Consider the following 43525-nt stretch of genomic DNA (forward strand, 5'->3'; position numbering starts at 1 on the left):
ATTAGTTATTATTTATTATTTTTTAGTGAGTAGTGAGTAGTGAGTAGTGAGTAGTGAGTAGTGAGTAGTGAGTAGTGAGTAAAAAATCAAAATAAATTAAATGCCAAAAATATTCTTAAAAATAGCTCTTATAAGTTCCGCAATTCTTTTACAAAGTTGTGGGCCGTATTCGTTTACTGGAGCAGATATTAATTACAATACTACAAGAACGGTACAGGTAAATTATTTTCAAAATAACGCCCCAATTGTTGAGCCTGGAATTGCAAGAGATTTTACGCAAAAATTACAGGATTTATTATTAAACCAAACAAGTTTAGATTTGGTAAACAGTAGTGGCGATTTAGTTTACGAAGGAGAAATTACACAATTTTACATCGCGCCAATTACTGCAACCTCAAACAGTACGGCAGCCCAAAATAGACTTACCATTGCAATTAATATACGTTTTTACAACACAAAAGATCCTTTGAAAGATTTTGAGCAACCTTTCAGTTTTTATTATGATTATCCGGGAACAACACAGTTAACGGGTTCAAAGCTGGATGCGGCGGTTGATATTATTTTTGAACGATTAACACAGGACATCTTTAACAAATCACTTGCAAACTGGTAGCATTTTGAACACATCAAATTTTACATATTTACTTGCCAATCCGCAGAAAATAACTTCTGAGGATTTAGCTGCTTTGGATGTGCTCGTTAAAAAATACCCTTATTTTCAAAGTGCGCGGGCATTACAGTTAAAAGGTTTAAAAAATCAGGAAAGTTTTCTTTATAATGATGCATTGAAGCTTACTGCAGCACATACCACAGATCGCGATATTTTATTTGAATATATCACTTCAGAAAAATTTATTCAGAATGAAATTTCGCAAAATATTTTACAGCACGATGCTTCGGTGGATGAAATTAAAGTTATTTCAGAAAATATCTCGGAACAAATTAGCCTTGAGATAGACAAGCAAATGAAGGCCGAAATGCAAAAGGCCGAAAATATTTTGAATCCAGAACTTTTCCAAAGAAAGATAGCATCGGTTACCAATTTAGCTGAAAAGAGAAAAGTTGAATCTGGCAAAATACTGCAACCAGACAAGCCCTTGGAATTTACAAAAAGTGACACACATTCCTTTTCAGAATGGCTAAAACTGACAAAAGCAAAACCAATTGTGCGTACGGAAGAATCTTCAAAATTAGAAAGTGAAAATTTTGTCAAAGACAATTTACCTTTTAAAAATTCTGCACCAGAAGAAGTTTCTGCACAGGAGGAAAAAGAGCGAAAATTCGAGTTAATAGACAAGTTTATTCAGGAACGTCCGAAAATAATTCCTTCGGAAATAGAAAAAAAAGCGCCAAAAGAAGAAAATAACAACTCAACAAAACCTTATACACAACCTTCCGATTCGCTAATGACGGAGACTTTGGCGAAAGTTTACTTACAACAAAAGAACTATAAAAAAGCAATTCAAGCATATAAAATTTTAATTTTGAAAAATCCCGAAAAAAGTGGTTTCTTTGCAGACCAAATTCGGGCGATAGATAAATTGATTAATTCAGAACAATCATGAGTACTTTTACAATATTTTTAATTTTGATAATGATAGTGGCCTTTTTGTTGGTCGTAGTTATAATGGTTCAAAACCCAAAAGGTGGCGGTCTTTCATCATCGTTCGGCGGTGGTGGTGGCGCACAGATTGGTGGTGTGCAGAAAACAAGCGACTTTTTAGATAAAAGTACTTGGACACTTGCAACCATTATGCTCCTATTGATTTTAGGTTCCAATATTTTTATAATGGGAAGCAATACTATTCAGTCAAAAACTTTTGACGAAAACGCAATTCCTTCAGTACCAACAACACAAATGCCTGCACCAACTGCAACAGACACTACAAACTAATAATTAGTTACAACATATTTTAAAGATGCCAGCTTATGACAAGCTGGCATTTTTGTTTTATAAACTGTCAGTTTATGGGCAGTGGCACAATTTCTGCCCATTAGCTCTCCAAACATTAAACTCAAGTTTAACAACTAAAAAATAAAATTGAAATGGCATTAAAAATTCAACCCCTTGCAGATAGAGTTCTGGTTCAGCCGCAAGAAGCTGAGACTAAAACCGCATCTGGTATATACATTCCAGATTCTGCAAAAGAAAAACCACAAAAAGGTAAAGTAGTTGCCGTTGGTAAAGGCAAAGAAGATTACAAAATGACCGTGAAGGTTGGTGATACCGTTCTTTATGGAAAGTACTCTGGCAGCGAACTAAAGTTTGATGGTAAAGATTACCTGATTATGCGCGAAGATGATATTTTAGCCATCATCTAACATTTCATAAATAAATTTAAGAATTAGTTTAACCAAAGCTTAAGGCATATAGCCAAAAGCATAAAGCATTTTAAAAAATGGCAAAAGATATAAAATTTGATGTAGAAGCCCGCGACGCAATAAAACGCGGCGTTGATGCATTGGCAAACGCAGTAAAAGTAACATTGGGTCCAAAAGGCCGTAATGTAATTATCAGTAAATCTTTCGGCGCACCACAGGTGACTAAAGATGGTGTTACTGTTGCAAAAGAAATTGAACTTGAAGATGCGCTGGAAAATATGGGTGCACAGATGGTGAAAGAAGTAGCTTCAAAAACCAACGATCTTGCTGGTGATGGAACGACAACCGCTACCGTTCTTGCACAAGCAATTGTAAAAGAAGGTCTAAGAAATGTTGCTGCTGGCGCAAATCCAATGGATTTGAAACGCGGTATTGACAAAGCTGTTGAAGCCATCGTTAAAAATTTAGAAAGCCAATCTACTAAAGTTGGTAATTCTTCCGAAATGATAAAGCAAGTTGCTTCCATTTCTGCAAATAACGACGAACTAATTGGAGAACTGATAGCTAAGGCTTTCGGAAAAGTTGGTAAAGAAGGTGTTATAACCGTTGAAGAATCTAAAGGAACTGAAACTTATGTTGATGTTGTTGAAGGGATGCAGTTTGACCGAGGATACCTTTCTCCATATTTCGTAACCGATACCGAAAAAATGCAAACTGAATTGGACAACCCAATGATTTTGCTTTATGATAAGAAAATTTCTTCAATGAAAGATTTACTTCCTATTCTTGAGCCAGTGGCACAACAAGGAAAATCTTTATTGATTATTGCTGAAGATGTTGACGGCGAAGCATTGGCTACTTTAGTAGTAAACAAACTTCGCGGGTCTTTGAAAATTGCAGCTGTAAAAGCTCCAGGTTTCGGTGACAGAAGAAAAGCTATGCTTGAAGACATAGCAGTACTGACTGGAGGAACCGTTATAGCTGAAGAGCGCGGCTTCACTTTGGAAAATGCAACAATTGATATGTTGGGCTCTGCGGAAACCGTTACTATCGATAAAGACAATACAACCATTGTAAATGGTGCAGGAGACAAAAAGGATATTAAAGGCCGTGTAAGCCAAATAAAATCTCAAATAGAGTCTACTACTAGTGATTACGACAAAGAAAAATTGCAAGAACGTTTGGCTAAATTAGCTGGCGGTGTTGCCGTTCTTTACGTAGGTGCTGCTTCAGAGGTTGAAATGAAAGAGAAAAAAGACCGTGTGGATGATGCACTTAACGCAACCCGTGCGGCTGTAGAAGAAGGCATTGTTGCCGGTGGTGGTGTAGCTTTGGTTCGTGCTATTGAGGTTTTGAAAAAACTTACAACACAAACTTTAGATGAAACTACAGGCGTGCAAATTGTAGCCCGTGCAATTGAAGCACCGCTTCGCACCATTGTTGAAAATGGTGGCGGTGAAGGTTCTGTAGTAATCAATAAAGTTTTGGAAGGAAAGAAAAACTTTGGTTACGACGCTAAGACCGAAACCTATGTTGATATGCTAAAAGCAGGTATTATCGATCCTAAAAAAGTAACACGTATTGCGCTTGAAAACGCTGCTTCGGTTGCTGGAATGATTCTTACAACTGAATGTGCTTTAGTTGATATTAAAGAAGATAATGCCGGCGGCGGAATGCCAGGCGGTATGGGCGGTGGTATGCCCGGAATGATGTAATTCCAAAAAAAATTAATAGTATTAAACCTCACAGGTCTTCAAGATTTGTGAGGTTTTTTTATGTTGAAGTACTCTTAAAAAGTAACCTCAACCTCCTTCAATTCACCGTTTCTATTAATAGTAACTGTTGCGGTTTCTCCTTTTTCAAATTTTGAAAGACTTTTCATATAACTCATCATATCTGTCACTTCAAATTCTCCCATTTTTACTACTATATCGCCTTTTTGAAGTCCTGCTTTTTGAGCTGGTTTTTCTTCGCTAACACCATCAATCCGCATTCCTTTTCCGCTGAAAAGATAATCGGGTACAACGCCCAATGTTACTTTAAAATCTGGAACAGCCTCACTTTCATTTTTGGTTTTTCTGAAAGGAAGTTTTGGTTGGCTGTCTAAATCTTTTATGATACTGAAAATATAATTTGAAATGATATCCATTCCATCAAAATTCACCTTTTCTGTATCGTCACTAGGTTTGTGATAATCTTCGTGTTGTCCAGTGAAAAAGTGAAGCACCGGAATATCTGCCAAATAAAAAGAAGTGTGATCGCTCGGACCAACGCCACTTTCATTTTCTATAATTTTCAAACTACCTGCGTTTGCGTTTACGGTTTGTTTTAAAATAGGCGATGTTCCCAAGCCGTAAACAGCCAAAGCGTTTTCAGAATTAAGCCTTCCCACCATATCCATGTTCAGCATATAGGTTACTTTTTTTGTATCAATAGTTGGGTTTTTTACGAAATAATTTGAACCCAATAATCCTTCTTCTTCACCCGAAAAGGCAATGAAGAGATAGTTGTTGTTCTTTGGAGAATCTTTCTTTTGAAGCGAATCTGCTAAATGCAACATTATCGCCACTCCGCTCGCATTATCATCCGCACCATTATGTATTGCTGGGCCTTCACGATAAAGCGAACCTTCGCCGCCCATTCCTAAATGGTCATAATGCGCACCGATTACAACAGTGTTTTCAGACTTGTTGTCCAAATATGCAATTACGTTTTCACCAGTTTCGGTGCTATCATTATTTTCCGAAGTAAATTCTGCTTCTTGGTGTGGGTTTTTACTGGCCTTAAAAGTGAATTTTTGAAGATACCCATCAGTTCCTTTTGGTTGCAATCCTAAATCAGTGAACCTTGTTGCTATATATTCTGCAGCTTTCTTTTCGTCTTCTGAACCCGTCTTTCTTCCATTCAAACTATCATTAGCCAAAACGGAGACATCTTCCTTCATACTAACGGACTTCACTTTTGTTTCCTTGCAGGAAAAAACAAGCATTACGAGAAATAACAGTATAATTGTGCGCATATCATTACTTTTGCTCAAAAGTACATTAAAAATGAAAATATTATATACCCTACTATTTGTTTCCGTTTTTATGAGTTGTAAAAATCAAGGGAAAGATACTGAGAAAGAATTATCCAACTCAACTGAAAAAAAATCAACAGCAACTCTTGATCCCCAAACAAAAGATACTTTAATCTATTCCGAAGAAAAACACTTCAAAAACATTCGGCAAGTAACATTTGGAGGTGATAACGCAGAGGCATATTGGAGTTTCGACGATAGCAAGCTCATCTTCCAAAGCAACTACAAAAATTGGGGTGTAAACTGCGACCAAATGTTTTTGATGAATGCCGATGAAACTTTTAATGATAAACAGCCGCCAATGGTAAGCACGGGAAAAGGCAGAACTACCTGTAGTTATTTTCTGCCAGACGGAAAACATATTGTTTATGGGAGCACCCACTTAAAAGACGTAAACTGCCCAAAGGTTCCACTGAAAAAAGAAGGAAAATATGTCTGGCCAGTTTATGACAGCTTCGATATCTTCGTTGCAGATTTGGATGGAAATATTACAGCACAATTAACAAACGAACCTGGGTACGATGCCGAAGCGACCGTTTCACCAAAGGGCGATAAAATTGTTTTCACCTCAATGCGCAGTGGCGATTTAGAGCTTTACACAATGGATATTGACGGTAAAAATATAAAACAAATTACTGATGAATTAGGTTATGATGGAGGCGCATTCTTTTCGCCCGACGGTTCAAAATTAATTTTCCGCGCTTCCCGCCCAAAAACCGAAACAGCAATAAAGGAGTACAAAGATTTGTTAGCCCAAGGTTTAGTGCAGCCGACCGAAATGGAACTTTTTATCTGCAACGCAGACGGAAGTGATTTAAGGCAACTTACACATTTAGGTAATGCTAATTGGGCGCCGTTCTTCCATCCTTCGGGGAAAAAGATTTTATTTTCAAGCAATTTTGAGGCAGAAAGAGGATTTCCTTTTAATCTATATTTGATAGATATTGACGGGAAAAATTTAGAACGCGTTACACATGGTAGAACATTTGATGCCTTTCCAGTATTTTCAAATGATGGCAAAAAACTGGTTTTTTCTTCCAATAGAAATAATGGCGGCGGGCACGACACCAACCTTTTTATTGCTGAATGGCAAGACTGAGTTGATTAACGATTGTGGATTGCTGATTTAGATTTTTTGAATTCTAGCTAACGATTAAAAATAACGGTTTTTTGAATTTCATTAAATTATATAAAATCCCACTTTTATTTGCGGCACTTTCCATCGCATTTTACATCAGTTTTGGATATGATTTGGAACGAAGTGATTTTGTAAAACTCATCTCGCTTTATTCTGCCCTATTTGTTATCGCCTTTTTATTTGTCGAAAAATTTACACCAAAGCGTAGGGAAAGCTTTTTGGTTTTAGTCAGTTTTGGAATTATTTTCCGAATTGTTTTTATTGCTGCTGTTCCCAATCTCTCTCAGGATTTTTATCGGTTTTTGTGGGATGGACGGTTGCTGTTGCAAGGTGTAAGTCCCTATTTGTTTACTCCTGACCTTTCGACTGCGCTCGAGGTAACAGTTGAACAATCGCAACAATTGATTGACGGAATGGGCGCATTAAATGCAAGCCATTTCAGTAATTATCCACCCATTAATCAATTGTTTTTTACTATTGCTGCGCTCTTTGCGGGAAAAAGTATTTTGGGTTCAGCAATAGTTCTTCGGATAGTAATTATTTTAGCAGATATTGGAATTCTATATTTTGGGAAAAAAATATTGGAGAAGATGAATCTTCCAATCAAAAATATTTTTTGGTATTTTCTGAATCCTTTTATAATTATTGAACTTACCGGAAACCTTCATTTTGAAGGGGTGATGCTTTTCTTCTTTGTTTGGGGATTATATTTACTTTTTAATGGAAAATGGTTTTGGGCGGCCCTTTTAATTGGGTGTTCTATTTCGGTGAAATTGATTCCGCTATTGTATTTGCCCTTGTTTTTGGGGTATTTTATAAATAAAATAGATACTACAGACATTCAAAAACGCTTCGATAAGCTCAGCTTGACATCTTTATTTAAATTTTATATAGTAGTGTTAGTTACTACTGCAATTACATTTCTTCCTTTTTTGTCTTCGGCATTTATCCAGAATTTTTCATCAACCATAGCGCTTTGGTTTCAGAATTTTGAGTTTAATGCGAGTATTTATTATGTAATTCGGTGGATTGGTTTCGAAATAGTTGGGTGGAATTTGATTGAAACAGTTGGGAAAATTCTGCCTGTTTTGGTATTGATTTTCGTTTCGGGAATTGCTTTTTTCAGAAAAAATAAAACACCTCAGCAATTATTAACCGCTATGCTTTTTGCTATTTTGTTTTACTTTCTGCTGTCAACCACCGTGCATCCTTGGTACATTGCCACTCCTCTTTTGCTGTCGGTTTTTACGAAATACAAATTTCCAATTGTTTGGAGTTTTGCAGTGATGCTTAGTTATTCAGCTTACGGAGTAAATGGTTTTGATGAAAAGCTTTGGTTGGTGGCTTTGGAATATATTATTGTTATTGGATTCGCTTTTCAGGAAATTTTTCAATCAAAATTTAAACCTACAAGATTTTGAAAACCTTGCAGGCTTATAATTATTTCTTTACCCGTTCTAATCTGTAGAAATCTTTTCTTCTGTCCTTTAAATTTCGAACTGCCCCAAAAGTATGAAGTTCGCGGAGTAAATCAACATCAACATCAGCCACCAAAATCATTTCGGTATTTGGAGTTGCTTCGGCTTTTATTCCGTTGTTTGGGAAAGAGAAATCGCAGGGGGTGAACACAGCGCTCTGTGCGTACTGAATATCCATATTGTGCACTTTCGGTAGATTACCAACACTTCCGGCAATAGCTACATAACATTCGTTCTCTACGGCTCTGGCTTGAGCACATAATCTTACACGGGAATAACCGTTTTGTGTATCTGTAAGGAAGGGGACAAAAAGAATGTCCATTCCTTCATCTGAAAGCAATCGTGATAATTCAGGAAATTCGGAATCGTAGCAGATTAATACTCCAATCTTTCCACAATCTGTATCAAAAGTTTGAAGTGAATTTCCGTTTACCATTCCCCAAACTTTAGCTTCATCGGGCGTTACGTGTATCTTTTCATAACGTTCCACACTTCCATCGCGACGACATAGGTAGCCAACGTTGTACAGTTTCCCGCGGACCATTTCTGGCATGCTACCCGTAATGATATTGATATTGTACGAAATGGAAAGCTGCGCCATTTTATCGGTAATTTCCTTTGTATGTTTTGCCAATTCACGAATTGCATCCGGTTCGCTCATGTGGTTGTATTCTGCCATAAGCGGGGCGTTGAAAAATTCTGGGAACATAGCAAAATCGCAACGGTAGCCTGCCACGCTATCAATAAAATATTCTACTTGCTGCATTAAATCTTCCATTCCAGCATAGCTACGCATCTGCCATTGAATAAGACCCAAACGCACTACACTTTTGATAGCGCTCGGCTTTGGTTTTTTGTCTGGTTTAGTGAAATAAATATTATCCCATTCCATTAAAACCGCAAATTCTCCTGAAGCTTTATCGCCTTCCAAATACCCTTTTAAAACTCGCACTGGGTGAAAATCATTTGAAATTTGAAAATTCAGCACAGGGTCGTCAATTTGTTTGCGCTTTACCTTTTCGATATATTGTTTTGGTGAAATTTTATCGGCGTGTAAATGATAGTTCGGCATTCTTCCTCCGAAAATGATGCTTTTCAAATTTAAATTTTCGCAGAGTTCTTTTCTATAATCATACAGTCTTCTTCCCAAACGCAACCCACGAAAGTCGGGACGGATAAAGACATCAATTCCGTACAGTACATCGCCTTCGGGGTCGTGGATGCTAAAGGTTGGGTCATCTGTTATATCCTTATATGTATGTTGATCTTCTATTTCATCAAAATCTACAATAATTGAAAGCGCACAACCAGCAATCTCGCCATCGGCCATTATTACTACTTGTCCTTCGGGAAAAATGTCTATCAAATTTCCTATTTCATCAATTTTCCAATAACTGTTTGGCAGTCCGCCATAAGATTGAATGGTGGCTTCTTTCAGCGCTTCGTAATCTTTAAGCGTTAAAAATTTTAATTCTATATTTTCAATCTTCTGTGGTTCCATTCTGTTGTTTTATTAACTAATCTAAAATCCCTTCCCTCAACGCTTTTTGTTGAGGGAAACGATTTCTATTTATCTGTTATCCGTATTTGTATATAATTATTATTTACCTCTTTTTACATACCTAAAAGGTACGCAAAAATCAAAGGCGCTACGATGGTTGCATCACTTTCTATAATAAATTTTGGAGTATGTATATCGAGTTTCCCCCAAGTAATTTTTTCATTTGGCACCGCTCCAGAATAGCTTCCAAAACTTGTAGTAGAATCACTAATTTGGCAGAAATAGCTCCAAAAAGGAGTGTCTGTTCGCTCCATATCTTGGTACAACATTGGTACAACACAAATTGGGAAATCTCCAGCAATTCCTCCTCCTATCTGGAAGAAACCAATTCCTTTTTCTGAATTGTCAGTGTACCAATCTGCAAGAAAAGTCATATACTCTATACCGCTTTTCATTGTAGAGGCTTTTAATTCACCTTTCAAAACATAGCTGGCGAAGATATTTCCCATGGTACTGTCTTCCCAACCTGGGCAAACTATGGGTAAGTTTTTTTCTGCGGCGGCATACATCCAAGAGTCTTTTAAATCAATTTCGTAATGTTCTTCCATCACACCGCTTAAAAGTAATTTGTACATATATTCGTGCGGAAGGTAACGCTCGCCTTTAGCTTCGGCTTCTTTCCAAAGTTTTACGATGTGTTCTTGAATTCTTCTAAAGGCCTCCTCTTCAGGAATGCAGGTATCCGTTACACGATTAAGTCCTTTTTCAAGCAAATCCCACTCATCTTGTGGAGTCAAATCTCTGTAATTGGGAACACGTTTATAGTGACTATGGGCAACAAGATTCATAATATCTTCCTCTAGGTTTGCACCCGTACAGGAAATGATATGCACTTTATCTTGACGAATCATTTCGGCAAAAATCTTTCCCAATTCTGCAGTACTCATTGCGCCTGCAAGAGACACAAGCATTTTTGAACCTTGGTTTAATTGTGCTTCATAACCTTTTGCTGCATCTACAAGGGCTGCGGAGTTGAAGTGTAAATAATATTTTTCAATAAACTGGGAAATTGATCCTTTGCTAGTACTCATCTTCTTCTGTATTAAATTTTGAAACACTTTTTTTGGTTTCTGTAAAATGGTTATCGTATTCGTCTCCTTCTTCGGTTCCTGCAAATTTATATGTCAACATTTTGTAGTACAATTTTGCAGCTACGAAATCTGAAGCTCTTTCATCTTCATTAGGGCACAATTCTACAATGTCAAAACCTACTACGTTTCTTTCTTCGAAAACTTGTTTCAGGAAGTCAAGAGTTTCATACCAAAACAATCCGCCCGGCTCAGGTGTTCCGGTGGAAGGAAGAATTGAAGGATCAAATGCGTCAAGGTCGAAGGTAATAAAAACGTTATCGCCCAAAGCTTCAATAACTTTATCCATCCAATATTCATCCTTTGCCATATCGTGCGCAAAAAATACTTTTTCTTCATCCATCACTCGAGTTTCCGCAATGTCCATACTACGAATTCCTACTTGCACCAAGTTTGTGGTCTGGCTGGCTTCATAAACGGCACAGGCGTGGTTACAAGTGCTTCCGTGAAAGTCTTTGCGCAAATCTGCGTGTGCATCTATGTGGAGCACGGTAAGATCATCAAAACACTCGTTGAATGCACGGATGGTTCCGATGGAAATGCTGTGTTCACCACCAAAAATTGTTACAAATTTGTTTCGCTTTATGTAGTCTTTTGTGACTTTATGCACTTCAGAAACCACTGCGTCCGGAGAAGAGTTTTCTGTAATAGCATCTGCAAGGAAAACTCCCTGTTTGTAAACCTCTGTTTGGGTTTCAATGTCATAAAGTTCCATATTTTCCGAGGCATCCAAGAATGCTTCAGGACCTTTATCGGCACCTTTTTGCCAAGTGCTGGTTCCGTCATAGGGAACTGGGATCAATACAATTTTTGATGTTTCAAGGGCCGCATATTTTTGCGGGATTCCGGCATACGTCTTAGTGCTCATAACCTAAAATGTTTAGCAATTGCTCGCTTGTTTGTTGTTCTGAAAATAGTTTAGTTGTAATATTATCATTTTCGTCTCTGTCTATCAAAATATGTTTTGGCGAAGGAATCAAGCAGTGTTGCAAGCCCCCGAAACCGCCAATAGATTCCTGATAAGCTCCTGTATTAAAGAAGCCAATATACAAAGGTTTTTCTTTTCTGAATTTTGGCAGATATATAGCCGCCATATTTTGTTCGCTATTGTAGTAATCGTCACTGTCACATGTTAACCCACCCAAAAGGACTCTTTCATACTCATCGTTCCAACGGTTGATTGGCAACATTATAAACTTTTTGCTGATGGCCCAAGTATCTGGCAGGGTCGTGATAAAGGAGGAATTAATCATATTCCACTTTTCACGGTCGTTCTGTTGTTTTTGATACAGAATTTCATAAATAGCGCCACCACTTTCACCTACAGTAAAGCTTCCGAATTCTGTAAATATGTTTGGTACTGGCACATCGGCCTCTTCACAGGTAATGTTTATTTGGTTAAGAATTTCGTTTATCATATACTGATAATCGTATTCAAAGTGCAGCGAATTTTTTATTGGGAAACCTCCACCAATGTTAAGACTAACCAAGGAAGGACAGATTTTTTTAAGGCGAACATACACTTTTAAACACTTTACCAATTCGTTCCAGTAGTAAGCTGTGTCACGAATACCAGTATTTATAAAGAAATGAAGCATTTTAAGATCCACCCTATCATTATTTTTAATCTGTTCTTCATAGAAAGGGATAATATTTTTATACCCTATTCCCAAACGAGATGTATAGAATTCAAACTTTGGCTCTTCTTCAGAAGCAATTCGGATTCCTACATTGAAATGCCCTTCAATATTGTCTGAAAGTAGTTCAATTTCTTCGTAATTATCAATAATAGGAATGCAATTTTCGTGGCCGTTATTGATAAGTCTGGCAATATTTGTTATGTATTGCTCACGCTTAAATCCGTTACAGATAACGTATGTTTTATCGGTGATTTTCCCAGTTTCCTTAAGGCTTTCAACGATGTCAATATCAAAAGCTGAAGAGGTTTCAATATGAATGTCATTCTTTAAAGCCTCGTTCAAAACATGTTTAAAGTGTGAACTTTTTGTGCAGTAACAATAATTGTAGGTGCCTTTGTAATTGTTTTTTTCAATAGCATTGGCAAACCATTTTTTGGCCAAGTGTATATTTTCTGAAATTTTTGGAAGGTAGGTAAACTTAAGTGGAGCCCCGTATTTTTCAACTAGGTTCATCAAATCCACACCGTGAAACTCAAGGCCATTATCGCCCAAGCGGAATTCTTCCTGCGGAAAATAATACGTTTGGTTTATTAAATCTATGTATTTGGTATTCATTCTTTTGTTTTCGTTGAATGTTGTAAATTATAAATTCTTGCTTCGTATTACCCTAAAAAAATAGAAGTATAACAAAAAATTAACTTGAAGATTAAATACGAATAGGCAAGCCCTTTACGATGAAACTTTTGCCCAAAACCTGCTGTATTACAGCTATTGGAAGTAAAAATGCGTTGTTCATTTAGAATATATGTTTCCGAAATTTTTCAAAAACCAACCATTTTAAAAATAATATTCTTTAAATATTTATAGTACAAATGTGCCAAAAAAAATTCAATAATTAATAAAATGGCGAGAAATTTCACGTCGCATTAAATCATACTAAACATGCTGAGTTCCTTCTCAGTAAGTGTTCTCCAGCGTCCGCGAGGTAAATCTTTTTTGGTAAGTGGACCTAGCGTTACACAATCTACCCGAACCACATCATAACCAAGATGTTCAAAAATGGTTCTAATAACACTGTTTCCTGTATGCTTTATCTTTAAACCTATTTCACTTTTTGGTGAATTATCTACGTAACTAATTTCTTCTACAGCTATTTCTTTTCCTTCAATTGTAATTCCTTCCTTAATTTTTTTAAGATGCTCAGATTTTAAATTTTTGTCCAATTCAATATGGAACAAACGTGAAATTCCCTTCTTTGAAAATTTTTGCACAAACTCATCATCATTTGTGAATAGCAAAAGTCCTGTTGCATTTCTACCCAAACGACCGAAAGGTTTAATTTTTGCGGTGGTAGCATTTGCAACTAAATCCATAACCGTCATTCCCTTTGCATTACTGTCCGTGGTTGAGAAACCCTTTGGCTTGTTAAGCAAAACGTACGTATTCGGCTCTGGGTTTAATCGGCGGCCATCAAAACGAACATCATCATTCAATTGAACTTTGTGCCCCATTTCATTGATAATTTTTCCGTTTACGGTAACTAGACCAGTGGCAATATATGTATCTGCTTCACGGCGTGAACAAACTCCGCTGTTTGCAATGTATTTATTTAAACGAATGCCGTCTTCGGGGTTACTTTTCTTAACTACTTGTACGGTGGGTTTTTCACGACGGCCAATTTCCTTTCCGGTTTTATCGAACTTCAGCTTTGGTTTTGTTGGATCCTGTTCCCGACCTTCATTTTTCTTCGAAGAATCAGATTTTAAGGAAGAATTTTTTCGAGCCACGGTTTTCTTTCGTGCATTTTTTCCAGGCTTGTGCGGCCCTCTTCCTTTATCGTAATTGTCTTGTGTGCTCATTTAGTATTTTTTGCAAAGGTACATAAAGAAGAAATGCTTTCAACCATCAATTTTTCAACGAAGTAAAAATAATTAATAGTGTCAAGTTCCAGTATTTAAGAGATTATTTTCTTCAAAATCTCTAAATAATCTGCTCGGTTCTTCAGAAAATCCATTTCGGAAATATCGATAATTTTTATATTATCGGAATGTTGGTTTTTGATGAATTCCAAATAACCAGTATTTAATTTTTGCAAATATTCAACCTGAATACTCTGCTCATATTTGCGACCTCGCTTTTTGATGTTTTCCAAAAGGCGTTCAGTATTTTGGTATAGGTAAATATACACATCGGGTTTCGGAAGCTCTTTGTGCATCACATAAAAAAGTTTTTTATATAGCGAATATTCTTCCTCTGGTAAAGTGATGCTTGCAAAAATCAGGGATTTATTAACGTCGTAATCTGCAATAACCGATTCCTTAAAGAGATCAAATTGGGTAATATCATCTACCAACTGTTGATAACGATCTGCCAAAAAAGACATTTCTAATGGGAAAGCATAACGGGCGGCGTCTTCATAAAATTTTGGCAGAAATGGGTTGTCTTTAAAACGTTCGAGAATTAATTTTGAATTGAAATCATTCGCAATCTTAGTGGCCAAACTCGTTTTTCCAGCACCAATGTTCCCCTCAATGGCGATGTAATTATATTTTGAAATATTGTAATCCTTCATTGGATTACCAAGCCATTTTGACTGTTTTTGAAGCATGCTTTCATCCATCGTTTCAGACAAAAGTTTGATTATACTTTTCTGCGAAATAGGGTGCACCAATTGCGAATTGAGCTCTGCCAAAGGCTGCAACACGAATTTTCGCTGTTCCATTTCAGGATGCGGAACGGTTAAATCTTCAGATTCAATAACAAGATTGTCAATAAAAATTATATCAATATCAATAGGTCGTGAAGCGTAGGTATTTGAAACATTTCGCTTTCTGCCCATCTTCTTTTCAATCTCTAAAATTTTCTTCAGAATTTTAGATGGCTTTAAATCGGTTTGTAACCAAACGGCACAGTTCAAAAATGGATCACCTTCAAAACCAAGAGCTGGAGTTTCGTATAATGGAGAGATTTTAACGACACTCCCCACTTCTTCAAAAAGAAAGTTAACAGCATTTTGTAAATATTCAAAACGGTTTCCCAAATTGCTGCCAAGGGAAAAATAGATATTTTTAAGAGGGGTTAGTGGATCCAATTTTAACATTTAAGACGAAATTAAGGAAAAGAAAAACACTACCAAGTAAATTTAGATGCAGATATAAATTTTATTCTGAAACGTGCTTGAAATCTGCCGTTTCCCAATAAATTTTCAAAATGGATTTTTAAATTTTTATATGAAGAAAGCGTTTAAAATAATAGGAATAATTCTCGGAATCTTGATTTTGTTGCTAATCGCCGCACCATTCCTTTTTAAAGGTTCATTAGAGAAAATGCTGCAGCGCACTATTAATGAAAACCTAAATGCAACAGTTGCCTGGGAGAATTTGGATTTGAGCCTCTTCAGCAGTTTTCCAAATGCTTCGCTTCAGTTGGAAAATTTCAGTGTAATCAATAGATCACCATTTGAAGGCGATACGCTTGCTAGCGGAAAAAGTTTGAAGTTGGATATGGGGATAATGCAACTTTTCAAAACAAAGGATATTAAAATTGATGCTGTAAAATTGGACGAAGCGTTTGTGAATATTAAAATTGATTCACTCGGAAATGCGAATTATGACATTGCCGTTAAAAAAGATGCACCGGCAATTTCAGAGGGCGAAACATCTAGTAGCGGGGGATTTAATTTTGAATTGAAAAAATACGAGATAACAAATTCACAAATCAATTATTTGGATGAAGCCAATAAAACCTATTTAATGTTAACAGAAGTGCAACATGAAGGCAGCGGCGATCTTTCGCAGGAAATTAGTAATCTGGACACAAAGACTGAAGCGCTTGCATCTTTCCGGATTGACAATAACGAATATCTTACCAAAAACCGAATTTCACTTGATGCTGTTTTCAAACTCGATTTAAAAAACCAGAAATATACCTTCCTCGAAAACGAAGCGAAAATAAACGAATTACCTCTGAAATTTGATGGTTATGTAAAAGTGAACGAAACAAATAATGAAGTGGATATTACTTTTAAAACTCCTTCCTCAGATTTTAAAAATTTTCTCGCCGTTATTCCAGAAACCTATGTAAAGCAAATAAAAGATGTGAAAACCACGGGAAATTTTACTGTAAACGGCATGTTGAAAGGTATCGTAGACAGCACCCATATCCCGATGATGGATATAAATGTAGCGAGCGAGAATGCTTCCTTTAAATATCCCGATCTTCCAAAAGCGGTAGATAATATCACGATTGATGCACAACTGAAAAACGAAACTGGTTTTTTAAAAGATACTTATTTAAATATACCAAAACTCACATTTAGGATTGATGGCGAACCTTTCCGCATAAATGGAAGTATTAAAAATATGACCGAAAATCCCTTTGTAAATATGGAAATGCAGGGCACATTAAACCTTGCGAACATTAAAAAAGTGTTGCCCGTTGAAATGGAACAAAACCTCAGCGGGATTTTTAAAGCGGACATTATCGCCAATTTTGATATGGAGTCCGTTGATAAAGAACAATACCAAAATATTGATGCACGGGGAACAGCAAGTTTGACGAATTTTAATTATAACGCTGGTTTTAAAGACGAATTGAAAGTTCTGAATGCCAATTTAACACTTCAGCCGGGCACCATAACTTTAAAGGAACTGAATGCACAAACAGGTCAAACTGATATTAAAGCTTCGGGAAATATACAGAACCTCATCCCATTTTTGATGAGTAAGCAGGATTTGAAAGGTCGTTTTGCAATTCAATCCAATACTTTTAATGTGAATGACTTTATGGCTTCGGAAGAAGAATCAAAAGGCGAAAATACTTCCGAAGCAGGAAAAATAGCAAAAAACACCACAACTCCCGATGCTGTGAAAATTCCAGATTTTCTGGACGCCACCTTAGATTTTACCGCAAGCAAAGTTATTTACGACAATCTACTATTAACAAATGCGAAAGGAACTGCCGCAATTGCAAACGAAACCATTACAATAAGCAATTTTACCTCAACTATTTTTGGTGGAAATATCGCACTTTCGGGGAACGTTTCTACCAAAAACGAAACGCCAACATTTGCAATGAATCTAGATTTAAGCAAGATTGACATTGACCAATCTTTTCAAAATCTTGAAATGTTCCAATTTTTAGTACCGATTGCCAAAGCTTTGCAGGGAAGTTTAAATACAAAATTTCAATTAAACGGAGAATTGACAAAAGATCTTTCCCCAAAATTTTCAACACTTGCCGGAACTGCTTTGGCGCAAATTATAACTGCTGAAGTTGATCCACAGCAAGCACCGTTGCTTGCCGCGCTCGGGAATAAAGTTTCATTTTTAAATTTAGATAAATTGAGTTTGCGTGACGTAAGCACCAATTTCACTTTCAACAATGGAAAAATTGAAGTAAAACCCTTTCATTTTGACGTAAAGGGAATTGACGTTGCTGTTGCTGGAACCCACGGATTAGATAAATCCATCGATTATAATTTAACGCTAGATGTTCCTGCAAAATATTTAGGTGGAGAAGTAACTAAATTGCTTCAAAATTTAAGTCCGAAAGAAGCCAATGATATGAGCGTTGCGCTGCCAGTTGTATTAAAGGGCACATTTACAAATCCGCAAGTTTCTTTAAATACAGAAGCTGCAATCAACACATTGACTCAGCAACTTTTAGCTAAACAAAAAGATAAATTGATTAATCAGGGCACTGATATTTTAGGCGGATTATTGGGTGGTGGAACCAAACAGGATTCCACAAAAACCAATACAACTACAGGAAATCAGCAGCAAACAACTCAACAACAAAACACGCAAATTATAAAAGATGTTTTGGGTGGATTATTAGGTGGAAAGAAGAAAACAGACACTACAAAATCTAAATCAGGAAACTAGATTAATTCACTGTAATTGAAACTACGTAGCCTTCATTGCTACGAATGTTAAAAACGGTATCGTCCTCAAAAATAAGGTATTGCCCTTTTATTCCTTTTAAAACTCCTTCGTAAAAAGGATTTTTTTCAAGGTTGAGTGATTTTGGCTTTTCTGGATATTTTAAAACTGGAAATTGCAGATTGGTTTCAGCATTGTTTTCCAAATAATATTCGGCAGCATCAGCGGGAATAAATTGTTTTAATTTATTTCGCCATTCTACTAAGTTTTCATCTTTAATATCGTTTTTGAGCATGGTACGCCAATTGGTTTTGTCGCTCACATGATCTTTGAGTGCCACTTCGGTAATTCCTGCAAGATAACGGTTGGGTACTTCCACAATTTCAATAGCTTCGTGTGCGCCTTGATCAATCCATCGTGTGGGAATCTGACTTTTACGGGTAACACCTACTTTTACGCTACTGCTGTTGGCGAGATAAACCACGTGTGGCTGCAGCTGTACTTTTTCTTCGTAGGCTAAATCACGTTCCTCAATACCTAAATGTGCTTTGCTAAGTTCGGGACTAATAATCCAATCTGCTGCTTGGGGAATTTTATAGAAGCAATCATAACAATATCCCTGACGGTATATTTTTTTTTGAAGTGCGCAATTTAAACATTGATAGTGCAAAAAATTGATGGCAACTTTCTTATCCAACAATTGATTTACATTCAAAAAATCATTTTCAAAAACAAGATAATACTGAATGGGTGAACCGTTTTCAGTTTGCATTTTGGTGAGCACTCCTTCGTAATTCATTTATTCAAAAATATTTATACAGAAAACTTTTCGGAAGAAATACTCTAAAAACATCGCTTCAAAAAAGGGGAAATCGTAAATTTAAAATTGCTATTTTTATAGCATAAAGATAGCTGAAAAATATGCCAATCCCCATTGTTAATTCCATTGCTTCTTGGTTTTTGAAAAAACGGTTTCACCAGATAGACCTTTTTTTGAAATATCCTATTGAAGTTCAGGAAGAACTACTTTTCAACTTGCTTCAAAAAGCCAAAAATACAGAGATTGGCAAAGAGTATGATTTTGCATCAATTAGAACCTATCGCGAATTTTCCGAAAGAATTCCAATAACAACTTACGAAGAAAATGAAACGCGAATAGAAAGAGCGCGACGCGGAGAAACAAATATTTTTTGGCCCACACCCATAAAATGGTTTGCAAAATCTAGCGGTACAACCAATGCTAAAAGCAAATTTATTCCTGTAACATTAGATTCATTGGAAGACTGCCATTACGCAGCAAGCAAAGATTTGTTGTGTATGTACCTCAATAACAATCCAAATGCGCAATTATTTCTTGGGAAGAGTTTACGGCTGGGTGGAAGCAAACAATTGTACCAAGAAAATGGAACCGTTTTCGGGGATCTTTCTGCAATTTTAATAGACAACATGCCCTTTTGGGCCGAATTCAGCAGCACGCCTAGCAATGAAGTTTCGCTAATGGGCGATTGGGAAACCAAGATGCAAGCAATTGTAAATGAAACCATCAAAGAAAACGTAACTAGCCTTGCCGGCGTACCTTCGTGGATGCTGGTTTTGCTCAACAACGTTATGGAAACTACAGGCCGAGGAAATCTTTTTGAGGTATGGCCAAACTTGGAAGTATATTTTCACGGCGGTGTGAATTTTGACCCTTATATTGATCAGTATAATAAGTTGTTGCCAAAAAGTGATTTCAGATATTATGAAATCTATAATGCTTCGGAAGGTTTTTTTGCAATTCAAGACCGCAATGAAAACAAGGAACTTTTATTGATGCTAGATTATGGAATTTTTTATGAATTCATTCCCATGGATAATTATGGTACTTCAAAAGAAAAAGTGATTCCGTTGAGTGAGGTTGAGGAAGGAAAAAATTACGCTGTTGTAATTACAACCAATGCGGGTCTTTGGCGTTATAAAATTGGTGATACAGTTCGTTTTACCTCAACAGACCCTTATAGAATTAAGGTTACAGGAAGAACAAAGCACCACATCAATGTTTTTGGAGAAGAATTAATTATTGAAAATGCAGAGACTGCACTGCGTAAAGCTTCTCAAATAACTAATGCAGAAATAGTAGATTACACTGCCGCTCCCATTTTTATGAATGGTAAGGAAAAAGGAGCACACGAGTGGATTATTGAATTTAAATCGCCTCCACAAGATTTAAATTCTTTTACCCAGCTTTTGGATTCCGCTTTGCAGGAAGTAAATAGCGATTATGAAGCCAAGCGTTTTAATAATACTACTCTTAACGCGCCAAAAATTCATCACGCACGAGAACGCCTTTTTTATGATTGGTTAAAGGAAAAAAATAAACTGGGCGGACAGCATAAAGTTCCCCGACTCTCCAACACTCGAGACTATTTAGAGGAACTTTTGCGCTTAAATAGCACTATATAAACTGGATTTTAATAAATACAAACCTTTGCAAGGTGTTGTAAATCGGGCATTTTAAACACTTTATCGGTGGTTATTTTTTAAAGTTGTATTTCAACGAGTTTACTAGTGAGTTCAACTAAAACTTTTGTGAGCGCCCTACTTCCGAAGTACTTTTGACCTATAAAATCTTTAGTACTTCAAAATGAAACAAGTTTTTTTTATAGTATGTTTTTTAGCTTTTACGGTTCTTTTTACTTCTTGCGCAACCACGCAACAAGCAAATAAAAAAGAAAATGAAGTAGCTGGCTACAATTTGAAAAGTAAAAAAGAGCAAATGGAGAATAAAATTCTTTACAATAAAAATAAGGCTTTGCTCGCAACACCTTAAATATTTATTTAACAGATATAAAAAAACCTCGGAACTTCCCGAGGTTTTTTACTTTTATATACGTTTCATTTTTTATGAAACCGCTTTCAACTTTTTAAGGGTTGATTTGTTCAATTTTTCTTCAGCATATTCCTTAGTTACCTGAACGCTCTTTTCATCGGTGCCGGGCATTTCATACATAGCATCGGTTAAAACAGCCTCGCAAAGCGAACGCAAGCCTCTGGCGCCAAGTTTATAATCAATAGCTTGTTCTACAATAAAATCTAATGCTTCCTCAGTAATTACGAAATCTATTCCATCCATTTCAAACAGCTTTTTATACTGTTTTATGATGGCGTTTTTAGGCTCTGTAAGAATTGCACGAAGCGTTTCCTTATCCAATGGATTCATATAAGTTAAAACAGGAAGACGACCAATTATTTCAGGAATCAAACCAAAATCCTTTAAATCTTTCGGAATAATATAGCGAAGCATATTGTCTTTCTCCATTTGGTTTTCCTTCAATGAAGCTGTAAAACCTACCGCCTGCATATTCAATCGTTTTGAAATATGACGTTCAATTCCATCAAATGCACCTCCTGCAATGAAAAGAATGTTTTCAGTATTTACCTCGATGAATTTCTGATCGGGATGCTTTCTTCCTCCTTTTGGCGGAACATTGACCGTTGTGCCTTCCAAAAGTTTCAATAATGCTTGCTGAACACCTTCACCACTCACATCACGGGTAATTGAAGGGTTATCGCTTTTTCTTGCAATTTTATCTATTTCGTCAATAAAGACGATTCCGTTTTCTGCTTTTTCAAGGTTGTAATCTGCTGCTTGTAGCAAACGTGTTAAAATACTTTCAACATCCTCGCCAACATAGCCTGCTTCAGTTAAAACTGTAGCATCTACAATAGCCAATGGAACATTCAACATTCTTGCAATTGTTTTCGCAATTAAAGTCTTTCCGGTTCCAGTTTGACCAACGATAATGATGTTACTTTTTTGTATTTCAATATCGTCATCGCTCTTTGGCTGAAGCAATCTTTTGTAGTGATTGTACACTGCAACTGACATAACTTTTTTAGTAAATTCCTGTCCAATTACATATTCATCCAAAAAGGCTTTTATGAGTTTTGGTTTTTTCAGCATTAAATCTTTGGAAAGTTCGGTATTTCCTGAATGCAAGGCTTCCTCTACAACAATTCCATGGGCCTGCTCAATGCAACGATCGCAAATGTGGGCATCCAATCCTGCAATGAGCAAGTTGGTTTCCGACTTTTTACGGCCGCAAAAGGAACATTCTAAATCTTCTTTCGACATATTATCTTTTTTCAAAAAATCTAAATTTAGTTACGTGTCAATATTTCATCAATCATTCCGTACTCCAAAGCTCTGTCAGCTTTCATCCAGTAATCGCGATCACTGTCTTCATAAACCTTTTCATAGGTTTGGCCAGAATGTTTCGCTATAATTTTATAAAGCTCTTCTTTTAGAGTGATTATTTCACGTGCGGTTATTTCAATATCACTCGCTTGTCCTTGCGCACCACCCAATGGTTGGTGAATCATAACGCGAGAGTGTGTCAAACCACTACGTTTTCCTTTTTCACCAGCACATAATAGTACGGCCGCCATTGAAGCTGCCATTCCAGTACAAATAGTTGCAACGTCTGGCTTAATGAATTGCATAGTATCATAAATTCCCAAGCCCGCATAAACGCTTCCGCCTGGAGAGTTGATATATATTTGAATATCGCGTGCTGCATCTGTACTTGCCAAAAACAGTAGTTGTGCTTGCACAATATTTGCAACTTGGTCATTGATTCCGGTACCGAGAAAAATAATTCGGTCCATCATCAACCTTGAAAAAACGTCCATTGCCACGGCGTTCATTTGGCGTTCTTCAATAATATTTGGTGTCAAGTTTTCAGGATACATACTGCTGATTATTTTATCATAGTACATATTGCTGATGCCTTGGTCTTTAATAGCAAAATCTCTGAATTCTTTATTGTAGTTCATAAATATTTGTTCGTTTTAAAAATATACTTTCCTGAACAGGAAAAGGTTTAAATCAAAAAGGCGTTAAATCAAATAATTCAACGCCTAAAGATAACTATTTCTTCGCTGAATTATGCGTAGGCTTCCTTAATGAATTTATCGTAAGAAACCTCTTTAGTCTTCAGTTTTGCATTTTCCTTAAAGAAATTCAGCAATTTAGCTGAGTTCATCTGTTCGGTTAAACGCTGTACTTCTTCTTTGTTTGAAAGAATACGAGCTGCAATTGACTCCATTTCTTCCTCTGAAGGATCCATCTGTCCAAATTGAGCCATTTGCGCTTTTATCATATTTTTTGAATAGTCTTTCAGCTCATCAAAAGTAACCTGTAGCTTGTTTTCTGCTCGAAGTTTTCCTTCAATCAACTGGTAACGAAGTCCTTTTTCGCTTCTTTCGTATTCTTCTTTAGCATCATCTTCAGAAAGTCTTTTTTCGCCAGACATTGCAATCCAACGTTGCAAGAATTCCTTTGGAAGATCGAATTTTGTGTTTTCCAATAATGAATCAACAACATCATTCAGCAACTTTTGGTCGCTTTGTTGTGCAAATTGTCCTTCGGCATCTTCCTTAATTTTTGCTTTCAGTTCTTCTTCGGAAGTAACCACTGCTTCACCAAATAGTTTATTATACAACTCTTGGTTAAGTTCTGCCATTTCGCGTGTGTTAACTTCTTCAATTTTAAAAGAAACCTCGATGTCCAAACCATGGGCTTCATCATGTTCAACCCCTAAAAATTTTTGATTGTCGTGATCATCGGCAAACATTCCTTTTGTTTTCAAGGTAACTGTATCGCCAACTTTTGCGCCGATAAGGCTTTCAAGTTGCTTTTCACCGGCAATGTCATCTGTAGTTAGGGTGGTTTTGTTTTCAATTTCCTTTTCAGTTGAAATAAAAGTTCCGGTTATTTCGTCACCTTTTTCAACTTCTTTTTTAGAAATCAATTTTCCGTATTGCTTACGGATAGTTTTTACTTGATTGTTCAGCATTTCATCATCAGCAACGATTTTATATTGAACAACTTCCTTCCCTTTTACATCAACGGTGAACTCTGGTGAAAGACCCAATTCAAATTCAAACGAGTAATCATCTGCATCCCAGTTTATATCTGCTTCGTTCTTTGGAAGTGGATTTCCAAGAATGTCCAATTTTTCTTCGGTGAGAAACTTATGAAGTGCTTCTTGTAAAATTTTATTTACTTCTTCAACCAAAACGGCTTTTCCGTACTGTTTTTTTACCATTCCCATTGGAACCTGTCCTTTTCTAAAACCGGGTATGTTTGCATTTTTACGATAATCGCCCAGCACTTTTTCAACTTTACTGGAATAATCGTCTTTTGAAATTTCCACTGTAAGCACAGCGTTCAATTTATCGATGTCTTTTTTTGTAATATTCATAATTTCTCTTCTGAATTTCGGGATGCAAAAGTACGGTTTTTTACAAAATCCAACAAACATTTAGAGACTGTTGTTCAGCCAACTATTTGTCGTCCTTTAAAAGTGAAAAAAGAATAGATTGAAATAGTGAAAGCAATAAACTGAAAAGAAGCGCCCACCATATTGAAGCCACTGCAAAACCACCGACGAAATAATCTGCCATCAAAATGATAATTGCATTTATTACAAGAAGGAAAAGCCCAAATGTAACAATGGTAATTGGCAACGTTAAGAGCACCAAAATTGGTTTAACCAATAATCGCAATAAAGCAATAACAATGGCCACGATAATTGCGGTTACATAACCTTCTACGGCAACACCGGGTAAGATTTTGGCTAAAATAACAACAGCCAAAGCGGTTAGCAAGAGTTTAATTAATAATTTCATTTTTCTAGGTTTAAGTTGAATTTAAAGATAAAAAAAACCGCTCTCAAAAGAGAACGGTTTTTAGTAAACGTAATTTTTATATTAATTGTTTGAAAGCGTAACAGTTGCATAGTTACCTATGTGCACCATTGGTATGGTAGCATTATATGTATCATTGATTGCTTTAATAATAAGGTTAGCGGTATAAGCATATCCTCTTGGCGTAGGGTGAACACCATCTAAAGAGAAAGCCCCACCTGTAACAAACTGAGAGGTTAAAATACCTCCATCATAAGGAATTCCTCCGTTTGCAACACTTGCCAAAGCAGATTTTGCATCAACATAAGCAAGTCCTTTTGCACCTGCAAGAGCTTGAATTGTCGCATTGTATGCATTGCTTGCAGCAGTTACTCTTGCTTGTTCTGAAACAGCCAATACAAATTGATCACTAAGAGGAATTGAAACTCCAATAACTCCTTGTGGATTGCTTGGATCTGGAGTTGTTCCTAATACAGATGAAGCAGTAAGAACAATTAAATCGTCAGACTTCACTTGACGTAATTGACCTAACAATGCTGCTAAAGGAGCAGGCAAGCTAAATGGAGGTCCTTGAAGTATTGCTGTTAAATCTGTAAGATCATCATCAGTCATTATAGGGAAGTTTTGTCCTGCGGAGAAATTAATCATACGCAGTGCAGCTTCTTCAGGAGATATAACACCCATTCCTGCCAAGCCTGGCAATACTTGTGTATTGTATGCATTAAATTGTGCGTTTAATGCTCCAGCAGTAGCAGCATCCAATGGAATAGCATTTGTTGGAACTGTAGTGAAATATGGAATAGAAGTTACTTCAGGTATATTGATTAACACACCTTTTGCGCCATTGCCTGTTAGAGCTTCAACTTGTTGACTGTAAACTGAGGCAAAAACATTTGGATCAGTTATATCATTTCCTCCGTAAGAGGATGGATCAAGATTTCCTGTTTGATCAACTCCCGCTCCACCGGAAGTGGCATAACTTAAAATATCGTTATTCCCAATCCAAAGACTGAAAAAAGTTGGGTTTTGAGCGGCGGCGTCACCAATAACGGTTGCACTTTCGCTACTAGCAAATCTAGCAAAATAAGGGTTTGCAGCACCAGTGGGAACACCAGCAACATTTCCGTAGCCAGGCGCTACCAAGTGAAAACTTTTTGCCCCCGGAACACCCATATTATTATAGGGTCCAGTTAATCGATTTGTAATATCTGTAGTAGGTGTTCCCACCAAACGTACGGGAGAAGGACTACCACTAGGACCAACAGCCAACACAAATCTGTTTTCAGTAATTTGGTTTCCCCCCAATAATAAACCACCTATGTTATCATTCATTAATGGTTGGGTGAATTCACCTCCACCAGCAAAAGAAAACTGCTGCGCCATAATGTTTGGATAACTGTTGTTTTGGCCTGTAATATAAAGTGCTCCATCAGCATATCCAGCTGTTAAAGAATTTCCCACGGAAACATAGTTTGATAAATCAGCAGTTCCGCTTGTGTAAAAACCTTCATCCGTTACTGGGCTGTCAAATTCTGGGTCGCAACTCACTAAGCCAACAGCTAAAAGTGCGAATGTATATTTAAGTATATTTTTCATATTTTCTGAATTTTTCAATTATAGTTTATAAGTAAGCCCTAATCCTGGAACAAAAGCATTGGTTTTATAGGTCCCTTTAAAAGGAACTGCCTGTCCATTTTCAGAATAATAATTATAGGAAGCATCTATTTCCTCAAATTGTGAATAAAGGAAAGAAGCATCTATTTGCAAATGCTCGCCAAGGTTTACCGTTAAACCTGCAGTAAAGTTGTTACTGTCGTTACGTGGAGTTTCAGGCGCAAAATATCCTGATTGCACTGGAGATTCGTCAAAATAATACCCAGCACGCAAAGTGAACATTTTTGTAGCATCATATTGCATTCCGAAACGGTAAATTGAAGCATTTTTATAGTTACGCGCATTCTTTGAATCTGGAATATTTACGTTGGCAAAATCTATATCCAACGATTCATATACATCCCAAAATGTACGGTTGTAATCGAAAGCGAATGTCCAATTTTCACAGAAATCATAAGACATACCTACAGTCATTTCTGCTGGCATCGGCAATGAAGCGTCAAATTTAGTGTCTTCAAAAGGAGTTAAAGGTGAATTTGGCACATTTTCAAAAGTTGCATCACCATCCTTAGCATCAAGAATTATTTCGGAACGGTACGTAGCACCAATATGAAGGTTTTCTGTAAGGTTTACCATCGTACTAGCAACCCATCCCCAGTTACTCACGCCTGTAGCGTCCACAGTAACATTTGCACGATTTCCATCAAGATCAGTAAGCGTGCGGTTTAGGTTTCTATTGAAATTCACAGAACCCGTTACATAAATAGGGCCTCCACCAAAGCTTATCTTATCGTTTATTTTAAACGAAACGGTTGGTTGAATGTAAATTGCTTTTAAGTCAATGTTATTAACTAAATGTGAACCAGCCCAATCGTCATCATACTTCACTTCACTTCCATAAGGTGTGTAGACGCCAATACCAAAAGCCAACCAATCTGTAGCCTTATAGGAAGCATACAAATATAGGGGCGTCCCAACCGGGCTGTCTGTGCGGGCGTTAGCCCCACTTTCAGTATCTTGATAGGCAATGTTTGAAAAAACACCGCTAACACCTGCAGAGATATTAAATTTATCGTCCAAATAGACCAGACCAGCAGGGTTGAAAAACACCAATTCACTGCTATTAATAACAGCAACACCAGTGTGACCCATTGCCAGCGCCTTTTGGCCCTGCAAACTTACGCGGTAACCTCCCGCATAAGTAACCGCACTTGCAAGCGCAAAAGCGGCAATTAATAATACTTTCTTCATAGTTTATTTCTTTAAGTTAAATTTGTAAGGAATCTTTCTTGAAAATCAGACATTTATTATGCGTGCATAAGAAATGTTGTTACAATATTATAAAAAAATCATAACATTATCATAAAATTCGTCAGGATTTTCTGCGTGTAGCCAATGGCCGGCGTTTGAGATGGTTTCTATTTTTGCTTTTGGAAAATGTTTTTTAATTAAAAGCTCATCCATCGGTTCTATATAACCACTTTTTTCTCCGCCCAAAAATAGTGTATCGCCCTTAAAAACTGCATTATCTGAAAGAGCGACTCCTACTTCCTCTATTTTTTCTGACAGAATTGGTAAATTTATGCGAAGGGCAAATTCGTTTTTATTTTTCCTGTAAAGATTTTTTAAAAGAAATAGTTTTGTGCCTTCGTCCTTTATATATTCAGAAAGAATATCTTCTGCCTCCCCTCTGGATTTTATTTTAGAAAAATCCAATTGAGAAAGTGCCTTCAAAATATCCTGATGGTGTGGCGGATAAGCTTTTGGTCCAATATCGGCAACTATTAATTTTGAAACCATTTCGGGATAGGTAACCGCAAACTGCATAGCAACTTTTCCGCCCATGGAATGACCAAGCAGTATAATGTTTTGAAGATTGTGTTCTTCGCAATAGTTTTTTAAATCCTCTGCCATTATTTCATACGAAAATTCATCGCTGTGGAAACTTCTGCCATGATTGCGTTGATCTAGAAGATGTACTTCATAGCCATCTTCGGCCCAGTGATTACCTAAGGTTTTCCAATTATCGCTCATTCCTAGAAAACCGTGGAGAATTACGAAAGGTTTTCCTTTGCCTAAAATTTGAGAGTGTAAAATCATTAACTAAGTTTTTTTAAATATTCCCCAATTACCATTTCCAATCCATCATAAAGCGCCTCACAAATAAGGGCATGCCCAATGCTCACTTCCAAAAGATTTGGAATATTTTCTTTGAAAAATTTGATATTCTCCAGCGAAAGATCGTGGCCTGCGTTAATGCCTAAACTTAATTTGTTTGCAAGTATTGCACATTCTTTATAAGGGTTTACAGCTCCTTTGTTTCCTAAAGAATATTGTTTGGCAAATTCTTCTGTATATAATTCAATTCGATCTGCTCCAGTTTCAGCAGCACCTTCAATCATATTTAAAATTGGATCTACAAATATTGAAGTGCGGATTCCGTTGCGTTTAAATTCAGAAATTATTTCTTTCAAATAATCTTTATGTTTAACTGTGTCCCAACCAGCGTTTGATGTAATTGCATCCACAGCATCAGGAACCAATGTTACTTGCGTGGGTTTTATTTCCAAAACCATTTTTGTAAAATCGTCCATCGGATTTCCTTCAATGTTGTATTCCGTGGAAACAATAGATTTTAAATTGTATGCATCTTGGTATCGAATGTGGCGTTCATCTGGTCTTGGGTGAATAGTTATGCCCTGTGCTCCAAATTTCTCTATGTCTTTTGCCACTTTTAATAGATCAGGCACATTACCGCCGCGTGCATTGCGCAACGTGGCTATTTTGTTTATGTTTACGCTTAATTTTGTCATTTCTTTGTGTTAGAATTAACAAAAATACAAACCTTACAGCGCTTACTGAACCTTTATTTTAAGTAATTTGCATTAAAAATAAATTGCAATGGAAACCTTAAATTACATCATTAACGATATTGAACCGTTTGACATTTCGGCGAAGATAACTGATGTGCAAACAGTTTTCAACCAGCTAACCTATTCGCACGTACCTGTTGAAAGAGATGGGCATTATATAGGCTGTGTTTCGGAAAACGACGCGTATTGTTTTGATAATAAAAAGTTACTTAGCGATTTTCAATATGCATTGGAACCATTTCACGTTTTGGAAGACACTAACTGGCTAGATATTTTAGAAGCTTTTGCTCTAAACAATAGCAATATTATGCCAGTGTTGGGAGCGGAAAACAAATACTTGGGATATTACGAGTTAGGTGATATTATGAGCCTCTTCAACAACACTCCCTTTTTGAATGAGACCGGCGGAATAATTGTTGTTGAAAAAGGCGCACAAGATTATTCCTTCAGTGAAGTTTGCCAAATAGTTGAATCTAATGGAACTCGAATTTTTGGCGTATTTATCTCTAAAATAACTGACCAAACGGTTCAACTTACAGTAAAAATTGGCCACACCGCCATGAACAGTATCGTGCAGACTTTCAGAAGATATAATTACAATGTGATTAGCCACCACGAAGAAGATAAATTTTTAGAAGATTTAAAGGAGCGTTCCGAATACTTGGACAAATACCTTAATATATAATTAATGAAAATAGGAATATACGGTCAGTTTTATCACGAAAATTCTGAAATTTACATTCAGATGTTGCTAAACGCGCTTCAAAAAAAGGAAACCGAAGTGCTTATTGAAGAAAACTTCTTAGGCATTATAAATCAACATCAAGACATCACAAAAAACTTTTCAGGCTTTTCCACCTTTACTGAATTGGACTCTAGTTTTGATCTTTTTTTTAGCATTGGCGGAGATGGAACTATTTTGAAAGCGGTAACTTTTGTTGGAGATTTGGGCATTCCCATTGTTGGAATTAATACAGGAAGATTAGGGTTTTTGGCCACAATTCAAAAAGAAGAAATGACTGAAAGTCTGAATCAGATTTTAGAAGGCGAATATTCTATTTCTGAAAGAAGCTTGCTCACTGTAGAAACTTACCCAGAGAGCGATGAAATACAACCGCTTAATTTTGCATTAAATGAAGTAGCAGTAAACAGACGGAACACAACTTCCATGATAAAAGTGGAAACGCTGGTAAATGACAAATACCTTACTTCATACTGGTCAGACGGGCTTATAGTTGCCACGCCTACCGGCTCCACAGGCTATTCGCTAAGTTGCGGCGGACCTGTAATAGACCCAGAAGCAAACAATATTGTACTTACGCCAATTGCGCCGCACAATCTTAATGCAAGACCTTTGGTTATACCAGATTCCTGCACTATAACTTTAAAAGTCTCCGGAAGGGAAAGCAGCTTTTTAGTCTCTATGGATTCGCGCATTGCTACTCTGGAAAACGAAACAAGTATCATAATAAAAAAAGCTCCTTTCACCATTAAACTAATTCAGCTTCACGATGATAGCTTCATAAAAACCCTTCGCAAAAAACTTTTATGGGGTGAAGACAAGCGCAATTAAACAATAAAACCTTCCAAAATTTGTTAATCAACAGAGACAAATGGGCTTAGAATATAGTTAAGCCAAGTTTATTGTTATATTTGCAAACTTTTAAAGAATATGAAGTATTTCGCGACTGTATTTTTAATACTCTCAACAGCGCTCTTAGCACATTCCCAAACATATGAAATTGGCGGAATGATTGGTGGCGCTAATTATATTGGCGATGTTGGGAAAACCAATTATATAAATCCCAACAGCTTTGCCGTTGGCGGCCTTTTTAAATGGAACCGTAGTGCCAGACACGCTTTTAGAGGTTCGGTTATGGTTGCAAAGATTAAAGGAGAGGACTCCAAAAGTTCAAACAGCCGCAGAAAAGAACGTGGATATTCTTTTGAAAACACAGTGAAGGAAGTATCCGTGGGGATTGAATACACATTCTGGGATTTTGATGTACACGCGCAAAAAGCCATATCTACTCCTTATTTATATACCGGTCTCACCTATTTCTGGTATGATGCTCTATATAAAAATGGAAATGATGTAATAACAGATTACGATGGAGCTAGCAGCGTTGCAGTTCCTATGATTTTAGGTTATAAAGCAAATATGGGCAAAAATGCAATGGTGGGTTTTGAAATTGGCGTTCGCTATACATTTACGGACGATTTGGATGGTAGTAATCCCGTAAAAGGGTTGGCAGATAATGAGAATTTAAAATTTGGAAATACCAATAGCGATGATTGGTATGTATTTACAGGCATAACTGTTACTTTTGCCTTCGGAAGAAAGCCTTGCTATTGCAACTTTTAAAATGAGTATGGATCTAAAAGACCAAATAGACAAAAACAAATTACCGCAACACCTAGCCATAATTATGGACGGTAACGGTCGTTGGGCAAAGCTAAAAGGTTTGTTTCGGTCCATTGGTCACGAAAACGGTACCAAAGCCGTTCGCGAAATAGTTGAAGGCAGTGCCGAAATAGGCATCCCTTTTTTAACACTTTATGCATTTTCCACTGAAAATTGGAACCGTCCAAAATTGGAAGTCGAGCTGTTGATGAAACTATTGGTTTCTTCGCTTAAAAAAGAAATAAAGACACTAACGGACAACGACATTAAACTTAATGCTATTGGCAATCTAGATGCTTTGCCAAAAAAAGCACATAAAGAGTTGCTGGACGTCATCGAAAAAACCAAGGACAATAAGAGAATGACACTTACCCTCGCCCTAAGTTATGGTTCAAGGGAAGAAATAACAAAAACAATAAAAGAGATTAGTCTTAAAGTTAAAAATAACCTAATTTCGCCGCATGATATTGATGAAACGGTAATAAATAATCATCTTTACACGCAAAATTTACCAGATGTAGATTTATTGATCCGCACCAGTGGAGAGCAGCGCATTAGCAATTTTCTACTTTGGCAAATAGCGTATGCCGAGCTTTATTTTACTGAAACGCTTTGGCCGGATTATACTAAAAACCATCTTTTTGAAGCAATATTAAATTATCAAAACAGAGAAAGAAGATTTGGAAAAACCAGTGAACAACTCAATCAATAGTTCCCTATTGCATACATACAGAAAATTTTATTGTATTTTATTATTTACAATACTTTCCGTTTTTTCAATACAAGCGCAGCAAAAAGAACTTGACAGCGGAAGAAAATACACCATTAATGAAATAACAGTTGCTGGAGCGCAAAGCTTTAACGAACAAACTGTTGTTGCTTTTACTGGTTTAAAAAAAGGGGACCGCATCTACATTCCAGGGGAAAAACTGAGCCAAATAACAAAAAAACTCTGGGAACAGAACCTTTTTAGTGACATTGCTTTTTATGTTACAAACATTGATGGCGACAGTGTAGATTTAGAATTATACATTGTAGAGTTACCAAAACTCCGTGAAGTAGTTATCAACGGAAAGGGAGTTCGCAAAGCCAAGAAAAAAGAAATACTTAAGGACAATGATTTAAAAGCGGGGACAAAAATCACTAAAAACCTTACCACTACCACTAGAAACTATATCGCCAATAAATACAAAAAAGAAGGTTTTTATAATACCGAAGTAACCATCAGCACCACTCCCTATATAGATTCTACAGGTGTTGAAGTTTCAAAAAATATGCTCATTTCGGTAGATAAAGGAAAGCGTGTTAAAGTAAAAAGAATCGCTTTTGAAGGGAATGAACATTTTACAGATGGTAAATTGCGTCGCTCCATGAAAAAGACGAAGCGTAAAAACTTTTTCCGTTTATGGAAACGCTCCAAGTACACCGAAGAAGGCTATGAAGAAGATAAAGAATCGCTTCTTAAAAAATATAAATCTAATGGATACCGTGACGCAAGAATCATAAATGACACATTAATTACATTGGACAAAAAGAATGTGGCGCTGGATATAAAACTTGAAGAAGGAGACAAATATTATTTTGGAGATATAAAATTCATTGGAAACAGTGTTTTTACAGACAGCCAATTGCGCCAAATATTAGGCATAAAGAAAGGTGAAGTCTACAATGGAACCCTATTGCAAGAAAGAATTCAGGACGATAGTGATCCAGAAGCGAATGACATTACAAACCTTTACCAAAACAACGGTTATCTTGCCGCGCGTATAAACCCTGTTGAAGTAGCAGTACGTAATGACACCATAGATTTTGAAATTAGAATCATGGAACGTAACCTTTTCTACTTTGATCATGTAACTGTTATAGGAAACGACCGTACCAACGACCACGTTATTTACAGAGAACTAAGAACTCGCCCAGGACAGAAATACAGCAAACGCGATGTAGTAAGAACTATTCGTGAGTTAGGACAATTAGGTTTCTTTGATCCTGAACAACTTACTCCAAACTTTAAAAAAGTAGATGAAAATAATGGTCTTGTAGATTTGGAATACTCCGTAGTTGAAAAAGGATCAAGTCAGATTGAACTTCAAGGAGGTTATGGCGGTGGCGGCTTTGTGGGTACATTGGGACTTTCATTCAACAACTTTTCGCTCCGCAATATTTTCAATTTAAAAGCATATAAGCCACTACCAATGGGTGATGGGCAAAAACTTTCGCTTCGTGCGCAAGCAAGTAGTTATTACCAAACATATAGCTTATCGCTTACTGAACCTTGGTTGGGTGGAAGAAAGCCTGTTCAATTTTCAACATCTTTTTCTCACACTATTCAAAATTATTACGATTATAATAATAGACGTGCTGACAAATCTAGAAGTTTTACCATTACCGGTGGTTCTGTGGGCTTGGCAAAAAAGGTAAAATGGCCTGATGATTATTTTGTATGGTCAAATGCTATTAGTTTTCAGCACTATAACCTTAATAATTATAACACTGGGTTATTTACTTTTGGAGATGGAACTTCTAACAACCTTGCTTATACTATTGGTATAAGTAGAAACAACACCGCAACTAACCCTATTTATCCTACTTCGGGTTCTGATTTCAGTCTAACTGCAAAACTTACAATCCCATATTCTGCTTTTAACAATGTAGATTATAAAGCACTTGCAAATGAAAGAGATTTGCTTTCACAAACTCTTTCGGACAATCCAGAATTTATTGATGACAATAAAAGAATTTCCGAAATTGATCAAGAGCGTTTCAAATGGCTTGAATATTATAAAATTAAATTCAAAGGAACTTGGTATACAAGAATGGCCGGTAAATTGGTTCTTCGCACAAATACTGAATTTGGATTTTTGGGGGCTTACAATCAAGACCGTGGGGTTCCTCCTTTCGAAAGATTTTTTGTTGGGGGCGATGGACTAGGAGCATATAGTTTAGATGGCCGCGAAGTAATTCAACTAAGAGGTTACCCTAACCAATCCCTATCTGATATTGATGGAAATACGATTTACAATAAATTTTCGTTAGAGGTAAGATATCCAGTAACTTTAAAACAGCTTGCTTCTATCTATGTGCTTGGTTTTGCGGAAGGTGGAGCATCTTATAATGGCTTCAGGGACTACAATCCTTTTGAACTAAAACGTTCCGCTGGCGCAGGATTACGTATATTTATGCCTGCATTTGGCCTTTTGGGTATTGATTTTGGATATGGATTTGACCCTGTTTTGGGCGGAACCGAGAAGAACGGATGGGAAACCCATTTTATCATTGGACAACAATTTTAAAAGATGGCACGATATTTTCTTAAACAACAACCAAATAATATGAAGACAAAAAAAATACTATTTTTTACACTTTTGCTTTTTTGCTTCACCTTTATGGCTGAAGCTCAAAAAGGCGTTCGAATAGGATATATTGATATGGAATATGTCTTGGAAAGTGTTCCAGAGTACAAAGAGGCTTCCATCCAATTGGAAGGTAAAGTTCAACGGTGGAAACAGGATATTGATAAAAAGCAGAAAGAAATTGATCAAATGAAATTGAACCTATCAAACGAAAGGGTTCTACTTACTAAAGAATTGATCGATGAACGCGAAGAGGAAATTAAAATTAAGGAAGATGAAATGCTTCAATATCAGCAGGACAGATTTGGCCCTAATGGAGATTTAATGATTCAAAGAAGACAATTGGTGCAGCCTATTCAAGATCAGGTATTCAATATTGTACAAGAAGTTGCGGAAGCTAAAAAGTATGATTTCATTTTTGATAAATCTGCAGATGTAGTTATGCTTTTCGCAGCAAAAAGAAATGATATTAGCGATGTAGTTCTTAGAAGTATCGAGCGTGCGGGTAGAAGAGTACAGGCTGCAAACAAAAAGGAACAAAGACAAATCGATGAAAAAGAAGATCCACTTGATGGACCAATAACCGTCGAAGAAAAAGAAAGAGTAGCTGTAAAGGAAGAGCGTCAAGAAGCAATTGAAGCCAAAAAAACAGAACGAGAAGAAATGATGGCGCAACGCCAAAGAGAGCGAGACTCTATTCGTGCCGTTAAAAAGCAAGAGTTTGAAGAGCGCAGACAACGTTTAATTGAGGAAAGAGAACAAAGAAAAGATTCAATTATGAATGCCCGTCTAAATAGAAACAACAATCCGTCAAACGGAAACGAAGGCGGCGGTGAAGAAGGCGGAGGAAAATAATTACCCCAAATATTCAACTAAATAATTAACACCACTCTAATAAAAATAACACTTAAATTAAATACACTTACAATGAAAAAAATGAAAACATTATTAGTTGCAATGGCACTTTTTGTAGGAGCTACAAGTTTTGTAAACGCCCAATCAAAAATTGCACATATTAACGCACAAGAATTGATCGAGGCTATGCCAGAATACAAAGCAGCTCAAAGCCAATTGGAAAAAGTGCAAAAAACGTACGACACCGAGATTAAAGCAATGGCAAAAGAGCTTGAAACTAAAATGACACAGTACGACAGCGAAGCTTCTGGAAAAACAGACATAGAAAACCAAAAAAGAGTTGAAGAAGTTCAAGGTATGCAAAATAACATTCAAGCATACAGACAACAAGCACTTCAAGATCTTGACAAGAAAAGAACAGACATCTTTAAGCCAATCCTTGAAAAAGCACAATCTACAATTCAAAAAGTAGCTAAAGCTCAAGGATATCAATATGTTTTAGATTCAACTGTTGGTAGTGGTGTTATCCTTGCCGATGGAAAAGATCTTATGGCAGACGTTAAAAAAGACTTGGGAATGTAATTCATTTTTAAGACTAAAAATTTTAAAACTGTCCGCTAATAACGGGCAGTTTTTTTATTCCCAAATTTGAAGTAATTGGCTACTTTTACGAAATACCCTTTTATGAAATTGTATCTTCACAGAAGAGGATTAACTAATGTTTTATATAGATAACATGGATAAAAATAGTCCCATTGGGGTCTTTGATTCGGGCGTTGGAGGTTCTTCCATTTGGCAGGAAATCCATAAACTGCTTCCTTTTGAAAATATCATTTATCTAGCAGACAGCAAAAACGCACCTTATGGAAATAAATCTCAAAAAGAAATAACCGCACTCAGCATTAAAAATGTTGAAAAATTACAGGAATTGGGCTGTAAAATAATCGTGGTGGCTTGTAACACAGCAACCACAAATGCTATCAGTATACTTCGTGAAAATTATGATATTCCATTTATTGGTATTGAACCCGCAATAAAACCAGCAGCCCTAAAAACAACTTCAAAAAGTATCGGAATTTTGGCGACAAAAGGCACACTTAGTAGTGCGCTTTTTAGCAGGACAACCAGTGAATTAACAAAGGATATAAGCGTAGTTGAAATTATTGGCGAAGGTCTTGTACCACTCATTGAAGCAGGAAATCTTGACGGTCCCGAAATGGTGGAGTTATTAGAAAAACACACTAAACCAATGATAGATGCAAATATTGATTACTTAGTATTGGGCTGCAGCCATTATCCGTATATCATTCCGCAATTGAAAAAGATTCTTCCCGAAAACGTGAAAATTATTGATTCCGGTGAAGCGGTTGCCCGACAAACGAAAATAGTTTTACAAAGTTTGAATCTACTTCGCGAAGAGAATACAAAACCCAAACTTCAGTTTTTTACAAATGCAGAAACGGATACTTTAAAATTTCTACTTAACGAGTATGCCGATAAGATTTCCGTAGAAAAAAAAGACTTCTAAGTTATTCCTTAAACCAAGAAGAGTACATCACATAATTATTGGCTATACGTTCAATCTCCCCTTTTGTTAATTCTGGGCTAATGTCTTTTATTTTTTTGGCAGGAATTCCTGCATAAATACTTCCACTCTCAACCCTTGTGTTTTTAGAAACCACGGCGCCTGCTGCAATTATCGTATTGCTTTCCACCACGCAATCGTCCATAACAATACTTCCCATCCCTATCAAAACATTATCTTGAATGGTGCATCCGTGAACAATCGCATTATGCCCAATAGAAACATTGCTCCCGATGGTTGTAGGCGAAGTTTTATAGGTAGCGTGAATTACGGCTCCATCCTGCACATTCACTTTATTGCCCATTTTTATAAAATTCACATCACCGCGAATTACAGTGTTGAACCAAACGCTACATTCGTTGCCCATCACTACATCGCCAACAATGGTGGCGTTTTCAGCAATGAAACAATCCTCTGGAATTTGGGGGTGATTTCCGTTTACAGTTTTAATTATCATCTTTTATAGTTTTTATCCAAAGTACGCAAGCAATTCCTTCTTCCGCGAAGGGCTCACCATTATTTCCTTACCGCTGGAAAGAACCACACTTCCACCCTTTCCTTTTTTGTATTCGGTAATTTCATTCACATTTATCAAATAGGATTTATGAACACGCGCAAAACCGTTTTCAGACAATGAGTCTTCAAAATATTTAAGGGTTTTGCTTACTAAACGTTTTCCAACCTTTAAATGAATGTGGGTATAATTATCATCGGCCTGGCAATAGAGTATATCTTCCATCTGAAGCACTTCAAAGCCGTTTTGTAATGGTATTGTTATCTTGCCCGCAACTTGGGTCTGTAGGGGTTTTAAAATTAAATTCTGCAGGCTGTTCTCTTTTTCCTTTATTTCCTGCACGTAGTCTACAGCTTCAATCAATTTATCAATTGAAATAGGTTTCAATAAATAATAGGAAGCGTGGGCATTTAAAGCATCCATTGCATACTGATTGTAAGCTGTAACGAAAACAGTTTCAAATTGCCTGTCCCCTACTTTATCGAGCAAATCAAAAGCATTTCCATAGGGCATTTCTACATCGAGAAAAACCACATCCAAATCATTATTACGAATCAACACCAATGCATCATTCACGTTCGCTGCTTCACCTTTCAAAACAATATTGGGACAATATTTCGCCAAATAATTTCTGAGAATTTCCCGGCTTATTTCTTCGTCTTCAACAATTATTGCGTTTAGTTTCATTAGTCTTTCTTTAAAATAAGTTCAACTTTGGTCCCTTCGTTGTTTTCAAATACGTTTTCCACTTTCACATCTACTTTGTCTTTGTACATTTCGTTCAAAATAGCAATTCGCTTTTGTGTATTGCCCATCCCTTTTGACTTTTGTTTCTTTTGGTTTTCCGTTTTGAATTCATTGGATTTTGAACGACCAATTCCATCATCAATAATGGAGATTTTTATGGTTTCAGAATTGATTTGCTGAAAATTGATTTCCAACAAACCTTTCGCTTCTTTATACCGAAGTCCATGCCATACGGCATTTTCAACATAAGGTTGAAGCAACATCGGCGGAATCACAAACTCGTTTAGTTTTATATTTTCGTCAATCGTAATTTTATAGTCGAATTTATCTTTAAACCTGAAATGTTCCAGTTTTACATATAGCTCCAGCAATTCAATTTCCTTTTCCAACGGAATAAAATCCTCTTCGCTATTTTCCAAAACCGAACGCATCAGTAATGAAAAATCTGTTAAATATTTATTGGCGGTACGTTCATCATTTACGGCAATAAAACTATTGACGCTGTTAAGCGCATTAAAAATAAAATGTGGATTCATCTGCGAACGAAGTGATTTCAGCGCCAAAACATTATTAGCGAACTTTTGTTGTTTTACGTTTTTGTACTGCGTGTAAGCTGCAAAAAACAAAAGCAATACGATCACAATTAAAGAACCAATAACCCATTTTTGAATTTGACTGTTTCTCTCGATTAACTCTTGATTTTCAAAAGCAAGTTTATAACGACTTTCATTAAGTTTCCTGTCATTTTCCAAGCTCGCAATTCTGTTTTGCTTTTGAGTGATTTCTTTACTGAAACGCGCTGCCTGGCTAATTTCCTGCTCCTTTTTTACATAAAGCTCATCCACAACTTCAACATACCGCTGGTAGCTTTCGGTGGCTTTGTCAAACTCGCCGATGTCCCGATAAATTTCGGAAAGCTTTCTCACGGCATCTTTTTGAACAGTTAAATCTTCCTTTTTGTCAGCCTCCGCAATACTTTTTTCAAGGTACGGAATGGCCTGTTTATATTTTTCCTGCGCTACAAAAGCATTCGCGATTTTATAGTTTTGCCGTTGTGGAGTTAAGGCTTCATCTTCAACCGTGGCAGCATTTCCCATAGAGTTTAACTCTTCTAAAGTTTCTTCCCGAAGTTGTATTTCCTTTTCGTAATCGCGGTTTTGGTTATAAAAATCTGCTACTTTGTTCTTTTCTGAAACAGCCCGTTGCTTATTCTCCTTTTTAGCAAGTTTTAGCGAATTATCAAAATATTCTTCAGCTTCATTTAAGGCACCACTTTTTGCATAAGCCTCACCAATCTTTGAATTTAAATTTGTGATTTTTGGAGTAATTCTATTTTCTTTAGCAGTATCCAATGCTTTTTGATAATTGAAAACACTTTTCACGCCATCGCCAATAGCTTTATAAGTATCGCCCAAACCTTCATAAACTTCAACTTTTTGATATGCCGAAAGATTATCCTTCAACAATTTCTGAAATGACGAAATGCTTTCCTGATAATTTTTGTTTTGTGCAAAAGCCTTCGCCAACTTAATTGAAACATCTGTATTTGCACTGTTTTGAATACTTTGTTTATAATTTTCAATTGCTAAATCTGGCTGGCTCCAAAACAAGTTAATGTCACCCAAAACTTCAAAGGCAAAGCCATTTTCTTTTTTTGAAATAGTTTTGCCACGCTTCGGTTCCAAAGCTTTTGTAACGTATTCAATACTTTTCTGAGCATCTTTTTTCAGAAAGAATTTAGCAGAATCCAAATAAACATTGAAACCTGCTTGCCCATCATCTTTAGATCTTTTTGAAACAAGTGGTGCAGCTTCATTTTTTGCCTTTTCCACCCTAACAGTAACAAAGTCGTTTTCCTTGATTGTGTAATAAACCGTAACAAAGTCATCGCTTTTTATCACAAGCTCATCTCCTATTTTGGCAGAAATAGTAAATCTTCCTGAAAAATTTGTTGTGGTATATTGCCCCCCCAAAATCTCCACGTTCACCTTTGCAATAGGCATATTTGTTTCGCCATCAATTACTTCTCCTTTTAGCATAAAGGGCTTATTGTCCGTCAGACCCTTTACTTGCGAAAAGCTATCTGCGGAGCAAAAAAAGGCAAGCGCCAAAAAAAGGAAAAGAAGTTTTTTCATTTTGTCATTAAAACGGTAAACATACGGACTTTGCAGCAATGTCTAAAATTACGTTTTTCTGAAATAGCTTCTGCAAAGGTTAAAAAAGAATACTTCCCTCATCCAAAAATACTTTTCCCTAATTCAAAGAAACCGCTTGCTCAAAGTATGTTTTTTTAGAAAAAACTTCGCCCTAGGTTTACCTTAAAATAAACACGAACGTTATGAAAAAATCTCAAATTGTCCTCTTGGCTGTTATGATTGTTCTTACATATTCTTGCAAAGCAGAAACCAAAAAAACCGACAAAAAATTATTGGCCGCAATAGAAACTCCAAAAAAAGACCACTACATAAAAGTAGCTTTACTGTTGGATACAAGCAACAGTATGGATGGATTGATAGACCAAGCCAAAGCCCAACTTTGGGAATTTGTAAACGAACTCAGTTATGCCAAATGCCGCAACGACCGTCCAAAACTTCAAATAGCTCTATACGAATACGGGAATGATAATTTGAGTTCACGTGATAATTACATTCGAAAGATTTTAAGTTTCACAGAAGATTTGGACGATGTTTCCAAAGAGCTTTTTTCATTGACCACCAATGGCGGTAGTGAGTATTGCGGTGCAGTAATTCAGGAATCTTTGAACAAACTGGATTGGGGAAATGAAAATGATGATTTAAAAATGGTCTTTATAGCAGGCAACGAACCTTTTAATCAGGGCGAAATTAATTATAAAGAAGCTGCAATGGACGCTAAGGAAAATGGAGTAATTGTGAATACCATTTTTTGTGGTGATTACCGTCACGGTATAGATAGTTACTGGAAAGATGGCGCTCAACTTACATATGGTGATTATATGGCTATAAATCAAAACCAACAAACTATATATGTTCCATCTCCTTATGACGATCTAATTATTCAATTAAATGTAAAGCTTAACAACACTTATGTTCCCTACGGAAGTGCTGGAAGTAAAAAAAGCCGTGTACAACAAGAACAAGATGCAAATGCTGCAGAATACAGTAAGGCAAACGCGGTAAGCAGAACCGTTTCCAAAGGAAGCCACCTTTACACAAACAGTACTTGGGATTTAGTTGACGCCGAAAAAGAAGAAGATTTCAGTTATGAAAAATTGAAAAAAGACGAATTGCCACAGGAACTAAAAGGAAAGAATGCTTCGGAAATAAAAAAATATTTAGAAACAAAACATTTCGAAAGAGAAGATATTCAAAAACAAATTATGGATTTGAACGAGCAACGCCGAAAATATATTGCAGATAACTCAAAACAAACTGAAAATGGTCTTGAAAGTGCAATGGTACAAGCCATAAAAAAGCAAGCTGAAAAAAAGAATTACACCTGGGAATAGTTATTTTTAAACATAGAAAAAGCCTGATACTTCTAAAAGTCTCAGGCTTTTTATTTTATGTACTTAAAAATTTAATTGATGGCAGGACAATTACAGTCATACGGTTCTGGTCTTCCGCCCAAGAAATCGTAACCTAATGTAATTTGATGAAAACCGCCACTTTGGAATTTTACATTTCCAGCTTGATAGGAATAAGTGTACGCAAACATAAAGTTCTTATAATTAACTCCTAATACAGGTGTAAAATATTGCAGTTTCTGAACTTTCACTTCTTCCCCGTTAAGGTATTCAGCGCCATCAAGACTTCTTCTATACGACAATCCGCCCCATAGTTGACCAAAATCCATCTCTCTGTAAGCTTTAAAATTAACATCTACAGACTGCTCGCCTGTGCGTTCACTCCATTGAAAAAGAAAAGAAGGTTCATAGCTCCAGTCGGCACCATATTGACCAATGGCATAACCAGCAGAAATCAAATATTTACGTTGATTGTTTGACTCATATTTTTCGGTATAGATTGATCTATTTTGAAATATGATATTCTTCACGGTAAAGTGACCCGAGAAATTCAAAAAATTGTACGAAAGCCCCGCATCTACGTTAAAATATGATGTGCTTTGAATAATTCCCGCAATTACTGGGTCAAAATCCGTTAAGTCAAATTGAGTTTCATCAAGTCTTGATTGGGTCAACCCCGCACTTAAACCAAACGATAACTGATTTAAGTCTGCTTCACTTCTGGAAAACATAATATGGTGGGCATATGTAATATACCCTCCCGTTTGTGAGTGATAACCATTTTTATCGTTATATAATATAACTCCAACCCCAGATTGCTGTCCAAGCCTTGCATTAAAACTTAGCGTTTGAAGATTTGGAGCTTCGCTCTGATCAAACCATTGTTGGCGTGCAGTCAATCGTAATTGATTATGTGTGGCTGCCCCGGCCATAGATGGATGAATCAAATAAAGGTTATCTGAAAAATAATCTGAATATATTGGTATGCCATCTTGTGAAAATCCATAAAAAGATGATAACAAAAGTAGGATGAGGGAGATTTGTTTAATATTCATAGTTTTTATTTATCGTTTTAAGGTAAAATGTCCTTTAAATTCTTTTGTCTGTCCCTCTTCGGTGTACTCGATGCGGAACCAGTAATCGCTCGATGGCAGTGGGCTTCCCCCGTAGGTTCCGTCCCATCCCTGGCCCAGTGGG

40 protein-coding genes are annotated in these 43525 nt (G+C 36.5%); 19 read left to right on the top strand and 21 right to left on the bottom strand.

Going from position 1 to position 43525, the window contains the following annotated elements:
* Positions 1-100 precede the first annotated feature (100 nt).
* The 5 genes from lptE (at position 101) to groL (ending at position 4037) form a co-directional block, all read left to right on the top strand.
* Entirely contained in the window at positions 101-613 is a 513-nt protein-coding gene (lptE, locus tag AEQU1_RS04175) for an LPS assembly lipoprotein LptE (protein ID WP_111879057.1), read from the top strand.
* Between the two features lie 4 nt (positions 614-617).
* On the top strand, positions 618-1565 hold the full coding sequence (locus tag AEQU1_RS04180) for a hypothetical protein (RefSeq protein ID WP_111879105.1): 948 nt from the start codon (positions 618-620) through the stop codon (positions 1563-1565).
* Complete coding sequence (secG, locus tag AEQU1_RS04185; protein ID WP_111879058.1) at positions 1562-1894, top strand: preprotein translocase subunit SecG; 333 nt, start codon at positions 1562-1564, stop codon at positions 1892-1894. Before AEQU1_RS04180 ends, secG begins: the two co-directional genes overlap by 4 nt.
* Positions 1895-2046: 152 nt before the next feature.
* Positions 2047-2322, top strand: coding sequence for a co-chaperone GroES (gene groES, locus AEQU1_RS04190; protein WP_111845110.1), 276 nt, complete (start codon positions 2047-2049; stop codon positions 2320-2322).
* A gap of 77 nt (positions 2323-2399) precedes the next feature.
* Entirely contained in the window at positions 2400-4037 is a 1638-nt protein-coding gene (groL, locus tag AEQU1_RS04195) for a chaperonin GroEL (protein WP_111879060.1), read from the top strand.
* Positions 4038-4111: 74 nt separating this feature from the next.
* Here the strand turns inward: groL and AEQU1_RS04200 are convergent, their stop codons facing one another.
* A complete protein-coding gene (locus AEQU1_RS04200; protein WP_111879061.1) occupies positions 4112-5341 on the bottom strand; it encodes a M20/M25/M40 family metallo-hydrolase in 1230 nt (409 codons plus the stop codon).
* 31 nt (positions 5342-5372) lie between these two features.
* Between AEQU1_RS04200 and AEQU1_RS04205 the strand changes: the two genes are divergently transcribed.
* The gene (locus tag AEQU1_RS04205; RefSeq protein WP_111879063.1) at positions 5373-6500 is read left to right on the top strand and encodes a PD40 domain-containing protein; all 1128 of its coding nucleotides are present in this window, start codon (positions 5373-5375) and stop codon (positions 6498-6500) included.
* Positions 6501-6571: 71 nt separating this feature from the next.
* Positions 6572-7960 carry a glycosyltransferase family 87 protein gene (locus tag AEQU1_RS04210; RefSeq protein WP_111879065.1) on the top strand — a complete coding sequence of 463 codons (1389 nt, stop codon included), beginning with the start codon at positions 6572-6574 and terminating at the stop codon, positions 7958-7960.
* Positions 7961-7979: 19 nt separating this feature from the next.
* On the opposite strand, the gene AEQU1_RS04215 is transcribed toward AEQU1_RS04210, so the two are convergent.
* The 6 genes from AEQU1_RS04215 to folK form a co-directional block, all read right to left on the bottom strand.
* Positions 7980-9518, bottom strand: coding sequence for a bifunctional GNAT family N-acetyltransferase/carbon-nitrogen hydrolase family protein (locus tag AEQU1_RS04215; protein ID WP_111879066.1), 1539 nt, complete (start codon positions 9516-9518; stop codon positions 7980-7982).
* Between the two features lie 113 nt (positions 9519-9631).
* Complete coding sequence (locus AEQU1_RS04220; RefSeq protein WP_111879068.1) at positions 9632-10609, bottom strand: deoxyhypusine synthase family protein; 978 nt, start codon at positions 10607-10609, stop codon at positions 9632-9634.
* On the bottom strand, positions 10599-11534 hold the full coding sequence (speB, locus tag AEQU1_RS04225; protein WP_111879069.1) for an agmatinase: 936 nt from the start codon (positions 11532-11534) through the stop codon (positions 10599-10601). The genes AEQU1_RS04220 and speB overlap by 11 nt, the downstream gene beginning before the upstream one ends.
* Positions 11524-12921 carry an arginine decarboxylase gene (locus AEQU1_RS04230; RefSeq protein ID WP_111879071.1) on the bottom strand — a complete coding sequence of 466 codons (1398 nt, stop codon included), beginning with the start codon at positions 12919-12921 and terminating at the stop codon, positions 11524-11526. The genes speB and AEQU1_RS04230 overlap by 11 nt, the downstream gene beginning before the upstream one ends.
* A 311-nt stretch (positions 12922-13232) precedes the next feature.
* Positions 13233-14165, bottom strand: a complete 933-nt coding sequence (locus tag AEQU1_RS04235; protein WP_111879072.1) for a pseudouridine synthase — start codon at positions 14163-14165, stop codon at positions 13233-13235.
* A gap of 95 nt (positions 14166-14260) precedes the next feature.
* The gene (gene folK / locus AEQU1_RS04240; protein WP_258455120.1) at positions 14261-15397 is read right to left on the bottom strand and encodes a 2-amino-4-hydroxy-6-hydroxymethyldihydropteridine diphosphokinase; all 1137 of its coding nucleotides are present in this window, start codon (positions 15395-15397) and stop codon (positions 14261-14263) included.
* Between the two features lie 139 nt (positions 15398-15536).
* Between folK and AEQU1_RS04245 the strand changes: the two genes are divergently transcribed.
* The gene (locus AEQU1_RS04245) at positions 15537-18191 is read left to right on the top strand and encodes an AsmA-like C-terminal region-containing protein (RefSeq protein WP_111879076.1); all 2655 of its coding nucleotides are present in this window, start codon (positions 15537-15539) and stop codon (positions 18189-18191) included.
* 1 nt (position 18192) lies between these two features.
* On the opposite strand, the gene AEQU1_RS04250 is transcribed toward AEQU1_RS04245, so the two are convergent.
* Positions 18193-18987: a DUF2797 domain-containing protein gene (locus AEQU1_RS04250; RefSeq protein ID WP_111879077.1), complete on the bottom strand. Its 795-nt coding sequence runs from the start codon at positions 18985-18987 to the stop codon at positions 18193-18195.
* Positions 18988-19109: 122 nt separating this feature from the next.
* Here AEQU1_RS04250 and AEQU1_RS04255 point away from each other — a divergent pair, with 122 nt between their 5' ends.
* Positions 19110-20630, top strand: coding sequence for a GH3 auxin-responsive promoter family protein (locus tag AEQU1_RS04255; RefSeq protein WP_111879079.1), 1521 nt, complete (start codon positions 19110-19112; stop codon positions 20628-20630).
* 181 nt (positions 20631-20811) lie between these two features.
* Positions 20812-20997, top strand: coding sequence for a hypothetical protein (locus AEQU1_RS04260; protein ID WP_111879081.1), 186 nt, complete (start codon positions 20812-20814; stop codon positions 20995-20997).
* 72 nt (positions 20998-21069) lie between these two features.
* On the opposite strand, the gene clpX is transcribed toward AEQU1_RS04260, so the two are convergent.
* The 8 genes from clpX to AEQU1_RS04300 all read right to left on the bottom strand — a co-directional run bounded on the left by clpX (position 21070) and on the right by AEQU1_RS04300 (position 29305).
* Entirely contained in the window at positions 21070-22302 is a 1233-nt protein-coding gene (clpX, locus tag AEQU1_RS04265; protein ID WP_111879082.1) for an ATP-dependent Clp protease ATP-binding subunit ClpX, read from the bottom strand.
* A 26-nt stretch (positions 22303-22328) separates the two neighbouring features.
* Positions 22329-23003: an ATP-dependent Clp endopeptidase proteolytic subunit ClpP gene (clpP, locus tag AEQU1_RS04270; protein ID WP_111879084.1), complete on the bottom strand. Its 675-nt coding sequence runs from the start codon at positions 23001-23003 to the stop codon at positions 22329-22331.
* A gap of 110 nt (positions 23004-23113) precedes the next feature.
* Positions 23114-24433, bottom strand: coding sequence for a trigger factor (gene tig, locus AEQU1_RS04275; RefSeq protein WP_111879085.1), 1320 nt, complete (start codon positions 24431-24433; stop codon positions 23114-23116).
* A gap of 82 nt (positions 24434-24515) precedes the next feature.
* Complete coding sequence (locus AEQU1_RS04280; protein WP_111879087.1) at positions 24516-24860, bottom strand: phage holin family protein; 345 nt, start codon at positions 24858-24860, stop codon at positions 24516-24518.
* 81 nt (positions 24861-24941) lie between these two features.
* Positions 24942-26474 (bottom strand): G-D-S-L family lipolytic protein, encoded by a 1533-nt coding sequence (locus tag AEQU1_RS04285; protein WP_111879107.1) that lies wholly within the window; start codon positions 26472-26474, stop codon positions 24942-24944.
* An 18-nt stretch (positions 26475-26492) separates the two neighbouring features.
* A complete protein-coding gene (locus AEQU1_RS04290) occupies positions 26493-27743 on the bottom strand; it encodes an OmpP1/FadL family transporter (protein ID WP_111879088.1) in 1251 nt (416 codons plus the stop codon).
* A gap of 87 nt (positions 27744-27830) precedes the next feature.
* The gene (locus tag AEQU1_RS04295; RefSeq protein ID WP_111879090.1) at positions 27831-28592 is read right to left on the bottom strand and encodes an alpha/beta fold hydrolase; all 762 of its coding nucleotides are present in this window, start codon (positions 28590-28592) and stop codon (positions 27831-27833) included.
* On the bottom strand, positions 28592-29305 hold the full coding sequence (locus AEQU1_RS04300) for a pyridoxine 5'-phosphate synthase (RefSeq protein WP_111879091.1): 714 nt from the start codon (positions 29303-29305) through the stop codon (positions 28592-28594). The genes AEQU1_RS04295 and AEQU1_RS04300 overlap by 1 nt, the downstream gene beginning before the upstream one ends.
* An 88-nt stretch (positions 29306-29393) precedes the next feature.
* On the opposite strand from AEQU1_RS04300, the gene AEQU1_RS04305 reads away from it, so the two are divergent.
* The 8 genes from AEQU1_RS04305 (at position 29394) to murI (ending at position 37505) form a co-directional block, all read left to right on the top strand.
* Positions 29394-30050: a CBS domain-containing protein gene (locus tag AEQU1_RS04305; RefSeq protein ID WP_111879093.1), complete on the top strand. Its 657-nt coding sequence runs from the start codon at positions 29394-29396 to the stop codon at positions 30048-30050.
* Between the two features lie 3 nt (positions 30051-30053).
* On the top strand, positions 30054-30938 hold the full coding sequence (locus AEQU1_RS04310) for an NAD kinase (RefSeq protein WP_111879094.1): 885 nt from the start codon (positions 30054-30056) through the stop codon (positions 30936-30938).
* 99 nt (positions 30939-31037) lie between these two features.
* A complete protein-coding gene (locus tag AEQU1_RS04315) occupies positions 31038-31730 on the top strand; it encodes a DUF6089 family protein (RefSeq protein ID WP_111879096.1) in 693 nt (230 codons plus the stop codon).
* Between the two features lie 7 nt (positions 31731-31737).
* Positions 31738-32481 (top strand): isoprenyl transferase, encoded by a 744-nt coding sequence (locus AEQU1_RS04320; protein WP_111879108.1) that lies wholly within the window; start codon positions 31738-31740, stop codon positions 32479-32481.
* On the top strand, positions 32450-35062 hold the full coding sequence (locus tag AEQU1_RS04325) for an outer membrane protein assembly factor (RefSeq protein ID WP_258455121.1): 2613 nt from the start codon (positions 32450-32452) through the stop codon (positions 35060-35062). Before AEQU1_RS04320 ends, AEQU1_RS04325 begins: the two co-directional genes overlap by 32 nt.
* A 39-nt stretch (positions 35063-35101) precedes the next feature.
* Positions 35102-35977 (top strand): OmpH family outer membrane protein, encoded by an 876-nt coding sequence (locus AEQU1_RS04330; RefSeq protein WP_111879112.1) that lies wholly within the window; start codon positions 35102-35104, stop codon positions 35975-35977.
* A gap of 72 nt (positions 35978-36049) precedes the next feature.
* On the top strand, positions 36050-36559 hold the full coding sequence (locus tag AEQU1_RS04335; protein ID WP_111879097.1) for an OmpH family outer membrane protein: 510 nt from the start codon (positions 36050-36052) through the stop codon (positions 36557-36559).
* Between the two features lie 154 nt (positions 36560-36713).
* A complete protein-coding gene (gene murI / locus AEQU1_RS04340) occupies positions 36714-37505 on the top strand; it encodes a glutamate racemase (protein WP_111879113.1) in 792 nt (263 codons plus the stop codon).
* A gap of 1 nt (position 37506) precedes the next feature.
* Here the strand turns inward: murI and AEQU1_RS04345 are convergent, their stop codons facing one another.
* Genes AEQU1_RS04345 through AEQU1_RS04355 form a run of 3 tightly spaced genes read right to left on the bottom strand, consistent with a single transcriptional unit; the run spans position 37507 to position 40958 of the window.
* Positions 37507-38019 (bottom strand): gamma carbonic anhydrase family protein, encoded by a 513-nt coding sequence (locus AEQU1_RS04345; protein ID WP_111879099.1) that lies wholly within the window; start codon positions 38017-38019, stop codon positions 37507-37509.
* A 12-nt stretch (positions 38020-38031) separates the two neighbouring features.
* On the bottom strand, positions 38032-38763 hold the full coding sequence (locus AEQU1_RS04350; protein WP_111879100.1) for a LytTR family DNA-binding domain-containing protein: 732 nt from the start codon (positions 38761-38763) through the stop codon (positions 38032-38034).
* A complete protein-coding gene (locus tag AEQU1_RS04355; protein ID WP_111879115.1) occupies positions 38763-40958 on the bottom strand; it encodes a histidine kinase in 2196 nt (731 codons plus the stop codon). Before AEQU1_RS04355 ends, AEQU1_RS04350 begins: the two co-directional genes overlap by 1 nt.
* Before the next feature lie 203 nt (positions 40959-41161).
* Here AEQU1_RS04355 and AEQU1_RS04360 point away from each other — a divergent pair, with 203 nt between their 5' ends.
* Positions 41162-42310, top strand: coding sequence for a VWA domain-containing protein (locus AEQU1_RS04360; protein WP_111879102.1), 1149 nt, complete (start codon positions 41162-41164; stop codon positions 42308-42310).
* Positions 42311-42381: 71 nt separating this feature from the next.
* Here AEQU1_RS04360 and AEQU1_RS04365 read toward each other — a convergent pair whose 3' ends face one another.
* Together AEQU1_RS04365 and AEQU1_RS16425 are read right to left on the bottom strand one after the other, a co-directional pair.
* A complete protein-coding gene (locus AEQU1_RS04365; protein ID WP_111879104.1) occupies positions 42382-43383 on the bottom strand; it encodes a type IX secretion system membrane protein PorP/SprF in 1002 nt (333 codons plus the stop codon).
* A 9-nt stretch (positions 43384-43392) separates the two neighbouring features.
* Positions 43393-43525 (bottom strand): T9SS type B sorting domain-containing protein (locus tag AEQU1_RS16425; protein ID WP_146743712.1); only part of this gene is annotated, 133 nt, incomplete at its 5' end.

This window comes from Aequorivita sp. CIP111184 (assembly GCF_900489465.1).
Lineage (GTDB): Bacteria > Bacteroidota > Bacteroidia > Flavobacteriales > Flavobacteriaceae > Aequorivita.

Coding starts and splice junctions, on each gene's coding strand:
- AEQU1_RS04320 (WP_111879108.1), top strand. CDS start 31,738: ATGGATCTAAAAGACCAAATAGACAAAAACAAATTACCGCAACACCTA.
- AEQU1_RS04290 (WP_111879088.1), bottom strand. CDS start 27,743: ATGAAGAAAGTATTATTAATTGCCGCTTTTGCGCTTGCAAGTGCGGTT.
- murI (WP_111879113.1), top strand. CDS start 36,714: ATGGATAAAAATAGTCCCATTGGGGTCTTTGATTCGGGCGTTGGAGGT.
- AEQU1_RS04260 (WP_111879081.1), top strand. CDS start 20,812: ATGAAACAAGTTTTTTTTATAGTATGTTTTTTAGCTTTTACGGTTCTT.
- AEQU1_RS04230 (WP_111879071.1), bottom strand. CDS start 12,921: ATGAATACCAAATACATAGATTTAATAAACCAAACGTATTATTTTCCG.
- AEQU1_RS04365 (WP_111879104.1), bottom strand. CDS start 43,383: ATGAATATTAAACAAATCTCCCTCATCCTACTTTTGTTATCATCTTTT.
- AEQU1_RS04235 (WP_111879072.1), bottom strand. CDS start 14,165: ATGAGCACACAAGACAATTACGATAAAGGAAGAGGGCCGCACAAGCCT.
- AEQU1_RS04330 (WP_111879112.1), top strand. CDS start 35,102: ATGAAGACAAAAAAAATACTATTTTTTACACTTTTGCTTTTTTGCTTC.
- AEQU1_RS04355 (WP_111879115.1), bottom strand. CDS start 40,958: ATGAAAAAACTTCTTTTCCTTTTTTTGGCGCTTGCCTTTTTTTGCTCC.
- tig (WP_111879085.1), bottom strand. CDS start 24,433: ATGAATATTACAAAAAAAGACATCGATAAATTGAACGCTGTGCTTACA.
- AEQU1_RS04310 (WP_111879094.1), top strand. CDS start 30,054: ATGAAAATAGGAATATACGGTCAGTTTTATCACGAAAATTCTGAAATT.
- AEQU1_RS04335 (WP_111879097.1), top strand. CDS start 36,050: ATGAAAAAAATGAAAACATTATTAGTTGCAATGGCACTTTTTGTAGGA.
- AEQU1_RS04360 (WP_111879102.1), top strand. CDS start 41,162: ATGAAAAAATCTCAAATTGTCCTCTTGGCTGTTATGATTGTTCTTACA.
- AEQU1_RS04200 (WP_111879061.1), bottom strand. CDS start 5,341: ATGCGCACAATTATACTGTTATTTCTCGTAATGCTTGTTTTTTCCTGC.
- AEQU1_RS04205 (WP_111879063.1), top strand. CDS start 5,373: ATGAAAATATTATATACCCTACTATTTGTTTCCGTTTTTATGAGTTGT.
- AEQU1_RS04250 (WP_111879077.1), bottom strand. CDS start 18,987: ATGAATTACGAAGGAGTGCTCACCAAAATGCAAACTGAAAACGGTTCA.
- AEQU1_RS04300 (WP_111879091.1), bottom strand. CDS start 29,305: ATGACAAAATTAAGCGTAAACATAAACAAAATAGCCACGTTGCGCAAT.
- AEQU1_RS04255 (WP_111879079.1), top strand. CDS start 19,110: ATGCCAATCCCCATTGTTAATTCCATTGCTTCTTGGTTTTTGAAAAAA.
- AEQU1_RS04315 (WP_111879096.1), top strand. CDS start 31,038: ATGAAGTATTTCGCGACTGTATTTTTAATACTCTCAACAGCGCTCTTA.
- AEQU1_RS04220 (WP_111879068.1), bottom strand. CDS start 10,609: ATGAGTACTAGCAAAGGATCAATTTCCCAGTTTATTGAAAAATATTAT.
- AEQU1_RS04305 (WP_111879093.1), top strand. CDS start 29,394: ATGGAAACCTTAAATTACATCATTAACGATATTGAACCGTTTGACATT.
- speB (WP_111879069.1), bottom strand. CDS start 11,534: ATGAGCACTAAGACGTATGCCGGAATCCCGCAAAAATATGCGGCCCTT.
- AEQU1_RS04245 (WP_111879076.1), top strand. CDS start 15,537: ATGAAGAAAGCGTTTAAAATAATAGGAATAATTCTCGGAATCTTGATT.
- AEQU1_RS04215 (WP_111879066.1), bottom strand. CDS start 9,518: ATGGAACCACAGAAGATTGAAAATATAGAATTAAAATTTTTAACGCTT.
- clpP (WP_111879084.1), bottom strand. CDS start 23,003: ATGAACTACAATAAAGAATTCAGAGATTTTGCTATTAAAGACCAAGGC.
- clpX (WP_111879082.1), bottom strand. CDS start 22,302: ATGTCGAAAGAAGATTTAGAATGTTCCTTTTGCGGCCGTAAAAAGTCG.
- groL (WP_111879060.1), top strand. CDS start 2,400: ATGGCAAAAGATATAAAATTTGATGTAGAAGCCCGCGACGCAATAAAA.
- AEQU1_RS04350 (WP_111879100.1), bottom strand. CDS start 38,763: ATGAAACTAAACGCAATAATTGTTGAAGACGAAGAAATAAGCCGGGAA.
- groES (WP_111845110.1), top strand. CDS start 2,047: ATGGCATTAAAAATTCAACCCCTTGCAGATAGAGTTCTGGTTCAGCCG.
- AEQU1_RS04345 (WP_111879099.1), bottom strand. CDS start 38,019: ATGATAATTAAAACTGTAAACGGAAATCACCCCCAAATTCCAGAGGAT.
- lptE (WP_111879057.1), top strand. CDS start 101: ATGCCAAAAATATTCTTAAAAATAGCTCTTATAAGTTCCGCAATTCTT.
- AEQU1_RS04280 (WP_111879087.1), bottom strand. CDS start 24,860: ATGAAATTATTAATTAAACTCTTGCTAACCGCTTTGGCTGTTGTTATT.
- secG (WP_111879058.1), top strand. CDS start 1,562: ATGAGTACTTTTACAATATTTTTAATTTTGATAATGATAGTGGCCTTT.
- AEQU1_RS04295 (WP_111879090.1), bottom strand. CDS start 28,592: ATGATTTTACACTCTCAAATTTTAGGCAAAGGAAAACCTTTCGTAATT.
- AEQU1_RS04285 (WP_111879107.1), bottom strand. CDS start 26,474: ATGAAAAATATACTTAAATATACATTCGCACTTTTAGCTGTTGGCTTA.